At 42.6% G+C, this 57,671-nt stretch carries 47 protein-coding genes and 2 pseudogenes (1 of these 49 running past the window's edge); 20 read left to right on the forward strand and 29 right to left on the reverse strand.

The features are described 5' to 3' along the window. The 10 genes and pseudogenes from ACM0OZ_RS32370 to ACM0OZ_RS32415 all read right to left on the reverse strand — a co-directional run. Nucleotides 1-1,060, reverse strand: a pseudogene (locus ACM0OZ_RS32370) (hypothetical protein); the annotation flags it as partial. A gap of 59 nt (nucleotides 1,061-1,119) precedes the next feature. Then, nucleotides 1,120-3,444, reverse strand: coding sequence for an OmpA family protein (locus ACM0OZ_RS32375; RefSeq protein WP_414586936.1), 2,325 nt, complete (start codon nucleotides 3,442-3,444; stop codon nucleotides 1,120-1,122). A 3-nt stretch (nucleotides 3,445-3,447) separates the two neighbouring features. Continuing rightward, entirely contained in the window at nucleotides 3,448-7,377 is a 3,930-nt protein-coding gene (locus ACM0OZ_RS32380; RefSeq protein ID WP_414586937.1) for a hypothetical protein, read from the reverse strand. After that, the gene (locus ACM0OZ_RS32385; protein WP_414586938.1) at nucleotides 7,374-8,297 is read right to left on the reverse strand and encodes a hypothetical protein; all 924 of its coding nucleotides are present in this window, start codon (nucleotides 8,295-8,297) and stop codon (nucleotides 7,374-7,376) included. The genes ACM0OZ_RS32380 and ACM0OZ_RS32385 overlap by 4 nt, the downstream gene beginning before the upstream one ends. A gap of 59 nt (nucleotides 8,298-8,356) precedes the next feature. Beyond that, complete coding sequence (locus ACM0OZ_RS32390; protein WP_414586939.1) at nucleotides 8,357-8,530, reverse strand: hypothetical protein; 174 nt, start codon at nucleotides 8,528-8,530, stop codon at nucleotides 8,357-8,359. 1,693 nt (nucleotides 8,531-10,223) lie between these two features. Beyond that, nucleotides 10,224-10,868 carry a heterocyst differentiation related protein gene (locus ACM0OZ_RS32395; RefSeq protein ID WP_414586940.1) on the reverse strand — a complete coding sequence of 215 codons (645 nt, stop codon included), beginning with the start codon at nucleotides 10,866-10,868 and terminating at the stop codon, nucleotides 10,224-10,226. 365 nt (nucleotides 10,869-11,233) lie between these two features. Next, nucleotides 11,234-11,362, reverse strand: a pseudogene (locus tag ACM0OZ_RS32400) (tryptophan synthase subunit alpha); the annotation flags it as partial. Between the two features lie 358 nt (nucleotides 11,363-11,720). Beyond that, nucleotides 11,721-12,038 (reverse strand): DUF3007 family protein, encoded by a 318-nt coding sequence (locus ACM0OZ_RS32405; RefSeq protein ID WP_414586941.1) that lies wholly within the window; start codon nucleotides 12,036-12,038, stop codon nucleotides 11,721-11,723. A 24-nt stretch (nucleotides 12,039-12,062) separates the two neighbouring features. Next, the gene (gene ndhL, locus ACM0OZ_RS32410; protein WP_414586981.1) at nucleotides 12,063-12,275 is read right to left on the reverse strand and encodes an NAD(P)H-quinone oxidoreductase subunit L; all 213 of its coding nucleotides are present in this window, start codon (nucleotides 12,273-12,275) and stop codon (nucleotides 12,063-12,065) included. Nucleotides 12,276-13,194: 919 nt separating this feature from the next. Next, a complete protein-coding gene (locus ACM0OZ_RS32415) occupies nucleotides 13,195-14,112 on the reverse strand; it encodes a lysylphosphatidylglycerol synthase domain-containing protein (RefSeq protein ID WP_414586942.1) in 918 nt (305 codons plus the stop codon). Between the two features lie 676 nt (nucleotides 14,113-14,788). Between ACM0OZ_RS32415 and ACM0OZ_RS32420 the strand changes: the two genes are divergently transcribed. Together ACM0OZ_RS32420 and ACM0OZ_RS32425 are read left to right on the forward strand one after the other, a co-directional pair. Continuing rightward, nucleotides 14,789-15,331, forward strand: a complete 543-nt coding sequence (locus ACM0OZ_RS32420) for a DUF6658 family protein (RefSeq protein ID WP_414586943.1) — start codon at nucleotides 14,789-14,791, stop codon at nucleotides 15,329-15,331. Between the two features lie 105 nt (nucleotides 15,332-15,436). After that, nucleotides 15,437-16,174 carry a hypothetical protein gene (locus ACM0OZ_RS32425; protein WP_414586944.1) on the forward strand — a complete coding sequence of 246 codons (738 nt, stop codon included), beginning with the start codon at nucleotides 15,437-15,439 and terminating at the stop codon, nucleotides 16,172-16,174. A 260-nt stretch (nucleotides 16,175-16,434) separates the two neighbouring features. Here the strand turns inward: ACM0OZ_RS32425 and larC are convergent, their stop codons facing one another. After that, complete coding sequence (gene larC / locus ACM0OZ_RS32430) at nucleotides 16,435-17,757, reverse strand: nickel pincer cofactor biosynthesis protein LarC (protein WP_414586945.1); 1,323 nt, start codon at nucleotides 17,755-17,757, stop codon at nucleotides 16,435-16,437. Nucleotides 17,758-17,875: 118 nt separating this feature from the next. Between larC and ACM0OZ_RS32435 the strand changes: the two genes are divergently transcribed. After that, nucleotides 17,876-18,538 (forward strand): L-threonylcarbamoyladenylate synthase, encoded by a 663-nt coding sequence (locus ACM0OZ_RS32435; RefSeq protein WP_414586946.1) that lies wholly within the window; start codon nucleotides 17,876-17,878, stop codon nucleotides 18,536-18,538. Nucleotides 18,539-18,718: 180 nt separating this feature from the next. On the opposite strand, the gene ACM0OZ_RS32440 is transcribed toward ACM0OZ_RS32435, so the two are convergent. Further along, the gene (locus tag ACM0OZ_RS32440) at nucleotides 18,719-18,916 is read right to left on the reverse strand and encodes a hypothetical protein (RefSeq protein ID WP_414586947.1); all 198 of its coding nucleotides are present in this window, start codon (nucleotides 18,914-18,916) and stop codon (nucleotides 18,719-18,721) included. Between ACM0OZ_RS32440 and ACM0OZ_RS32445 the strand changes: the two genes are divergently transcribed. The 7 genes from ACM0OZ_RS32445 to ACM0OZ_RS32475 all read left to right on the forward strand — a co-directional run bounded on the left by ACM0OZ_RS32445 (nucleotide 18,915) and on the right by ACM0OZ_RS32475 (nucleotide 26,906). After that, complete coding sequence (locus ACM0OZ_RS32445; RefSeq protein ID WP_414586948.1) at nucleotides 18,915-20,135, forward strand: HetZ-related protein; 1,221 nt, start codon at nucleotides 18,915-18,917, stop codon at nucleotides 20,133-20,135. The genes ACM0OZ_RS32440 and ACM0OZ_RS32445 overlap by 2 nt on opposite strands. A 789-nt stretch (nucleotides 20,136-20,924) precedes the next feature. Next, a complete protein-coding gene (locus ACM0OZ_RS32450) occupies nucleotides 20,925-21,770 on the forward strand; it encodes a DNA adenine methylase (protein ID WP_414586949.1) in 846 nt (281 codons plus the stop codon). Continuing rightward, the gene (locus ACM0OZ_RS32455; protein ID WP_414586950.1) at nucleotides 21,763-22,890 is read left to right on the forward strand and encodes a type II restriction enzyme; all 1,128 of its coding nucleotides are present in this window, start codon (nucleotides 21,763-21,765) and stop codon (nucleotides 22,888-22,890) included. The genes ACM0OZ_RS32450 and ACM0OZ_RS32455 overlap by 8 nt, the downstream gene beginning before the upstream one ends. A 734-nt stretch (nucleotides 22,891-23,624) precedes the next feature. Then, nucleotides 23,625-23,831, forward strand: coding sequence for a DUF751 family protein (locus ACM0OZ_RS32460; protein WP_414586951.1), 207 nt, complete (start codon nucleotides 23,625-23,627; stop codon nucleotides 23,829-23,831). Between the two features lie 87 nt (nucleotides 23,832-23,918). After that, a complete protein-coding gene (gene rbfA, locus ACM0OZ_RS32465) occupies nucleotides 23,919-24,344 on the forward strand; it encodes a 30S ribosome-binding factor RbfA (RefSeq protein WP_414586952.1) in 426 nt (141 codons plus the stop codon). A 418-nt stretch (nucleotides 24,345-24,762) separates the two neighbouring features. Next, complete coding sequence (locus tag ACM0OZ_RS32470; RefSeq protein WP_414586953.1) at nucleotides 24,763-26,361, forward strand: glycoside hydrolase family 3 protein; 1,599 nt, start codon at nucleotides 24,763-24,765, stop codon at nucleotides 26,359-26,361. Nucleotides 26,362-26,669: 308 nt separating this feature from the next. Beyond that, the gene (locus tag ACM0OZ_RS32475) at nucleotides 26,670-26,906 is read left to right on the forward strand and encodes a DUF4327 family protein (protein ID WP_017319217.1); all 237 of its coding nucleotides are present in this window, start codon (nucleotides 26,670-26,672) and stop codon (nucleotides 26,904-26,906) included. 439 nt (nucleotides 26,907-27,345) lie between these two features. Here the strand turns inward: ACM0OZ_RS32475 and ACM0OZ_RS32480 are convergent, their stop codons facing one another. The 3 genes from ACM0OZ_RS32480 to ACM0OZ_RS32490 all read right to left on the reverse strand — a co-directional run bounded on the left by ACM0OZ_RS32480 (nucleotide 27,346) and on the right by ACM0OZ_RS32490 (nucleotide 29,064). Beyond that, a complete protein-coding gene (locus tag ACM0OZ_RS32480; protein WP_414586954.1) occupies nucleotides 27,346-27,693 on the reverse strand; it encodes a hypothetical protein in 348 nt (115 codons plus the stop codon). Between the two features lie 129 nt (nucleotides 27,694-27,822). Then, nucleotides 27,823-28,353: a sigma-70 family RNA polymerase sigma factor gene (locus ACM0OZ_RS32485; RefSeq protein WP_414586955.1), complete on the reverse strand. Its 531-nt coding sequence runs from the start codon at nucleotides 28,351-28,353 to the stop codon at nucleotides 27,823-27,825. A 102-nt stretch (nucleotides 28,354-28,455) separates the two neighbouring features. Beyond that, on the reverse strand, nucleotides 28,456-29,064 hold the full coding sequence (locus ACM0OZ_RS32490) for an RNA polymerase sigma factor (RefSeq protein WP_414586982.1): 609 nt from the start codon (nucleotides 29,062-29,064) through the stop codon (nucleotides 28,456-28,458). Nucleotides 29,065-29,346: 282 nt separating this feature from the next. Between ACM0OZ_RS32490 and ACM0OZ_RS32495 the strand changes: the two genes are divergently transcribed. Then, complete coding sequence (locus ACM0OZ_RS32495) at nucleotides 29,347-30,234, forward strand: cation diffusion facilitator family transporter (protein ID WP_414586956.1); 888 nt, start codon at nucleotides 29,347-29,349, stop codon at nucleotides 30,232-30,234. 237 nt (nucleotides 30,235-30,471) lie between these two features. Here ACM0OZ_RS32495 and guaA read toward each other — a convergent pair whose 3' ends face one another. From guaA to ACM0OZ_RS32515, 4 genes are all read right to left on the reverse strand, one after another. After that, nucleotides 30,472-32,094: a glutamine-hydrolyzing GMP synthase gene (guaA, locus tag ACM0OZ_RS32500; protein WP_414586957.1), complete on the reverse strand. Its 1,623-nt coding sequence runs from the start codon at nucleotides 32,092-32,094 to the stop codon at nucleotides 30,472-30,474. A 381-nt stretch (nucleotides 32,095-32,475) separates the two neighbouring features. Further along, nucleotides 32,476-32,775 carry a hypothetical protein gene (locus ACM0OZ_RS32505; protein ID WP_414586958.1) on the reverse strand — a complete coding sequence of 100 codons (300 nt, stop codon included), beginning with the start codon at nucleotides 32,773-32,775 and terminating at the stop codon, nucleotides 32,476-32,478. A 90-nt stretch (nucleotides 32,776-32,865) separates the two neighbouring features. Then, nucleotides 32,866-33,462, reverse strand: a complete 597-nt coding sequence (locus ACM0OZ_RS32510; RefSeq protein ID WP_414586959.1) for a DUF3177 family protein — start codon at nucleotides 33,460-33,462, stop codon at nucleotides 32,866-32,868. Between the two features lie 305 nt (nucleotides 33,463-33,767). Beyond that, on the reverse strand, nucleotides 33,768-33,989 hold the full coding sequence (locus ACM0OZ_RS32515) for a Calvin cycle protein CP12 (RefSeq protein WP_414586960.1): 222 nt from the start codon (nucleotides 33,987-33,989) through the stop codon (nucleotides 33,768-33,770). Nucleotides 33,990-34,383: 394 nt separating this feature from the next. Between ACM0OZ_RS32515 and ACM0OZ_RS32520 the strand changes: the two genes are divergently transcribed. Then, nucleotides 34,384-35,598, forward strand: a complete 1,215-nt coding sequence (locus ACM0OZ_RS32520) for an FIST N-terminal domain-containing protein (RefSeq protein WP_414586961.1) — start codon at nucleotides 34,384-34,386, stop codon at nucleotides 35,596-35,598. A gap of 222 nt (nucleotides 35,599-35,820) precedes the next feature. On the opposite strand, the gene ACM0OZ_RS32525 is transcribed toward ACM0OZ_RS32520, so the two are convergent. Together ACM0OZ_RS32525 and ACM0OZ_RS32530 are read right to left on the reverse strand one after the other, a co-directional pair. Further along, the gene (locus ACM0OZ_RS32525; protein ID WP_414586962.1) at nucleotides 35,821-36,921 is read right to left on the reverse strand and encodes a metallophosphoesterase family protein; all 1,101 of its coding nucleotides are present in this window, start codon (nucleotides 36,919-36,921) and stop codon (nucleotides 35,821-35,823) included. A 348-nt stretch (nucleotides 36,922-37,269) separates the two neighbouring features. Next, nucleotides 37,270-38,313, reverse strand: coding sequence for a hypothetical protein (locus ACM0OZ_RS32530; protein WP_414586963.1), 1,044 nt, complete (start codon nucleotides 38,311-38,313; stop codon nucleotides 37,270-37,272). Between the two features lie 135 nt (nucleotides 38,314-38,448). Between ACM0OZ_RS32530 and trmB the strand changes: the two genes are divergently transcribed. Then, complete coding sequence (trmB, locus tag ACM0OZ_RS32535; protein ID WP_414586965.1) at nucleotides 38,449-39,084, forward strand: tRNA (guanosine(46)-N7)-methyltransferase TrmB; 636 nt, start codon at nucleotides 38,449-38,451, stop codon at nucleotides 39,082-39,084. A gap of 19 nt (nucleotides 39,085-39,103) precedes the next feature. Here the strand turns inward: trmB and ACM0OZ_RS32540 are convergent, their stop codons facing one another. The 3 genes from ACM0OZ_RS32540 to ACM0OZ_RS32550 form a co-directional block, all read right to left on the reverse strand. Further along, nucleotides 39,104-40,273 (reverse strand): ATP-binding protein, encoded by a 1,170-nt coding sequence (locus ACM0OZ_RS32540; RefSeq protein WP_414586966.1) that lies wholly within the window; start codon nucleotides 40,271-40,273, stop codon nucleotides 39,104-39,106. A gap of 128 nt (nucleotides 40,274-40,401) precedes the next feature. Beyond that, complete coding sequence (locus ACM0OZ_RS32545; protein ID WP_041040765.1) at nucleotides 40,402-40,848, reverse strand: response regulator; 447 nt, start codon at nucleotides 40,846-40,848, stop codon at nucleotides 40,402-40,404. Then, complete coding sequence (locus ACM0OZ_RS32550; protein ID WP_414586967.1) at nucleotides 40,793-43,099, reverse strand: ATP-binding protein; 2,307 nt, start codon at nucleotides 43,097-43,099, stop codon at nucleotides 40,793-40,795. Before ACM0OZ_RS32550 ends, ACM0OZ_RS32545 begins: the two co-directional genes overlap by 56 nt. A 434-nt stretch (nucleotides 43,100-43,533) precedes the next feature. Here ACM0OZ_RS32550 and ACM0OZ_RS32555 point away from each other — a divergent pair, with 434 nt between their 5' ends. Further along, nucleotides 43,534-44,082 (forward strand): RidA family protein, encoded by a 549-nt coding sequence (locus ACM0OZ_RS32555; RefSeq protein ID WP_414586968.1) that lies wholly within the window; start codon nucleotides 43,534-43,536, stop codon nucleotides 44,080-44,082. Nucleotides 44,083-44,401: 319 nt separating this feature from the next. Here ACM0OZ_RS32555 and ACM0OZ_RS32560 read toward each other — a convergent pair whose 3' ends face one another. Further along, nucleotides 44,402-46,030 (reverse strand): dolichyl-phosphate-mannose--protein mannosyltransferase, encoded by a 1,629-nt coding sequence (locus tag ACM0OZ_RS32560; RefSeq protein WP_414586969.1) that lies wholly within the window; start codon nucleotides 46,028-46,030, stop codon nucleotides 44,402-44,404. A gap of 299 nt (nucleotides 46,031-46,329) precedes the next feature. Then, nucleotides 46,330-48,816, reverse strand: a complete 2,487-nt coding sequence (gene ppsA / locus ACM0OZ_RS32565; protein ID WP_414586971.1) for a phosphoenolpyruvate synthase — start codon at nucleotides 48,814-48,816, stop codon at nucleotides 46,330-46,332. A gap of 590 nt (nucleotides 48,817-49,406) precedes the next feature. Here ppsA and ACM0OZ_RS32570 point away from each other — a divergent pair. The 3 genes from ACM0OZ_RS32570 to ACM0OZ_RS32580 are packed head-to-tail and all read left to right on the forward strand — an operon-like array spanning nucleotide 49,407 to nucleotide 51,954. Further along, the gene (locus ACM0OZ_RS32570; protein ID WP_414586972.1) at nucleotides 49,407-50,693 is read left to right on the forward strand and encodes a hypothetical protein; all 1,287 of its coding nucleotides are present in this window, start codon (nucleotides 49,407-49,409) and stop codon (nucleotides 50,691-50,693) included. 49 nt (nucleotides 50,694-50,742) lie between these two features. Beyond that, nucleotides 50,743-50,892 (forward strand): hypothetical protein, encoded by a 150-nt coding sequence (locus tag ACM0OZ_RS32575; protein WP_414586973.1) that lies wholly within the window; start codon nucleotides 50,743-50,745, stop codon nucleotides 50,890-50,892. Between the two features lie 12 nt (nucleotides 50,893-50,904). Further along, entirely contained in the window at nucleotides 50,905-51,954 is a 1,050-nt protein-coding gene (locus tag ACM0OZ_RS32580; protein WP_414586974.1) for a hypothetical protein, read from the forward strand. A gap of 95 nt (nucleotides 51,955-52,049) precedes the next feature. On the opposite strand, the gene ACM0OZ_RS32585 is transcribed toward ACM0OZ_RS32580, so the two are convergent. Next, a complete protein-coding gene (locus tag ACM0OZ_RS32585) occupies nucleotides 52,050-52,211 on the reverse strand; it encodes a DUF4351 domain-containing protein (RefSeq protein WP_414586983.1) in 162 nt (53 codons plus the stop codon). Between the two features lie 84 nt (nucleotides 52,212-52,295). Between ACM0OZ_RS32585 and ACM0OZ_RS32590 the strand changes: the two genes are divergently transcribed. From ACM0OZ_RS32590 to ACM0OZ_RS32600, 3 genes are all read left to right on the forward strand, one after another. Beyond that, nucleotides 52,296-52,514 (forward strand): hypothetical protein, encoded by a 219-nt coding sequence (locus ACM0OZ_RS32590; RefSeq protein ID WP_414586975.1) that lies wholly within the window; start codon nucleotides 52,296-52,298, stop codon nucleotides 52,512-52,514. A 913-nt stretch (nucleotides 52,515-53,427) separates the two neighbouring features. Continuing rightward, nucleotides 53,428-53,826 (forward strand): hypothetical protein, encoded by a 399-nt coding sequence (locus ACM0OZ_RS32595; RefSeq protein ID WP_414586976.1) that lies wholly within the window; start codon nucleotides 53,428-53,430, stop codon nucleotides 53,824-53,826. A 64-nt stretch (nucleotides 53,827-53,890) separates the two neighbouring features. Beyond that, nucleotides 53,891-54,838 carry a tyrosinase family protein gene (locus ACM0OZ_RS32600; protein ID WP_414586977.1) on the forward strand — a complete coding sequence of 316 codons (948 nt, stop codon included), beginning with the start codon at nucleotides 53,891-53,893 and terminating at the stop codon, nucleotides 54,836-54,838. 25 nt (nucleotides 54,839-54,863) lie between these two features. Here ACM0OZ_RS32600 and recG read toward each other — a convergent pair whose 3' ends face one another. Continuing rightward, nucleotides 54,864-57,362 carry an ATP-dependent DNA helicase RecG gene (recG, locus tag ACM0OZ_RS32605; RefSeq protein WP_414586978.1) on the reverse strand — a complete coding sequence of 833 codons (2,499 nt, stop codon included), beginning with the start codon at nucleotides 57,360-57,362 and terminating at the stop codon, nucleotides 54,864-54,866. 235 nt (nucleotides 57,363-57,597) lie between these two features. Further along, on the reverse strand, nucleotides 57,598-57,671 hold part of the coding region annotated (locus ACM0OZ_RS32610; RefSeq protein WP_414586979.1) for a primosomal protein (this coding region is incomplete at its 5' end). Its footprint extends 705 nt past the window's final position; 74 of 779 annotated nt are visible.

Below are 57,671 nucleotides of genomic sequence, written 5' to 3' on the forward strand. Positions count from 1 at the left end.
CAGGTTCTCCTGCGTCTTGGACGCCGTTGCCGTTGGTGTCGGTGTAGACTGTATCGCCAATTGTACCTGTTCCCGTCGGCACACAAATTTGTATCTGAGCTAAACCAATGGTTTCATCCTGTAAAGGGTTACCGAATTCTGTTCCTGGCTGGTAGAGAATCTGAATTCGAGTCACTGCACCAGATGGCGTAGCTGTAACATTACCAAAGCTTTGGTTAGGGAAAGCATTTTCGTTGATGCCTTCTGCAACGTTGCCAGTCACTCTAACATACGTAGGTTGGCTAACAGGAGCCAGCGTCACGCCGACGGGTGTATTACCATTGGCAGCTGTCACTGTAACTCTATCTTGGTAAATATACGCAATATTATTTATAGTATCGCGTGCCCCAGCTCGGTCAACATCTAACAAAGTGAGGGGGGATGCCAAGGTGACTGGTTGTGAAAAGTTAATGGTGAGGGTCGCACTACTACCGACTGGCGCTGGTCTGTCAAAAGGCAAGTTTGGATCTTGACTATCAAGACCGATATTGAACCTTAGATTTGGTCCAGGAATGCCACCGTAAACATCTGAGGCTGAGGAAATGGATGTTTCACTTGGATCGATAACTTGACCAGAGGCGCTTTCAGTAAAGCTGAGGGTAGCGCTGATTCCGTTAATGCTCAGGTTCTGACTAACAATTCCTGCAAGGTTGTTGGTTGGAGTCCATTGTAGGGTTTGTGCCGTTGTACCAGCTGGACAACTAGTGCCTGGTGTTGTCTGCGCCAACGCCTTGCCACCTGAAAAGTTCCCTACTATTGGAACCTGCGGCAAGGCGAAAAGCAGAGTAGCAAGCGTACCCTTGAAAGTGAGAAGACGCACAACTTTTTTTTTAGTTTTATTTAATACATGAGCCACAGCAAATTCCCTATGCCCTGCCGACAGGCTATCTACTTCAAAGACTTGGCGCGAAAGCCAACGAGAAGATGGGGCGATTGCGCGTTCGCGGTAGCGTGTCCCTTCGGGACTCAGCGCACTGCCCTTAGGGGCGATCGCTTTTAGGTGCTGAAATAAAGCTTTCATGAGCTTCTAGACTTTGGACGTGTGGACTGTGAACTATGGAGTTTGGACTATAGATTGGACTATCTTCTGCCTCGTCGCCTCTCAATTTGTAAATCATCTTCTTGTTCTTCAATAATCAGCTCAATACCTCTGACATCTCTAAAGATGATTTCAACACGGCGATCGCGCGCATAATCAACAACATCCGTACCACCCGGAACCTTCCTCTGGCTTTCGCCAAACGAGCGGATGGTCATCCGTTCTGGTGCGATACCCTTACGCAATAGATAATTTCTCACAGACAATGACCGTCTTCTACCCAATGCTTGGTTGTATGCGTCGCTGGCGCGGGGGTCTGTATGACCTTGTAATTCGATAACGATGAATGGATATTGCTGCAAGACTTCTGCCACGCGATCGAGAACAGCCGCACTGTCCTGACTAATAAAAGATTTGTCTAGAGCAAAGTGAACGTTGCGCGGTACTCGTAGCCGGATAGGTTCGGGTGGTGCTGGCGGTTCAGGTGGTGCTGGTGGTTCAGGTGGTGCGGGGCGTGAAGTACACTGCGGAGGCAGAATCTGCTGTGGTTTGCCTGCTGGGGCGGAGTTGGGTGAAGTGCCTGTTGTGCCACCTGTTGTGCCAATAAAGGCGCCAACAGCGGGTTCAGATGTGCCGTATCTGGGGTCGGTGGCGATCGCACTCACGATATCCCCAACCTGTAGATTTTCTACCGCCACGCTAAAATTACCCTTTTCATCCACCTTTGTTGTTGTCAGTGGAGTCGTTAACGCTCCGTAACCTTGTTGATAAAGTGCCTGTCTTCCTGTTTGATAATCGCTGAGGCGATAAATCGTCACCTCAGAATTGGGGTCAGCTTTTCCTTGTAATGTCACACTGTTACCAGCAGGAACAAACGTTCTTGTGGTGAATTCCGGAGCGTTAATGGCAGCATTACCTGTATCCTGACGGCGGTTAGGGGAATTTCGCTTAGGATTGGGACCATCTCCCCGTTGAAAGTCGTATACGTCTTCCGGATCTCGTTCGGTGTTGAGGTCAATACTTAAGCCCTCGAGTGCAGCAAACCCGTTGTTTTGGATAATATTGCTCTTGGTATTGGGAAAAGCCGACACGACAACCCCAGGTCCAGTTTGATTGTCAATTTGGTTACCTATGACCTGATGGTTGCTACCCATCAGGTAAACTGCTGCTCGGCGCAGACGCCTGCCGTTGTAAGTGATACGGTTATTTTGGATTCGTACATCCCCTTCTGGTTTAAATAAATACACTCCAGCACCATCATTGGCACAAATTAAGTTGCCTGTAATTTGGGATTTGTTAACGACACCTTCTATCCGTAAGGCATCCGGCATTCCAGCAAGCCCATTTCCAACAATAATGTTTTCGCTAACTACCGTATTTTCCCCACGAACGGAAGTAATAATCGCGCTGCCTTCGTGGTAATAAATACGGTTGCGCCGAATTGTTGCCCCTTGGGAATTAAAAACGTAAATCCCGAAAGCCGATGTATTATCGGGCAATCTTTCATCAACCGTCAGCCCCAACCAATTGTTTTCAATAACAACGTTTTTCGGGGGAACATCCCTGTTATAAAAAGGAAAGTCATCGTTGGGGGGCTGCTGTCTCTTGGTGTTGGGAGGTGGCAAACGATGGGAAATCACAATATCCCCAGGCGGTGTCGTCAGCGTCACTGGCTTAGGAACGCCATCGTAAATCAGCAGGTTTCCGAGTTGCTGCTTGATGGGGCTAGCATTGAAGCCGTAAAGGTTCAAGCCGCGAATTGTTACGCCATCTGCGACAATAGTCAAACCGCGAAAGATTTCTGTGTTTGGTGCGGGAGCGATCGCCACCAGCGGAACGGGGATGGCAATTTCAGCAGTTGCTGAAGTTGAAGCATCGTATCCAGGCTGAGTCGAACCATCTATGACTAATCCTGGAGATGCCAAATCTGGCAGTTGTCTCTGTAACTGGATAGCCGTCGCACCCGCAGGGAGATTAAACTCGATGCGACTCCCCCCAGTCGTTGGTTGGATCTGCGCTTTTTCTCCACTGCTGAGTCGCTCAACTGGTAGCGTACCATTGACAACCTCAATTGCTTCCCGCAAAGTCAGTTGCTCATCCGGTTTGACATCACCATCTTGATTGCTGTTAACTACAACCCGGAAGGATGAGGGAGATGAGGGGGGTAGTTGTTGTGAAACATTCCCCATTCCCCGTTCCTCATTGCCCAATTTGGGTGTCTGACTGAATGCAACATCTGAAGGTAGAAGGTAAAAACTCACAGGAAGTAGATAAAAAATTTGCCTGGGAATTTTTCTTTTGTTCTTCCTGACTTTGGTAAAAGCACCCTTGAAATTTGGTAGCCACTGAACTTTCAAATTGGTCATCACTCACTCCTCTCCACCTCGGAAACCGCTTAAAGCCTGGTGTTTTCTGAGGCTGTCAATTAGCTGTAGGATTCTGGACTTTTGTGAATTGGTTTGGGGAACTGCTAGCGCTTGTATCTGTTTGAGACGCTCAATAAGTTTGTTTTGAGGTGTCTGAGATTCAGTTGCAGATGGCGCTTGTGTTTGTTTCAAACGTGAAATGAGTTTGCTTTGAGGTGTTTGTGATCTCGTGTCAGGTTGTAACTGAGATATTGGTGACACTTCAGACTCTTGTTGCTGCTTGGGTACAGGCTTTTGCAATCCAAAACCGCCCAAAAGCTCATTCAACTTCAAGCTGATATTTACGTAAAAACCACCCTCAGAACGGTAGCCAGTAAAGTCGCGGTCATCCACACTGCCAAAGCTGTAGCCCAAACCAATTCGTAAGTCTGGTGTCAAATAATACCCACCTTCTACAGCAACTCCGAATTCATCGTAGTCAGTACCGCTATTGGAGTTTTGACCAATCCAACGTCCTTCGACGGCTAAGTCGGTGCGATAACCCAGCCTGTAAGTTGTCCGCAGTTGCGCCAAGTTGACACTACCGTCGTATCTCTCGCCATCTAAGAAGGTGACACCATTGCGCAGAGCATATTTGCCGTAGAATTCCCATCGCCAGTTAGGAGCGTAAATGGCTTCTGCGGAAAAGACATGACCTGTTGCTGTAGAACCTGTGAGCTGAGTTTCCGGAATTGAGTCATAATTTTGACGCCATTCGTATTTCAGCAAACCATTGAACTTATCATTACTAGGGTCACGGTAAGCTAAACCAACTCTCAGGTTGGCTGTGTCTCCGAGTTCTTGGAATCTGACTCCTGAAACGTTAATACCGGCAGAAGTCGGCAGAAAGACATTTGCTTCACCCGCTTGTTGAAACCGGACTAACGCAGTTAAAGCGGGGGTGAGTTTACCCGCAGCCGCTGCTGAGATGACGAGGTTATTCCCTTCATCTCCGTCTCGATATTCAAATCGGGTGCTTGCTTGGAAATTAGGATTATCAGTATATTCCAACCCCAGGCTGTAAACAGAACCAGAAAACAGTCCTAGGGTAGATGCTGATTGACCAATCGCATAGTATTGCTCGTACTGAGGACCCGCAGCAGTGCCGTTGAAGATATTTTTGAAGATGTATTCGTAACCGACGTTGGCGCGTAAGCCAGGAGCGATCGCCCACCTGTGATTTAGTCCCACAGCGCCTTGACCTTGTAAGCCGTTGTATGCATTTAGCACAGAATAACGACCTGTCAGAGCGGTATCTTCAGAAAACTTATGGTCAACAATCGTATCCAGGGTGGTGATCGAGTTGCCTCGGAGTAAGCTGGTGTCATCGTAAAACTGATGAGCCAATCGTAATGTCACACCTGGAAAGGCTTTCCAGTCCAGCCCTAAAGTTGTGCGGTTGGGATACAGTGGGTCAGAGTCGCCCAAATTGAGTTCATTTAGAGCTTGGAAGGTCAAAGTTTGAGTTAATGGCAGCTTCAGACGGGATACCAGCTGATCGGCATCCGCATCAAAGCGATCGCTCACACGGTCTTCACGAGAACGGTTAACATAGCTCAAACTCAAATCAGCAGCACCCAGCTTTTGTAGAATTCCGGCGCTGAAGGTTCTGAGTTCGTTGTTGACGCTTTCACCAGGACGTGCTTGTGGCTGGGGATCGAATAAGTCAAAAAAGTCTACAATTCGACTCGGAGAGGTTCCATAGTTTTCTTCGTAGTCGTAAGCTGCTATCAAGCTTGTGGTGTCAGTTATCTTGGCAAGAGCCGACGCTCCGTAGCGGGTTTGTCCGGCGACAAAACTAAAGGTGGCATTGTTGGCGAAGCCTGGCTCAACTGCGCGGTAGTAGGCTGACGCTTGGAAACCACCAAAGTTACCAACAGCCTCTAGGCGGTAAGCATTACCATTGATTTCCCGACCAGTCACCAAGTCATTGTTAGAACGAGCAAACTCCCCGACAATCCTACCTGTATTGCCGAAAGATAGAAGGAAATCCGCTCCATACAGATGAAAATCTTGAGCGCCTTGGTCTTCGAGTAGGTAACTCGCGCCGAGGAACGATTTGGTTTCCAGTGCTTGCGAGAAGTTGTATTGTAATCTTCCAGCATAAAGGCTGGAGTCTTCACCGCCTTCGTTTTGGTAGGTGACAACAACTCGCCTCACCAAAGAGCGATTAAACGGGTCGAGTTCCGTTGCAAAAATAGAACGGCGAAACAGAAGTGTACCGCGATCGTAGTCAATTTCGTAATCTGGACCGCGAAACAGTTGTTTACGCTCAATCACCGTCCCAGGACGATTGATTTCTTCTGCTTCCAGATAAACGGTTTCACTCCCTGGAATCAGGAGACGTTTTGATAAGAAATAGTTACCACTGGTGCCATTAGGTACAAAAGTATCCCGTTGGAAGCCCTCAATATTGTTGGCATACATCCCAGTGATCTGGAAGTTGCCTAAGTTGTAGTTTGCTTTAAAGCCGTGTAACTGCCGAGAAGTGGCAGTATATAGCTGAGACCCTCTGGCAAATTCTGCTGTGTTATAGTCCCCCCACATGAAGTAGTCTGGTTCTGCCCCCACTATGGAGGGTGTGCGCTCAAAGCGAGCGTAAAAACTATCTATAGAGGGAGTGGTGGGAGTAGAAGTAGAACTATCGCCGTAGACGGGATAAGGTTGTTCGCAAAACTGAGTACCACCAAATAAGCGGTTTCTACCTTCGCAGTCTTCGTTAATCGGGCGATAGCTATTAAACGCTCCTGTAAATAACCACTCCCCTACTTGACCCGTGGCGAAGACAGAAGCCTTGAAATCAACCGTTGTGCCATCATTTATTTTTTCTGGGTCAAGAAAATCCCGAAAACTCCCCCAATAATCAGTGCCACCTGCACCAATTCGCAAATTCACGACTCCTGTTACCAGTGATGGACGGAGATAAGTCGTAAATTCTACTTGGGTGTAAGCCTCAATTGGGGTCTTTTTGAAGTTGTTGAATACAGAAGTCTCTGTTTGTTGCTCAAATGGTGCATCTCCCAGAATCTCCAGTTGTCTGGGCGCTGGGGATTGTTTTCTAATACTGTCTACCGCTGCCCGAATGCGGACTTGTTGAGGTTTGATGTCTGATTGCAGCGTGGCGGTGAACTCACCACCCCGTGCCATCACCTGAAAACCGCCTTGGTCTTTATCTTGGTCTGCTCCAACAAATTTCCCTGCACTCGTGGTCAAAGTCACCATCACATCTTCGCGGATGATTTGACCGTTTTCATCGGTTATTTGCCCAGAAAGCTGAATCGTAGAGCGCCCATCCGCTTGAACGCGCGGGTCGGCTACAGGTGCAATTTCAATTTTGACTTTGTTCTGGGTAATCGGCTGTGAAGGTACAGATGGCGCACTATTCCCCGTTGGAGGGGTTTGTGAAGTGGAGGGAGTCGGGGGAGTCGGGGAAGTAAGGGGAGATGAGGGAGATGAGGGAGATAAGGGAGATGAGGGAGATAAGGGAGATGGGGAAGCCGGGAAAGCTTCAATTGATTGGGACAAAAAGAATGATGAGTGAGATGAGGAATTGGGAAGTGCAGGAGACAACAAAGTAAATTCCTCCTTGTCCTCCTTGTCCTCCTTGTCCTCCTTGTCCTTCTTGTCCTCCTTGTCCTCCTTGTCCCCTTGTCCCTCTGCTTCCCCTAGTTGGAATGATGTCACTGTCTGCCATTGATCTTCCGTTGGCACACTGGCGAAAGCAGCGTTGGAGAACCTTGCCTCTGTACCAACAAAAGAGGGTAAAGTGACTGCTATCAATGCTGGTAAAATGCCTGCACTCCCCTTAGTGACTAGGGAAAGGTACAAAATTTGGCTGTTGTCGGTACTGCCAATTTTTTTGGTAAATGTTTTTCCTAGCTTTCTTGTTTTCATCGCTTACCCTCTGAAAACGCCGGCGTAACTCCAAAATTCACCCTAACCATACTGCTGGGTGCTAATTTCACCAGGCGTGACTGGCTATTCCTTTCTATGAAGTACAAGTTAGGTGCCAGTGCGTAACCTGGTAAGCTACTCAAGTCCAGCGTTGCTGACCGATAACCAGAGATGACGTTTGGCAAGGAGAACAGACCCTTTGCATCGGTAACGATGCGATTGCCATCATCCATGTAAATAACGGCATTTGGTATTCCAGGTTCGTTCGGTTGCTGTTCTCCGTCAAAGTTTTTATCAACAAACACCCGACCAATCAAGGTGCCACAATCAGACAAAATACCTGGTCGAATCCGCAACAGATAACTAGCTTGATTACTTGTTAAGTTCCCAGAACTGGCTTGTGCCAAGTTTCTTCCAGTTCCTCGAACCGCATCTGGTGTGACTTCGGCGGCGTAGACAACATTCAAAGTCTGGTTTGGTTGCAGTCCTTCTTGTGAGGTTATTGTCACCGTCCGATTTGAAGCAGTGTTCGCGCTCAAAGACACAGGTCTATCTCCTATAGAACCTTTAAGCGACTTGGAGACAAATCGTAAACCTAGAGGAAGCCTGTCTGTAATCGTCAAATTCGTTGTCGCCGAACGACCTGTATTTCTAATCGCTAGGCGATAAACGACTGTGTCGCCTGGTTCGGCTGCAGCTCTATCACCTGTTTTGATAATCTCCAACGCAGCTTGACCCGCTCTAAAAGTGACGGGATTAGAATTTACTCTTTGTGGGAGATTGTCTGCACCACCATTTGCAGTGTTCGGGATTATCCCTGTTTGAGCAACAGAAGGGATAATTTTATAAGTAAAAGCACCTAAAAAGGTAAAGGCTAAAAAGAGGCTCCTATGCCTCAGCCATGAGGATATAGATGTCATTGAAGGCATCAAGCAACAGCAGAGGTTTGTCTAACGTTTGGGTTTTCAACCAAACACGTTTAGGTTTTTAACCAAACAACATTAGAGTTGTCGCCAAATAAGAATTTGTATTCCAAAGCCCCTGATTTCTTAAGGTCTAAAGCCAAGAAAAGGTTTTTAAGCGACAAGTTTGTTGTTTTTCCTGTAACTTTTAAATTTCCTTGCTCCCAATGCATCGTATCAGTAAAAGCCACTAAGGTTATCCGTACTTCCGTATAATTGCTGTTTCTTCACGATTCTTTTCACAAAATCTTTAAATAGATTTTTTGTGGAGGGAGCATATTTCAAAAAAATGTCTGTCAATGATCAGCAAACCAACTTTTGCTATCACAGCAATTGCAGTTTTCGTTTTACAGCGTTTTTCGCTCTGATTAGACCACAAATCGTAGGGGAGCCAGTGCTCGACTAGGGTTTCCCGGCAGCCACGCATCTGGCGTTGGGCATTGCCCCCTAAAAACTTGCGTAATAACATTTGAGATATTGGTAAGCAATGCTCACCTTACAGGAAAGCGCTGTAAAAGATATACACATACCTCGAAATCAGAATTTCATTAGAGATATTAGGCTTGTTTAAAAACAACACCACAAATGATCCTATGAAATCTGGTTTATGCAGGTATTATAGTGTCATGCAACAAGTACATCAAAATGATTAAGCAAAGCGTAGGTAGATGACTATTTTCTTCCGTATTTGCTCACATTTTGCTGAAAGCAGCTTGTTAATCTCTTGAGAGATTTACGCCTTATCTTTTGCTTTTGTAAGACAAGAGGCTGGCTATTAACCTGCTGTTGATACCATTGCATTTTTTTCATTATTATGCTTTGCAAATTCTTTAATTTTTTTACTACCAGAGCATAATTATGCAACATTATTGTGCAACATTTCCCTGTGCAAACACACAAGTTTCTGGCTTTATGAGGTTTAGCAGATGAGCACCATTGATGATCTCAGTGAGATCTATTCACGCAGATATCATAGAACTAGCTGTGCAGGAATTGCGTGAAAAACACAAAAACAACCTGCACAAAGAGTGCTATTTTCTGCGGTGCTACCCAGATGTCAACAATCTGCCCAAATAATATCTTCAAAATACTAAATTCTAGAAGAATGGGCAACTCAAAGGAGCATGAATTAGGTAACTGGTAAAGCCCAGCATAAACCTAATTCATGCACAAGAGAATCATCAGATTTCTCAGTGAATAAATACGTTTTAGAAGAATAATACAGTAAACGGGAAACGATGCACCAGTTTCTTTAATCGAATCTTGATTTTTAAGCAACACATCAATAATATGATTTAGCGATTGGCTTTGCCACTGCACTTTGTGCAATCGCCTCGTCGAGGTGTACTCCGTGCCAATGCGGTGCATGGGCACGACGCACTCGCGTTTGCGCCCATGCGCGGCTTTCTGTAGAAGCATCGCCCGAAGCAATCAGGTATCTAAGAATTTATTTTCGGTCTTTTCCCTATCCGGGTCTTTACAGAAAAACATAAAAGTTATAAACAAATCACTTGTTAATCTTTGCTGTTTTCATAGAAAAATCTGATTTATATGTCTGTTATGCGGTTGCGATTTCAAGGAGAAACTGGTTAAACAGCAGTGCTAAAATTTGTCCAACTATATTGACCTTTTTATCTAAATATGATAATTAATAACGCTTGACACGCAAGAGAAGACATTTTACTTTTTCTGGAATCAAGAGCTACATTTGCTTTAAAAACACAAAATCTTATCGTGGCAGATATCACCTTGATAATTCCACAATAAGAGTGCTTCAATTCACATTGCGACCGTTGTAAATTCAGCACAATTTTATAGGCTTGTCAATAGCCTATAATCAATAGCTCTTTGTTCATCAGTGTTAGCTGTTAAGTGTTGAAACTTTTAATACGTATCGTCGTATTCTTGTGCTTCAACTCGTCTGACTTCGCTACGAGGAGGCAGAAACTCAGTGCGACGTACGGGAGCCAGCGGTGGAGTTGGACCGTTATAGGGATGAATAACTTGTACGGTACGAGTGGGACGGTCTTTTGGTGAAAACAAAGCCAAGACACCAGCGACCACAATGCCACCCCCTATCGTCAGAGTTATGCCTCCCACCGCCCAAACAACGGGAGAAGACCACCAGCGATTTTCAGACTGCTGCTGCAACTGGGCTACGTTTTGGTTCTGCTGCTGATTTAATTGAACTTGGTAGTTGTAAACTTGCTGAAGTTGGGACTGGAGTTGTTGGACTTGAGTTTTGAGATTATTATTTTCGTTTTTAAGTCCCTCATTTTCCAATCTGACGCGTTCCATTTGCACGCGCTCTTCAGTATTTGGGTTGACTGGGGCTGGATTAGGATATGGTTGCCCAGGATAAGTCGCAGTTGGCGGCATCACTGCTGGAGGCGCTACCACAGTCGTTGGTAATTGTGAGGTAACTGTATAGTTAGGTTGTAGGGAACTCCCTCCTGCCCCCTTAAGTAACACCAGAGCCGCCAGCCCAGCTACGGCAACTCCACCAATAAATGCCATACTCTCACTCATCGCCTTTTCCCCTAAAATGCGACGAAACTACAGCTATCGCTGCCTGACACTCTCTCACACTCATAAAAATCATAAAATTTATGACCTACTTGTTTTCACATAATACCTAAACCTTTAGTCGCGGTATAAGGCAGTTTTTTACCGCTAGATATCTGCTTTATATATTCAAGACGATATTGGTTAAATTGTCTACCAAGTAAGGTAAGAAAAGTTCGCTGTTACAGTTTCTTAATCTACTTTTTAATCTACCTCGCTTGATAGAGCAACCTAAGTAATTAAGCTTAGATTAAGTTGTAGTTATGGCTGCTTGAGACTTTGACAAAATTCAACAGATGGGATTTAGTCAGTGTTGCGGTGTGTATGATTGCTAAACGTTTCACAAAAGCGCTGCCTACTATAACTGCATCTGCTCTCCAATCTCGTACCTGACGACTTTGTTCTGGTTGGGAAATACCAAAGCCTACATGAATCGGCTTATCAGTAAGACCAGGAATCTGGCTTTTGAAAATCTGGTACTCGCGCTTCTTTGAAAGCGATCGCCCGTATGTGCCCAGCCAGTCTCCGACTGGCTCCCTGAACGGAGTTCAGGGGAGGCACGAAGTGCCTCGGGCACAGGGCGCGCTACGCGATGGCACGCAGTGCCCGCCAGAGGCGATCGCACTTACCTACTCGCGTTCGGGCGATGCTCCGGAGGAGCCGCCCTCGATACCGAGGGCGCACAGCGCACCTGGAGTAGGCGATTGCGCAAAGCGCAGTGGCAAAGCCAATCGCAAACTGGGAGTCGTCGCTTGCAGCATTTTCAGCACCTTCTCCAACGTTGTTAAGGGTTGGAGAAGGTGCTGCTGTGGACTCCTACTCCTTATTCCCTACCTGCTTTTCTTGTTCTATTTCGGCTTGAATTTTCGCGAGTTCTTCGGGACTGAGCTCTTCCAAGCGCTTCTGAAAGTAGGCTTGTTCATATTGTTCGCGTTGTTTGTGGTAGGTCATTTTTTTTCCCACAGCACGGAAACCATAGCTTAGCAACCAGCCAATCAACCCAACAAATAATAAAACTTGGCTCCAAGTACCAGCTTCCAAGTTATCTACGCCTACTAATCGCAGTAAGACATATGCCGAGCCGCCGGCAACAAAAATTCCCAAGCCAATTCCGATAGCGTCAATGCGTCGCATGAGAGTTATGACCTACCACTTTCGTTAGACTTCAATTTGTCGCCGTCTGGGCCGCAAGTTCACAAACGGCGATAAAAGCAACAAACCCGGAAAGAAGAAGAATACCAAAAAGTACATAAAGCCACGTTCTACAGAGCTAGCCACATACCAGCGTACGTTTAAGTAAAACAGGACGGCTGCTGGTACCACCACAAGATAAGCTCCAGCCAAAATCAGATACACTAGCGCTACAACCATAATTTCTTGGTTCTTAAGTAGAAAAGACCTGTTGGTGCTGTTTTCCATCATAGGCTGAATGCCTAGCCTCTTGAAAGCATTGTTGCCCCCAGGAAGATTAAATAATAAAGAGAAAAAAAATTGCTTGATCTGGCTTGTTTTTTTTGCTCTTTTTTCTAAATGTGATGCTATAATAAACAACCAGTGCTATGATGCACAATATATGAGTGCTTGAGTAAGCATCTGTAAAGGTGCGACAAAAAATGTAAGACGCAAGTCAGGCAGAACACTTGGCTAGGGGCGTTCCCCGAATTCAAGAAAGTGTCCGTGACACCTAAAAGCGCAGTTTCATCTCAAGAATCTCAAATTTTCCAGCAAAAAGTGCAAAATTGGACAAAAAACGCATTTAATGCTGGAATAGATGAGGAGGATATTTGCTACCTCCACAAAACAAGTGACTCCTAAATAAGTTAGGGGGTGTGGCGGAATGGTAGACGCTACGGACTTAGATAACTGAGCCTTGATGGAGAAATCCAGCAAGTGACTGCTCTCAAACTCAGGGAAACCTAAATCTGGTAACAGACATGGCAATCCTGAGCCAAGCCGAAAAAAGAAAGATAGAAGACAGAAGATAAAAGATAGAAAGTTTTATTCTTTCTTCACTCTTCATCACTCTTGACTCTTTTTAAGGAAGGTGCAGAGGCCCGACGGGAGCTACCCTAACGTAAAGTCGAGGGTAAAGGGAGGGTCCAATTCTCAAAGCCTGGTTAGGTGAATTAACCTGTAAGGCAGTAGTGAAAGCTGCGGGAGAATGAAAATCCGTTGACCGTAAAAGGTCGTGAGGGTTCAAGTCCCTCCACCCCCACTAAAAAAATTCAAAATTCAAAATTCAGAATTCAAAAAGGAATTCAGGAGAAAAATTGTGCTGAGTCGCCTGAACTCATGACTGAAGACGGTGTTCGTCGAGCCAAGCTAAGCCAGCACCAGCAGTTTCAGCGAGAATGCTCACCAGACGATACAGACCAGTTGCGCTGATCAGCACTGCAGTAGGAAAGTGTTGCTGTAAGAGTGCGATCGCAGTGGCTTCAAACACACCCAAGCCACCAGGTGCGCCTGGAACCACTAACCCCAGCAACCACGCGAAACTAAAAGCACCAAGCAATAAAGGAATTTGGCTCAAGTTCAAAGGACTCAACGCAAACAAAGTTAACATAAATCCTGTAGAGCGCAGTCCCAAAAAACCTAATTCTCCTAGTAAAGGGCGCAGAGGATATTGTTCAAGACTCAAGGGAACTGCTTGTGGGGTATCGTCCGTAGACTTTTTTGCCTTTATGCGCCCCAGTAGGCGAGTTGCTCTATTCAAAAACCTGGGATGGAGAACACATAGCACTGCCAGCAAACCCAGTAGTTGTACTATGAGCAGGATGATGGTGGTTTTCCCAGCCATAAATTGACTGCCGACTAGGACAATAATTAAAGCAGCAGCTGCCATCAGTAGAGGTTCTAGCAATACACTGAGAGTCGCTGCGCCAGTAGAAACATTTGCATTTTTTGCAGCCACAATTCTTCCGTAGTAATGCCAGATATTACCTGGTATATACTTAGCAATATTTGTTTTTAAGTAAACTTGAATAAACTCTAAAGAGTTAACAGGTTGATTTAATTCTTTGAGAACCCAGCTCCATACCCAACCTGCCCAAGTATGTGCCAGTAAAGTGATACCTGTGGCGATCAAAAGAATTGCCCATCCTACTGCATCAATATGGATGGTCATGACTTCTTGCCAGTTATCCTTAAGGGCTTTTGCCAAAAAAAACAATGTCCCACCTAAAATTACCCACCGTAAAATTTTCTTCATCTTTTTAGTGATTTCACTTATAAATTTGCTGAATAAGTAAATACATCAAATATAGAGGATATCAGCCGTATATCCCAATATATTCAGGAAAATTGCTCAGGCATGAGTTCAATATATGTAGCTATTTTGACTGAGCAGCATCACCAAGTATGATTTCAATTTTTACATAAATGAAAAAGTTATATTAATTGATAAGTTTTACTTTCAAAATGTTAAATTTTGTAAAGATACAAGGTAGTATAGGTGTATCATTTAGCATTGATTTTGTTTTCTAAAAATTAGCTTAAATAAATATAGTCAAAAGTATTAAAATGGTAAGATTATTATTCTTTAACAAGTAAATCTCGCTAGCATAAATTAATAACTAAATATTCATATACTATTTAAAGCAAGCAGAATCGACATAAGTAAATTAAAAGTTAATTATAGTAACTTATATCTCTCTAAAGTTAGATAGTAACAGTCAAAAATTGCTAAGAAAAATGTGACCTTTGCTAGAGGCATTGTTTGCTCTTGGCTTTGTAGTCTAAGAAATTGTTGGTCAAATATTAGAAAATTGAAGCAAGCAAAAGTATGATGGTGCCTTAACTGCTAAACAGAACCATACAAACCTGTTAAGCGAAAATTTTGCTTGTTGAAAATATTTTTCTTGTTTGTTGTTGATTAGGAGGAATCGGTGAAGAGTTTAACTTCTTTTATAAAAAAACTGCGTCTACGTCAATTTCTGACTGTATTTTTGGCTGGGCTATTGTTGATAGTAAGCACGGCTTGTGGTAACGCAGCTAATACTCAAGGTGCAAATCCAAATAATCCTGCTGTGCAAGCTGGCGGTGCAAATAATCCCTATAAAGGTGGTGGGGACAAGTATACAAACGAGAAAATGTCCAAGTCTGGACTCGACCAAACTAGCTTACAGCTAGACCCACAAAAACTTATTGCCACTGCTGTTAATAAAGAAGGGAAACTTTACCCTGGCGCTGAAACACCAGAAGGCAGAGCATACGTAGAATCAGAATTGCCTATCAAAACTGAGAAAAACATAGAGAAGCCTGAACCAGGTGGTTTGATTCAGCGTGAGGGAGATGTTGGCGAGCGAATTCAAGACAGACTTGATACTGTTGGGAAAGCATTTCAGGATGCTTCAGGGTTTTTGAAAGACAAGGCAGATGAAGCAGCTGCTAGACCGGAATTACAAAAGAATCCAGCAGTGGGTAAATAAAAACCATTTTTTGGATTCAGGTTTGAAGTAAATCCAAGGACAAAAATACCAAGTTAGTTCTTGGTTAACGTTTGACTTTGTCATACAAATAAAAGGAGTCGCACTGTGAAAAAAGCCATTGCTTTGTTAAAAAACATCCGCCCGCTCAAAGTTTTAACAGCTTTTATGGCAGGAATGATCCTGTTTTTTACACAAGCTTGCAATTCTGTAGCTGCAACAACGCCTAGCCAAACTGCACCTGGTCAAACTGTACCTCGTCAAACTATAGGAGAGGAGCAACATGCACGCCCTAATTCCGAAGTGTATGTTCCAAAAGGAACTAACATCCTTTCTCCTAACGAAGGTGGAATGAACAATTTCAGTGATGTAGACCCCAGAAGACAGGGAGGCGAGGTAAAAGCCAAAGCTGAGGCTCTTAAGCAAAATGCTGAACAAAACGTCATAGACGAAACAGCCAACATCGGAGAAACCACGCGCCGTATCCTGGATAAGAAAGGGGACAACGTTGAACAAATAGGCAAGAATCTGCAGCAAAATGCTCAAGAGACAGCAGATAAAGCTAAGAGCAGTGCTACTGATTTTGCACGTGGAACCAGCAAAGGCATTGAAAATATCAAAGACAACACCAGCGATGCTGCTAAGGGTGCGGCGAGAAATGCTCAGGGTGCAGCGGACGATGCAAAGTTCAATGCTCAGCGCACTGCTAGTAAAGCAGGCGAAGCAGCCAACACAACTTTGAGAGATGCCAATACCAATGTTGGGGAAAAAGGTAAACAGGCAGCTGAAAATTCTGGGAACTTTTTGGAAAAGGTTGGTAGTGCAATCAAAGATGCTGTGGATTAGTTCATAATCAATCCACCTTTATATGCTGCCAGACTTCGGAGTCTGGGGCGACACGAACTAAGCCCGTCTACGCGGGCTTTTTTGCTATTTTTAGCTATTAGTCTAGTAGTTGATTGCATTAATTATGATGGTTGTATAAGTTCGTAGTAAGGAATGCGCGTCCACGACTGTTTGAGCGAAGACAGCGCTCACTAGGAAGCCTTCAAAACTAATGCGATAGAGCATGAGTCCCCTTTTGGTTCTACACAAGCGGGGAGAGGTTAGGAGTGAGATTTTATTTTTTGCGTGTACCAATTCTGTAGTGCTAGCCGCTGAATTTCTCGCCAAGCAACATTCTGTTTTCGCGCCAGTTCTGCACAGTCTTCGTATTCTGGTTGCACGTTAGCTATTACTTTATCGTTTGCTTGTCCCGTCCAAGCAACCTTAAGGCGGACAACACCATATTCAGTTTCTACTTGTTGAATTTCCCGTTGGAGAATAGTGCGTTCCTGAGTTGAATGACGAATTCCCAAAGTGGTGGTTTCACGAAATAAAACCGCTTCACAGTTATATAGATTTTCTGGATAACAAATGACTGTCAACAAAATTCCCGTACGGGATTTTTTCATACCTACAGACTGGGTAAAAACATCCAAAGCACCAGCGGCAAATAATGCTTCAAACACATAACCTATTACCTGCGGACTGAGGTCATCAATTTGAGTCTCTAAAACTGAGATAGTTTCTAAAGTCGGGCTAGTATCCCTGGCAACAGATTTTGTTACGGATTTATTTGTGAAACCGACAGTTAATTTATCTGTTACATTTGTTGCTTCACCAAGCCACAAGCGCAGAATATTGGCAATGGGTAGATGAATTGAACCGGCTCCCAATCCTACTTGTTTAACGGTCATAGGGGGTGGAGAACTAAATTCTACGGCAAGGGTTGTGGCGATCGCCGCTCCGGTTGGTGTCACCATTTCGCGTTCAATGCCGTTACTATATACTGGACATCCGCGCATTTCCCATAACTTCAAGACTGCTGGTACTGGTACTGCCATCTGTCCGTGCGCCGCCCGCACTGTTCCGCCACCAGTAGGTAACGGTGAGCAGTACAGTAAAGGTAATCCTTTATCATTACTCTCGATACCCAACCAATCTAAACCCAAACAAGTGCCAACAATATCTACAATTGCATCAACAGCACCGACTTCATGAAAATGAACTTTTTCTGGTGCTACACCGTGTACTGCCCCTTCTGCGACTGCTAGTTGCCGAAATACTGCCAAACTCCAAGCTTCGGCTCGTGATGGTAACCCAGCTTTAAGAATCATCTGCTCGATTTCTGGCAAGTGGCGTCCGTGATGGTGACTGTGTTCGTGATCGTCGTGATGATGATCGTTTACTAAGTCCACATAAACTTTAGTAGCCTGTTGACCATTACGATGAACAAGTTCTGCTCTTAATTGATACTCATGCTCAATCCTTAAGGAGTTCAGTTTTTCTGTTAAATATTCTAAGGGAACACCCAGACTAACCACGGCTCCTAGACACATATCACCAGAAATACCTGTCGGACATTGAAGATAAGCAAATTTAGTCATAATTTAGTCAGTAGTTAGTTGTTAGTTGTTAATTGTAGAAACGTGCTGAATGAAAGCATCTGTACATTCGTTTGTTGTCAAAAAGTACCACTAACCACTAACCTCCTCTCCCACTTTTATGGCAAAAATTTTCCAAGTCCATCCTGATAATCCCCAAGTCCGGCGTATAGAGGAAATACAAGCAGCACTGCAACGTGGCGCAGTGATGCTTTACCCTACGGATACAGTTTATGCTATTGGTTGTGATTTAAATGCTAAATCAGCAGTAGAGCGAGTGCGGCAAATTAAACAGTTGGCAAATGATAAACCACTAACATTTTTATGTCCCTCGCTTTCTAATGTAACGACTTATGCTTATGTAAGCGATACAGCTTATCGGATGATGAAAAGCCTCATTCCAGGACCGTATACGTTTTTGCTACCTGCTACCAAGTTGGTGCCACGACTGGTGCAAAATCCCAAGCGGAAAACGACTGGAATTAGAGTACCAAATCATACCGTGTGTAAAGCTTTATTGTCAGCGCTGGCAAATCCGATTATTTCAACTTCGGCACGTTTACCACCGGATGATGAAATAGATAATGAATCCAATGGGATGCAACCACAACCTTACTTATCGCGAGTAGAGCTATTTGACCGTTTGGACAAATTGGTAGATGTGATTGTGGACACTGGTGAGGAACCAAAGTATGAAGTTTCTACCATTTTGGACTTAACAGGAGAAAGACCAATTATTGTGCGGCAGGGTTTAGGCTGGGAAAAAGCAGCGGCATGGGTATAAATATTAAACTACACACGCTCATCTGTCAATTTCGCAAAAAGAAAGCCACTGGCTCCAGTTTTCAGATTGTCATACCTACTACATTGGCAGGAGGTATGACTTAAATTGCGATAAACTTAGAACCAGTAAGCATTTGGAGTACTTTTGCGTCATGGCGGTTCTCCGTGTGCAAGTTACTTTTTAGTGGCTTGTGAAAAAACCGACACACTGCCAAGACTGTAACTTTTTCGGATCTTTTACAGTCATATGTGTGAGCAGTGCTGAGGGCGACTCTTGATGGATGAAAATCATGCAAGAGATTCGCCCACTGGCGTATGCCTTGGCAGTGCTGTCTTGTGCATTGTCGTTACGGTGCAATACCACTTGTAGAAAAGTCATGAAAGCAAACCTCGCCAATCTCGCCACGTCTACACCCTCTTTAAACCGCGACGTTTCGACTGAACAGCCAGTTCAGGTAGATGCTGATGCTCTAGTGCAACTGCTGTGTAAGGAAATGCAACTTCAGGTAAAAACAGCACCTAGGTGCGTGCAAGCTGTAGCAAAGCGCATAGCTAAAGAAGTGGAACGGATCTGCAACAAAAGCTCCCGTATCCAAACCTCAGGAGAAATCAAGTCTTGGCTGGTCACTTTGGCAAGGCATCGTTTACAAAAATGCCTGCGTTACTATCAATTGGGTTCAAAAAAAGGTCGCGTAGAATTACATAGTCAACTGGGCGCAATGGTTTACCGGCACATTACGACATCAAACTCCGAGTTAGGGTTTGAGGCTCGTTACAACCTGATTGAAGATTTTTTACAGGCATTTTATCTGGAAGCTATCAAGGCTTTCCGGCGGGAAAACGAACTACCTGAGGATTATACCCCGCGTACTCAATTGGAACTCGCAGAATACATGGGGTTTACAGAGCAGTATGCTAAGCGCCGCATCAATTTACCTGGCGGTAATAACCAGCAGTTAGTTATATTGCGTGCCCAAGGTTTTGCCCGTCGTTTGCCTCAGGAAACAACTGTAGATATCGAAAGCGCTGTTGAGTCCGCCAAGAGCGAAGAAGCAGAATCTTATCAGCGCAACTCAGCAGTTCAACAGGTTCGCTCTCAAATGATTGCACAACCTAACTTTGACCCTGCTGAACAGTCCGAGCGCGATCGCGTCATCTCAGAACTAGTAAAATATCTAGAAGCTCAAGGTCAATCTGACTGCGTAGACTATCTATCATTAAAACTCCAAGATTTCTCAGCACCAGAAATCGACCAAATTTTGGGTTTGACTAGCCGCCAGCGCGATTATCTGCAACAGCGTTTTAAATATCATGTAGAAAAGTTCGCCAAGCAACATCACTGGCAGTTAGTACATCAATGGTTGGGGGCAGGTTTAGAACATAAGTTGGGTTTATCCTCCCAACAGTGGGAAAGATTTTTGAGTCAACTTTCTGAACAGCAGCAGCAAATCTTGCAACTCAAAACTGCAAAATACAGTGACCAAGCAATAGCCAAAACAATCAAATGCACTCCTAAACAACTCCAAAAGCGCTGGACTCAAATGTTAGAAATGGCATGGGCAATCCGCAACGGTAACACTGAAATTCAGATAGGCTAAAGTCTTGGTAACTTGTATCAACAAATAAAGCAACGTTATCTAGTTTCCAGACTTTATCCTGTTTGTTTAAATGTTAAACATAAATTATTTCTTACTTCTTATACTAATTCTCCATGAAGATGCACTTGATATTTTTTAAACGTAGACGCGTAACAGTGTGCCTGAGGCTACGACCAAAACGCCTTAGACGCGCAGCGGCGTGCCATAGGCTAGCACGTTAAGAATAAAAGAGTAAGTATTAAGTGCTTTTTTTACAGAGAATTAGTATTATAACTAAGAAATCTACCTCTCTCCTTGCTAAAAAAATTTTCCTTTTCTTCCCTTTGCTTGGAGGATGATGGCAACAAATGGGCAGTAGCAGGGTTAAAGAGTTATCGAATGTTGCAGCAAAAAGTAAATGAATCTTAGGAGCCGCACAGAAATAACTTACCTGTTTTAAGAAATGTAAGCCTTGATTTACAAGACTTTCAGCCATTAAAAAAGGTAACTTATTCGTGCGGTGTTGCTTAAAGTTGATTTATAAAGTAAATCTTAAGTAGGATGGGTTATGGCGCTTTGCAACGGCGCACCGTTATATAAGATGGTGCATTAACAGAAAGCTTTATCAGTTCCAATTATCTTGATACGCCCAATATTTATGATAGTTAGATTCAGTGGCATGAAACTATTATTAAAGTACTATGGTCGAAGGATATATGGAATAGCTGTAATATTTATGAGTCAGGTTACTCTATTTATAGTACTATAGTACTATAAATAGAGTAATTTAATGATTTTTTAGGTCAAAAAATGGTCTCAGTAAATAAGCTAGTAAAACCGTTTCTGAAATGGGCAGGAGGGAAAAGACAGCTTGTTCCATTAATTTTAGAAAATTATCTTCCTAAAAATTATAATTACCAAACCTACTATGAACCTTTTCTTGGCGGAGGAGCGCTTTTATTTACTTTGCAACCTAAGAAGGCTGTAATTAATGATAGTAATGTTGAATTAATAAATTGTTATAAAGTTATTAAAAATTCAGTGGACGAACTAATTGATAATTTAAAACATCATAAAAATAATGAGGAGTACTATTATACTATTAGAGATTGGGATAGGGAAGAAAGTTTTCAATATAAAACACTAGTACAACGAGCATCAAGAATTATTTTTCTGAATAAGACTTGTTACAATGGCTTATTTAGAGTTAATTCTCAAGGACAGTTTAATGTGCCTTTTGGTAAATACAAAAATCCAAATATTTTAGATATAGCTGTTTTAAAAGCTGTAAATAAATATTTGAATGATAACCAAATTACAATATTAAATTTAGATTTTCAAGACGCTCTTAAAGATGCTCAAAGAGGGGACTTTGTATATCTTGATCCCCCTTATGATCCAGTTTCAGATACTGCTTCTTTTACTGGCTATGATGTAAATGGATTTAATAAAGATGAACAAATCAGGCTAAAAGAGACATTTGATAATTTAGACAGGAGAGGTTGTAAAGTTCTATTGAGCAATGCTTATACAGACTTCATTATCGACTTATATAAAGATTATAAACAGACAAAAATATCAGCAATTAGAGCTATCAATTCAAATGCTAATAAAAGAGGTAAAGTAGACGAAATTTTAGTAAAAAACTATGACTGACTTATCGAATAGAAGACAACGTTCTAAAAATGATATTGCCTGGGAAAAGTTATTTCAAAAATATCATATTATAGAAAATATATCTAAACAAGGTTTTTTTGAAATAGACTCTGCAAGTATTAATGAATTCAGAGAAAGTAGATTAATGGCAAAGTTTGACCATCATGCTAATTTACCTGATATTTTTAAAGACCATAAACTTTCTATATTATCTATATCTAGAAATAAATATATAATTGGCACGTTTGATTCTTATTTAAATGTTACATATGATGAAACTTTAGAAGTAATTCCTGTAGATTTTCCCAAAGGAATAGAAAGTATAGACTATACAAATTTATATTCAGAAAGTGCAGCGTTAAGTTGTGCTTTTAATATAGGTATCATAAATGATTTGATTAACGCTGAGGAGTTATATCATACAGTTTATGGACGAATGTCTACAGGTACATTTCAATTTTATATAAATAACATAGTAGATGATACCCAATATAATATTGAAGTTAATAATGCTCAATGTGAAATAGATGCAGGTTTTGAAAGCGAGCAGTACTTTCTATTATTAGAAGCTAAATTATACGATGTAGATGATTTTTTAGTTAGACAGCTATATTATCCATATAGGCTTTGGTCTAGTAAAATTCCAAACAAGAAAGTAATTCCAATTTTAATGACTTATTCTAACTCTAGCAATATATTTAGCTTTTTTATCTATAAAATAGATGATATTTTAAATTACAATTCAATAAGATTGGTAGAACAAAGAAACTATGTGATAGCTCCTGAAATAATAACACATGAAGATGTCTCTGAAATTTTTAAATCTATTACTATAGTTGCTGAGCCAAATACTCCATTTCCACAAGCAAATAAATTTGAAAGAATCATAGATTTACTTACACTTTTACTAGATAAAGAATTAACAAAGGAGGAAATTACAGCAAATTATCAATTCGATGAAAGACAAACTAGTTATTATACCGATGCAGCTAGATATCTTGGCTTAATGGATAAGTATGTAGACCGCAATACTAGAGAAACAACATTTCGTTTAAGCAATGAAGGAAGGCATTTACTAAAAAAAAGATACATACAAAATAAAAATCCTATCTTTAATTGAAAAAATTTTGCAACATCAGGTTTTTTATAAAACTTTTGAATTTACTCTTTTATATGGTTTCATTCCAGATATTAGTGTAATCCGTCAAATTATGCAGTCCTGTAGTTTAAATATAAATATTACAACTATTAAAAGGCGGTCAAGCACAGTCCGTGGATGGATAGGATGGATTGTAAATATGCTATCAGAGGAATAAAGGATGAAAATATATAATCAAACTTAATGCCAAAAAAGTTATTTATCAACGCTAACTTCAGAGTTAGCTCGTACATGGTAGTAATACACTTTTTTTTGATTGTGTTGGCGGTTGACGATCCTTAATATAAGAAAGCTAATTAATTCATTCGCTTTATTCCTAACACATAAATAAGTATTAATTAATTATGTATTAATATCACTCAAGATAGCTTGACTTGATGATTTTATAAATATAAAAAATAGCAATATTACGTACAAAATGTTCATGATCAAGTATTTTAGTACTTGAATCAATAGGGAACATACTGGTGAATTAATCTATTTTTACCTCCAGTCCATTTTAAAAAGGGACGTGGAATATTGTGTTTAGAAATTTTGCTTAAATTTAACTAAAACTTAATTAGTCATTCTTAGAATTGTGTTAGATATATTATATTTTAGATTAAGTTAGAAAATTTTCATGTATAGATTACAATTAAAATAAACAAAGCCATCATAATCAACGTATAATCTATAACAAGGTAGTCTAAATCTAGATGTTTGACGGATTTTGGGAGAACGTTCTTCGCTACTTCCGCTACTTCATTACAACCCTCTTAGGCGTGTTGTTAAATGCTTTTGCGCCTTTGGCACCGCTTTTCAAACGCCCAGTCACCTCAATCGCTGTCTTGGGCTTCTTTGCAGGTGCTCTGGTCTTCATAACTCTCACCCTGCGTGCAATGCTTGGCTTGAGTACAATTTAGACTATGACTGTAGTGGGAGGTAGACTCCTGTGACAAAGTCGTATTTATGTAGTGTGTAGTGAACCCTCTGTGAGGAGGCAAATTTTTATGGCTACAGATCGCCGCGTTTCCCGCGTTGCTGAATTAATTAAACGGGAAGTTAGCCAACTGTTACTTAATGGTATAAAGGATGACCGTGTAGGGACAGGAATGGTAAGTGTTACTGACGTTGATGTGTCTGGAGATTTGCAACATGCAAAAATCTACGTCAGCATCTATGGCACAGAGGAAGCCAAGGCAGAAACAATGGCAGGTTTAAAGTCGGCGACTCCTTACGTCCGCAGTGAACTCGGTGCGCGGGTGCGTTTGCGTCGTACGCCAGAGGTGGTATTTATTGAAGACCGTTCTATAGAACGCGGTAGCAAGGTGCTAACGCTGTTAAGTCAACTCGAGCAAAAACGTCAGCCAGAAAAGCCGGTACAAGAAACTGAGCATAGCTTCAATCAAGATGAAGAATTGTCTGCAAAAGATTAAGTAACGTAAACAACAATTAATTAACGTACGCCAGCCAAGCATTTTACAGACGCGACCATGTTGCGTCTGTTTAAATATGCCTAATACATGGCTTAGGGATAGGGCTGTTAAAATATACTCTTTATATTTACTCGTCCTTTGGTGTCTACTCCAAAATGCTAAGTAGTGTATCCATTGATTTTGATGATTTCGTAGTGAGCGCTTGAGCGCTCTCAAAATTCAGGACTAAAGTCCTCACGATAACCTACGCGTACCCATAACATTTAATGAAATGAAACACGCTTATGCTGCCCTTGAGCGCTCTCAAACTTGAGGACTAAACTCACTACAGAATTCATGACATGAAACACGCTTATGCTGTACGTAATGCTTGTTGTGCGGGGTTTTCCTTTTTTAAACTTGGAATTTTGAATTGCTTATGCTGCCCGATATAGATAAACTCTCCCTAGCCGAACAAGTAGCCCAAATGGTGGTTGTTCGTGCCTCTGGTTTTTTATTTGACCACCAAATTCAATATCCTGTTTGGGAACCACCAGCAGCAACACTCCAGCATTGGGTGCAAGATTTGGGTGTTGGTGGAGTGATTTTACTGGGGGCTAGTGCTGGGGAATTAGCTATCAGAACACAACAATTGCAAAATTGGGCAAAGATTCCTTTACTGATTGCCGCTGATATCGAAGAAGGCGTCGGACAGCGTTTTGCAGGGGCAACTTGGTTTCCGCCACCAATGGCATTGAGTGCTATTTTCCGCAAAGACCAAAAGTTGGCTTTGGATTATGCCGAAAAAATGGGAGCGATTACTGCACAAGAAGCCTTAGCCATTGGAATTAACTGGGTACTAGCTCCCGTGGTGGATGTGAACAATAATCCTGATAACCCTGTTATTAATGTTCGCGCTTTTGGCGAAACGCCTGATGAGGTGAGTCATTTGGCTTGTGCCTTTATTCGTGGTGCAAAAACTCATCCTGTGCTAACAACGGCAAAGCATTTTCCTGGACACGGGGACACAGCTGTTGATTCTCATTTGGATTTGCCGCTCATCCCACACTCTACAGACAGACTGACAGAAGTGGAATTGCCACCTTTTGCTGCTGCACTTGCCTCGGGTGTGGATACAGTCATGACTGCTCATCTGCTGATCCCTTGTTGGGATGCAGAACTACCAGCAACCTTGTCACATAAGCTCTTAACAGAGCAGTTGCGCCAAAAACTAGGATTTTCAGGCTTGATCACTACAGATGCCTTGGTGATGGGTGCTATTGCCAACCGCTATGGGGCTTCGGTTGCTCCTGTAATGGCAGTGGAAGCGGGTGCGGATATTTTGCTGATGCCTGTTGATCCCCAAGAGGCGATTAACGCTGTATGTACGGCTGTTGAAAGTGGTCGGATTTCGCGATCGCGTATTCGAGAGTCTGTTGAGCGTATTTGGCAAGCAAAAACCAAATTCCATCAGCCAGTGGGTCTCACAGCCTTTATCGAGTCCACAGCACAAAATGACGCTCTCAACACCACTGTTGAGATTTTGCAACATAGTCAAATCATTCATGGCTCTGCGTTATCATTAGATAATCTTATAAACACAATCAAACTTAATAATAAGTCTGCACAAACTCTACGTAACCTGATTGTCGTTGATGACTTATTTCTCTGTGATTTTTTGAACAAATTGGCACCAGCAATGGCACTACCCGCCGAAATGGGATATGAAACTCAAATCATTGATTGCCATACTCAAGCGATTCGCAACTTAGAGGAAAGCCATCCTACTTTGCTACAAGTGTTTATCCGAGGGAATCCTTTTCGCTCAAGTGCAGAAGTGACCAAGGCAGCAGAAGATTTATTTAAGAAATTATTAACGACGGATGACTTACAAGCGTTTGTATTGTACGGTAGCCCTTATGTTTGGCAGCAGTTTATACCCTTGCTTAAGGCGGATATTCCCGGCATATTTTCCTATGGACAAATGCCAGCGGCACAAGACTGCGCTTTACGTACCTTGTTTGGTAAAAACTCCTGACTTATGCAAAACAGTGCCTAAAATGGCGAGTGCTTATCAGAGACTAGTAGCAAATAAGTCTCTCAACCATATAAGCAAAAATAATCAACTACCACTATTTGTTTGTATGCAATACAATATAAGCAAATGTCAGGATTTGTTGATTTTCTTCATATTTCTTCACATAATTTGAGGATATGTAGCGTCAAAATGAAAATAGTTCCGTATATAAAACTACAAAACATCAACGACTGTTTGTATTTCTAGCAATGTTCGTTCCTGCTAAATTTTGGGAACACTACTTACGTGTTAAATTGTGAGCAAAAACCATGAGTGTGAATACGGTGCCTTCTATCAGTTACTACTCTCTAGACGTGATACAAGATGAAGCACGGCGACTGGTGCAAAAAGGCTTGGTGAGCAGACAGCAGCCAATCTATACCTTGTGCCAATATATCCCGGCTAGAGAGTGGGTATGTATTGAATGCGAACTGGAAAAGTGTGATTTCTTGCTGCGCGATCGCATTGCCGATCTGATTGGTCGCGAAGAGTGGGAAAACGACTAATTATTTCATCTGTTGCGTGGTTTTCGATTTTGGAGTGGGAATCTATGTTGGATGAATGGATTAGACAAAAAGAGATTTAACGCTCAAAGTGCGATCGCTTTCTCAAGGATAATCTCTGCTTTTTAAGAGCCTTTCCCAGCCCGGAATCTCAAATATCCCATTTCTAAATCGATCCAAAAGTGTTTTGTGGAAATTTTCGTTTGTTTGTTACATCCGCTTTCCAGCCATTTATGCGGTTAATGTTAGAAGTAGGGAATAAGGGGGGCTGGTTTCTCCCTGAACCTGGGAAGCCACGTTTGAAGGATATTTCTAGGTTTCTCTAGATTTTATTAAGCGGTGTGAATACCATACTTAGGCGTATCGATTCCGGAGCAGTTCAATTTTAGAAACTGCTCCGGTAATTTTTATGTTTTACAATGTTTTACTGTCTACCGGTAAATTACCCTACTTGCTCCAGATACTGGTTAATATCTTCAATAACGCGGGTCAGTTCAGCTTCTGTCGTCAAACGAATAGTAGCATCGCGGACGGTTAGCAGCACTTTAGCAGCAAAGGGAGTGGGCCAAATATTGGGATTACAAAAAATTTCTAAAAACACCTCTCCCGTGTAACGATATTCCATTGGACGCTGGGGACTCGGTTTACCGCCACCAGAGGTTTTAGCGGCGACAGCTTTGAGGCTTTGCATCAATTCATCGAGTGCTGCTTTGAATTCCCGTGCTGCTTCGGGTGAAAAACTAAAAGAGACAGAACCTTCAACCAGGTTCAATGTCAAATGATTGGACATGAGCTATTTATCAAAACATCTTGCTACATATACCATTCTCCTTGGAATGCGCCACCTCCGTGCTACGGAGGTGGAAACGGTCTGTAGCATCATTTCTTCACGGACAGCATGGCAATGGAGCCAAAAATTCTATTCGCCTGGATGCATCAATGACTCAACTTCTTCGTGTGTCAACGGAGGAATTTCTCTGCTAATAATTTGATTACATATATCGACACACTGATTGCAAATGTAAATACGGTTATCTCCCAATAGTGGACCTGCAATCAGAAGATTAACCTGTTCACTGCTTTTGCGACAAAATGAACAGCAAAGTTCCGGCTTGGTTTGGGCAGAAGTGTTAGTGGTCATTGTCTTAGACTCCTGAAATGAAATAGATTGAATTTGAGCTTGAAGAGGTAGCAATCGTTCTCTGAGTTGATGGCGAGCTTTGTGCAAACGCCCCTTGACTGCACTGACTGAAATATTTAAGCGAACTGCTACTTCTTGTAGACTGAGTTGTTCGTGATAGAACAGCAAAGTTGCTTGACGATTCCTGTGAGACAGAGTATCGACTGCTTCTAGTAATGCAGTGTGGAGTTCTTTTTGTTCCGCCACTTGCTGAGGATCGGGTGAGCTCTTATCAATCGGTAACGGCTCAGCAGCCAAATCTCCCACCATTGTTTCAAGGGTTAGAAACTGTAACTAAATTGTTGGACAAAGTTAGACACTGATAGACATTTTTGTCTCACAAAGTTTGCTAAAATTATAACAACGCGAAAATCAAGCGAAAAACCTAAGGCTTGAGACCCTGTACAAAACTTTTAAGAGTAGTCCTACCTGTAGCAAGGCGGTTGAAAAACCCAGATACCTTAATAGGACTGAAAATAACGGAGTAAAGTAGCGAAGTTTCTCATGTTTCAATGTCAAAAATAATTTACAGATAGGATAAGTTCTATCCGAATTTAAGCCTGTGGACTGGTGAGTCCAGTCCTGAAGGCGGGTTTCCCGCCGTAGGGAACTGGCGAACCCGTAAGGGTGTCGTCCGAACGTACCAGGATGAAGCAGGAAGCAATCCGGGCAGTGTCTAACAAAGTTTAACTTTGTAAGCGCGTTGTCCAAGTGTTGTGGAACGGAAAACAGGATCACCTTACGACGACGCAAATTGTTGCGGCAAATATTGAGCACAATGGCATATAGCCAACTCTTAAAGCGCTTTGGATCATGAAGTTTCTCCAATGAAAGATAAGCTTGCAGCATGGCATCTTGCACAAGCTCTTGAGCCAAATCCTCATTGCCGATCATTCGCTTAGCAATGCGTTGCGCCATTGGCTGATAACGCAACACAAGCCGACCAAATGCAGCTTTATTTCCCTGTCGTGCTAAAAAAATTAATTCCGGTCACTTTGCTCTGACACACCTTCCTCGCTGAACGACTCTACTTAATAGTGGCAAAGTCAAGAGAAAAGGTTACTTGTAGCAACAAGCGGGGGCTAAATGGTGAAAAGTTAGATGCACGGAGTTGTCAAATGATATGACAAAGACTTTGCGCTTTCAGGGGCTAGAAACTGTCAATTCAGAATCCATAACCTAATTTGGATAAGGATTTGAAATATTTTTTTGATGTTTAAAGTTTTACATTAGAAGTCATAGAACTGAATAAAAAAATACTTTATGACTTCAGATAACCGCGCCGCAGTGCGAAAGGTTTTAATTATTACCCTACTACTTAACATCTTTGTCATGGTATTAAAAGCTGTAGTAGGCAATTTAACAGGTTCTCTCAGCTTGCTAGCTGATGCTTTGCACAGTGTGACAGATAGCGCCAATAATATTCTAGGATTGATTGCTAGTCGCTTTTCTTCCCCAAAACCAGATCGTGACCATCCCTACGGACACCTCAAATTTGAAGCGGTGGGTGCGTTGGGAATTTCTGCTTTTTTAGGTATAGCTTGCTTTGAAATTCTTCAAGGAGCCGTTGAACGAATTATTAATGGCGGTAAAGAAGTCAAAATATCACCACCACAAGTGTGGATATTACTGATTGTCTTAGGCGTGAATATTTTCGTGGCGTTTTATGAACGTGCGGTAGGACAGCGAGTCAAAAGCCCAATTTTGATTGCTGACGCCAAGCACACGATGAGTGATATCTGGGTGACAATTTCTGTAATTGGTGGTTTGATTGGCGTGTGGCTGGGGGTTCAGTGGCTGGATTTGGTTTTGGCTTTTCCAGTGGCTTTGTTGGTATTTTGGAGTGGCTGGACAGTTTTAAAAGAAAATTTACCTTGGCTGGTTGACGAGATGGCGATCGCCCCAGAAGTCATTCATGATATAGCCCTTTCTGTTCCTGGTGTCGTTAACTGCCATGATATTGCCTCTCGCGGTGTTCTTGGTCGCCAAGTCTTCATCGAAATGCATTTAATAGTGGATGCACCTGACGTAGAAAGAGCACACCGCATCACTGAGGAAGTCGAAAGGCGATTAGAAGAACGCTTCAACCCAGTCAGGATTTTGATTCATGTCGAACCACCGACATACCAATCCAACCAAATTACCTTTTAGCCGTGATTAACGTGAGTTCGATGTATCCTGATTTGACCTCTCTCCAAACCTCTCCCCTTGTAGGGGAGAGGCTTAAAACTCTGATTTTTAGGTTACTCCTCCCTCTCCTTGTAGGAGAGGGAGGCGCTTGTGGGAGAGGTCCTGAGAACTCACGTGTGATTAGAATGATTTTCTAATCTGTAGAGACGCGTTATTTGACGCGTCTCTACAAAGGTTATGAAACTTAAAATGCTATCATCACTCCCATTCAATGGTTCCAGGCGGCTTAGAGGTGATATCAAATACCACTCGGTTAACGCCTTTCACCTCATTCACAATCCGATTGGAAATAGCTTCCAGCACATCGTAAGGCACACGCGCCCAATCAGCAGTCATACCATCTTCACTGGTCACAATTCGTAAAACGATGGGGTAAGCATAAGTACGTTTGTCGCCCATAACACCAACACTACGTATTGGTAGTAACACGGCAAATGCTTGCCAGTATTCATGGTACAAACCGCGTTGGTTAATTTCTTGACGCACGATCAAATCAGCGTCGCGTAAAACTTCTAACCGTTCCGCAGTAATTTCACCGATAATGCGAATCGCTAAACCTGGTCCAGGGAAAGGATGGCGTTGGACAATTTCTTCTGGTAAGCCAATGGAACGCCCTACTTTACGGACTTCATCCTTAAACAGTTTCCGCAACGGTTCCACCAGTTTGAATCGCAGGTCTTTTGGCAATCCACCAACGTTGTGATGGCTTTTGATTTTCACTGCGACCCGTTCCCCAGTCTGCGGGTCAACATTGGTATCAGCGGATTCAATAACGTCTGGATAAAGTGTACCTTGAGCTAGATAATCAAACGGTCCAAGGCGTTTAGAAGTTTCCTCAAAACTACTGATGAACTCGTGTCCAATGATACGACGCTTTTCTTCTGGATCAGTGATGCCAGAGAGTGCAGAAATGAACCGTTCCCTAGCGTTGACATACTCTACCGGGATGTGAAACTGTTCTTGGAACAGTTTGAGCAATCGCTCTGGCTCATACTTTCGCATAAAGCCTTGGTCGATAAATACACAAGTCAACTGATCACCAATTGCTTTATGCAGCAAGAATGCCAAGGTTGAAGAATCCACTCCTCCAGAAAGCGCCAACAGCACCCGTTTATCGCCGACTCTCGCGCGAATTTCTCGAATGGCTTGTTCAACAAAAGCAGCAGTCGTCCAGGTCGGTTCACAGTCGCAGATATGGTATACAAAATTACGGATTAAAGCCAGACCACCAATAGAATGCACGACTTCTGGATGGAACTGGACACCGTAGAGTTTTTTGTTGTGATCAGCAATAGCTGCACAGGGAGTATTTTCTGTATGTGCGAGCAATTCAAACCCTTCTGGCATTTGAGTGACTGAGTCTCCATGACTCATCCACATCGTCGTGCCATCTTCAACGTTGGTGAGCAAGTCTGTGGGATCATCTATATATAGTGACGCTTTGCCATACTCACCTCTGTCAGCCTTTGCAACTTCCCCGCCCAGGTGTTGCACCATCAGCTGCATACCGTAACATACGCCTAGAATCGGAATTCCCAAATTCCAGATTTCTGGATCACAGTGGGGAGCGCCACTGTCATAAACTGAATTGGGACCTCCAGAAAAGATAATCCCCTTGGGATTGAGTTGACGTAATTGTTCAGCTGTGGTGCGATAGGAAAGGACTTCAGAATATACCTGAGTTTCACGAATTCGGCGGGCAATCAGTTCTGAATATTGAGAACCGAAATCGAGAATTACAATCATTTGACGATTGAGCTGCCCCAAATATTCCTCTTTTTGAGGCGCTTGTTCTGTTGGTAGAGTCACCGCAGTATTCATGACAGGGAAGGTGTGAGTGTAATGAAAAATCGTCGCTTATCAGGTTCGTAACAATACCATTGCTATGCGCCTTTAGCTGTGATGGTAATATAAACCGTCACTAAACGCGACCTTAAACGCGTCTGCCTAGCTGATCGTATGTGTAAATGGTATTAAGAAGAAAAACTTACCTTATATTGGTAACAAATTATAGCTTGATTCTCAGTTTTTAAGATTATTCATATTAAATTAACATAATTTTGCCATTAACATACAAAGCGGTCTTGCTTTTTACAATCATTTGGCAGTGGCGAGTAAATAGGACACAGCCAATGGCAAGTATGCTTTGTTGCTCTACTCATATGATTTTTTATAGGTTCACATAAGCAAGAATGATCTTTTTCACACTCCTAGTTCTGCCAATAAGACTTGCATATCGTCCCAAGAAAGTCCTTGTTGGATATAACGGGGTGTTTCAGGATTGTAAGGACTTGCTACGCGGTCAATTTTGATAATTTTTGCCTGAGGGGGCAACACAGGCACATCGGGATCAAATGCGGTTGGGCGCGTTAAAGAACTGGAAAAGCCTTTAAAGATGGCAATTTCGTCTTGCTCATCTGCAATTTCCACACTTACAATCAAAACTTCTTGGGGGCATTTGGCGGTATATTGTTCCAAGCGCTTGCTAATAGAACTGTTCATTTGAAAACTGCTGAGTACTGAATGCCTAGGAGCCAAGGCTGGCTCCTGATTGCTCGTTGTTTTGAACTGTTGTTGCTAATGGCTTTTTGGCTAGTGCGGTGTCGCTGAACGTCCTTGCTTACCTAGTTTAACGAGGACGAAGTAAGTTAAGTAAAGTACATAAATGATTAAACCAACGATACCCAGAAAGCCGAGAAATGCGGGTTTGCTGTTGGCATGGAAATAATCTTTAAAAAGTAACGGTGCTTCCGACCAAACGGCACAATAGGGAGTGGCGATCGCACTTCCGGAAAAAGCACAAACCAAAAAAGGTATAAAGGCAAGCGCGCCCAAAATACAATACACGCTTGTCGCCCAACGCCACGAGGTGAAAAGCAACTTTAGAGGACTATTTGGCTGATAATCAATTTCATCGTTCAAATCTACCCAGAACCATAGCGAAATGGGTATCAGGATACGAGCCATCAGTCCAGAGATAAAACTAACTCCAAAGCCTCCTATCGTCAAATAAAGGGTGATTGCCAGCAAACTCGATACTCGCCAGTAAATCATCAGCAACCGTTGTATCGTTTCGGCTTTTTGTACAAATGCCCAAACTACGAGAATTATGGGAATAATCACCGTAAATAATATTGCTAATCGATAGTCCATCCAAACAAGGGGACGAAACCAGACTTCATTATTCATATTTTTTTTTGATGATAAATTAAAAACTTTAGTGAATCGTCAATACGTATATGACTATTGCATTGATTTTAAGACTATCTTCTCATCTCCCTATTTCATATAATTCTGGAGAAAGAAACAGTTCTTGATATGGACGCAGGTTCACAAGAAAATCTCACTCGCTACCTGGATTCCTGTCTTTCAGACAAGATGGAAAAGGTTGGAGTGAGATTTTAGACAAAAACGTCGGCAAAGCGCAAGCTACTCAGTCAATAGATTCTGGTTGCTTGCAAAAGGGCGAGCAATAAAATTGGTCGAGCCAATTTCTAGTCTTCGTAAACCCTGCACTCATCTGCTTCTGGGTTGGCATCACAATACTGCTCAAGAGAGTTCTTCTTCTTAGATTGGTTTCGGTGGGAGGCTTCGGCTTGCAGTTCTTCTACTGCATCCCAAGCCGCCGCACATTCAGCGGAGTTGCTACCTGAGGTATCACACGTAGCACGAGCTTGTTCTCTTTCTTCTTCGATTTTGTCTTGAATGTTGCTCATTTCGCTAGTCTTGTTGTGTTTTCAATACAAGTATAGAAAAAATTCCAAAATGATAGTTTTTTGCACCATCATTCCCCATTTTACTGTTGTTTCCTTAAAATCAGTCTCTCCAGTAGGTAAGAATACTCTTTATAACTAATACAGTAAATCGTACTAAGAGTACTCTATTTATCTTTATCTTTTAAGATTTTAGAGAATCTAGCGTGAAAGATAAATTATACAATATTTGTAAATGCAAGTAGCAGGAGATGAAACGCGTATTTTCCTCACATGGACAGTTGACGAAAGTGGAGATACAAAGGGATTGCATCAATTAGTGTAGGATGCAAATAGTATTCCACAGGATAAAAATTAGAAAACGATAAGCGTAATATTGAGAAAGAGTGTAAAACTCATGGCAGACCAAATGCAGTGGGCAAACGCCTTGTCAACCCGTCCTTCTTTAGAAGCGGCTGTTGCAGATGTAGTACAACAGGCTGTCTCGTCGTTAACAGCACCTGCTGATTTAGGGCTGGTATTCATTTCGTCTGCGTTTACAAGTGAGTATTCCCGGCTATTGCCGCTGCTTGCTGAACGACTTTCAGTACCTGTGCTGATTGGCTGTAGTGGTGGCGGTGTCATTGGTACAACTGGATGGGGACAAACCCAAGAGTTGGAAGCAGAACCTGCCCTGAGTTTGACTTTGGCGCATCTGCCACAAGTAAATATTAAAGCCTTTCATGTTACCCCTGAAGAAATACCCGACTTGGACAGTGCGCCGGATCATTGGATTGATTTGATAGGTGTGCCACCATCGCCGACACCTCAGTTCATTTTACTGTCCGGGGCATTCTCCTCTGGAATTAACGATTTATTACAAGGAATAGATTTTGCTTATCCCGGTTCGGTCACAATCGGAGGACAGGCAAGCGGCGGCGGGATGGGAGGTCGTATCGCTCTATTTCACAATGACCAAGTGTATAGAGAGGGAACGCTTGGCATAGCATTGAGTGGCAATATTGTCTTAGAAACCATTGTGGCACAAGGATGCCGACCGATTGGGAAGCCATGCCAAGTCACAAAAGGCGATCGCAACATCATTCTGGAGTTGGATGAACAAGTACCGCTGATTGTCTTGCGAGATTTGATTTCGCATCTGGGCGAAGAAGACAGGATATTGGCACAACACTCTTTATTTGTCGGGTTGGCAATGGATGAATTCAAGCAAGATTTGCTCCAGGGAGACTTTTTAATTCGTAGCATCCTTGGGGTAGATCCTTCAGCTGGCGCAATTGCCATTGCAGATTACGTTCGACCAGGACAGCGTTTGCAATTCCACTTGCGCGATGCTCAAGCTTCTGCTGAAGACTTGGAATTCCTTCTGGAGAGTTATCAAAAACAACAAGCCCCAAAACCGTCTGCTGTTGGTGCGCTCATGTTTTCTTGTGTCGGGCGCGGTGAAGGACTCTACGGAAAACCCAATTTTGATTCTCAGCTCTTTAGGCGCTACCTCAAAGATATCCCCTTAGCAGGTTTCTTCTGTGGCGGTGAAATCGGTCCTGTGGGTGGGAGTACTTTGCTACACAATTACACTTCCGTATTTGGAATTTGCCGTGCGGTAGGGAAGTGAGGGAGATGAGGGGGATGAGGGAGATGAGGGGGATGAGGGAGAAAATTTTCCCGTGTGTATATATCAGCAAATTTTGTGCTGGTTTTATTTTAGGGTAGTCCAAAAAATAATTTGTTCAACTCGTCTATTCAAGACGACTTCTCCTAAGTCTACCTTGTCCTCGTTGTCTAAGAGCTATTGAATGTTTTTTTATTTGGAAGTTCGTTATCTCCGTTATCTTTTCTAAAGCAACAACGTAGTATTGTTGTCAATCAGGGATGGAGTTCCGCTAGGAGCGATCGCGCCATACTTCTCAAAGTAGCGACGCACTTCTGGTGGAAAGTGAGGATAATCAAACACAGCATCTCCATCAGCCATATTTGCCCAAAACTCGCGTAGACTCGGAGCCAGTTCATTTGCTTGCGACATTGGCAGGTTTAACGGAGGTAGAGTGAGCAACTTGACTAAGAAGGAAAAACTGCGATCGCCCATCCACTTTCTTGATGTATGTTGCAAGTTGGGAAAGTCAGGTACTGATTTGACGCGATAAGATAAAATTTGCAACCATTGCCTTGCGTGATTATCCTCATGAAACTCCAAAATTCGGTAAGGATGAGGATAACTTACCAAAGAACCTGTCGTGATATCGTATACGCCCTCACAATACGCAACATCTTGAATATGCAAGTGTCCCGTGAACACCAACCTAACGCCGTAGCGCTGTAGCACCTGCAACAGTTCTGATGCATTTTGTAACATATAACGATTTGCTATTGGGTGGCGTGACTGATTTGGGAGGTGTTCCACAACATTGTGATGCACCATAACTAACACCAATTCATCACCAGCTGCTGCTAAGACCTCTTCTAACCACCGTAGTTGTTGGGTATCTAAACGTCCTATCTGCTGTCCTTGGTCATTAAAAGAGTTAGAATTCAGACCGATGAGCCTAACACCCGGCAGTAACTGACAAGTGTAGTAAAGTTGGTCGGTATTGCTGTAGCCGAACTTACGGTAGTAATGGGGAAAATCGCAGACAGCAATTGATTGCTCATTTGCCATCACAACAGGAACATCATGATTACCAGGAACAACATAGGCAGGAAAAGGAAGCTGTGCTAAACGTTCTTGCAACCAAGTATGGTTATCTGGTTCGCCGTGCTGAGTTAAGTCTCCTGGTAGCAAAAGAAAATCTATATTAAGTTGTGTTAAATGTTTTAGTACACTTTCAAATGCAGGAATACTGACTTCCACCAAATGAAAACGGCTGGGATGATCCCAGATTGTATGGGGAAGCGCAAGATGCAAGTCGCTGACTACAGCAAAGCGAAAATTTGAAGTCATTGAGGTAATAACAATTTTAAAAAGCAGGGTGTAAAAAAACTCTTTTTATAAAGAGTATAACCCTGAGCCATCACACTACGTACCAGCGAACCCGCTTAACATTTATACACAAAATTGGTGAGTGGGTAGTGGGTTAATACTTCTCGGATAAAACAGACCTAACCCCCTAGCCCCCTTCCCTACAAGGGAAAGGGGGAAACTACCGCCCCTCCCCGCAGGCGGGGAGGGGTTGGGGGTGGGGTGAAATCAACATGGAATAAAGGTTTCAACGTGATTGTTGACACGTATGAGGATTGCCGTGCCCCTACAAACGCCTGTACTGCACTCAATTGAAAACTGCTATAACTGCTAATCTGAAACCTGATGAAATTTGAAGCGTGATAATAGCTGACGCCAGCGATTTTTCACATTTTTCAGTTTCAATATTAAGTAGCGGGACATCAAAAAGACTTTTTGGTGCAAACTAGATGCCTGACACCAGTGATAGTATGCAGGAGTCGCTACATCTGTTAAGAAGTGACACCACCGCGTCGTCAAGCTGGCAGTATCTGTTTCTTTGGCGCGGATTCTGCCATTTTCAATCATCGCCTGACGCATTTGAGGATCGTCACGCAAGCGTTTAAGTGCGGCGATCGCCTCATCCATCGATCTGACTTCTATGTAGTCTAGTTCGCTTTTACGCTCATGTTGATAAGCAGATTCACAGCCAAGAATAGCAGGAACACCTGTATACCAAGCATTATACAACTTGGATGCAGGTTTATTAGTATATTTATTATTGTCAAAACTACGTACAGCGACAACCACATCAACATCACTGTAGTCGTCCCAGCGTTGAAATTCCACCACCTTCCAAATTAAACCCAAGGCATTAAGCTGCTCTATCCAAGCATCTGTTTGCAGTTCAGGTGCCAAAGTTCCGATCACACCAAAAAACCCAACGTTCTCAAATTTATCACCACGCATAGAATCGCGAGGAATGAGCATAGCTTGACGCCAATGGGGCATATAGTAGCTTTGCCAAACAGTTCCCCACTGGCTTGTCATTTCATCTTGAGTATTTTGTATAACATGAAGCTGTGCGTAAGGATGCGAATCTCTATCTGCTTGCAAACAAATAATCAGTAATTTTGGTGTGGGTTGTAAATTGTCTGGGAGAAAGTCTCGATGCGCCAAGACAATGCCCTCTGTAGGCATTGTTCCTACCAGTTGACATGGAAATTCTTGATGTTTGAGGTGAAGATAGGTTTGCAGAGTCCAATTATACCGCCCTTGACCGTAACGAAGAGACTGTTGCCACTTCCAGTAAGCATCAGGGCTTTCTAGTATATGCTCAGGAGGCCATTGTTTTTGTGGAATGTAAAAATAAATAGGTGGTAATTTGTCTGTCATCGTAGCTGAGAAACTATTCCCCTAGAGAGTATAGCCTTTACTTTATGACTCTATCTAATTGGCTACTCAGTAGGCATATATTTTCTCTGAATGATTTTTGACAAAATTTTTAATTTATGATAAGGAGATTTGATTTTGGCAGTTGTCCGAGTCCGTCAGCACGTTAATCCACTTTCGCAAAAGTATCAAACACCCCTCAGTCCGATTGAATGGGAAAAAATCTACGCCAAGCCAAACCAGCCGCTACACCTAGATATTGGCTGCGCTAGGGGAAGGTTTTTGTTGAGTATGGCAAAAATAGAACCGAACTGGAATTTTCTAGGTTTGGAAATTCGCGAACCGTTAGTGATAGAAGCGAACAAGTGGCGCGATGAGTTAGGACTGACAAATCTCCATTATTTGTTTTGCAATGTAAATAACTCGTTGCGATCGCTTTTATCTTCTCTACCCAAAGGTAGTTTACAACGCGTCACAATTCAATTTCCCGACCCCTGGTTTAAAAACCGTCACGCGAAACGGCGAATTGTCCAACCAGAATTAGTTGTAGAACTGGCAGAATTTCTCATACCTGGGGGTATTGTATTTTTGCAATCGGATATTGAGTTTGTGGCGGTGGAAATGCGCGATCGCTTTGCTCTTCATCCTGCTTTCCAAAGACGTGGTGCAGGAGAATGGTTAGCAGAAAACCCGTTACCAGTCCCTACAGAACGGGAGATAGGGACAATGAACAAAGGTGAACCTGTTTATCGTGCGGTGTTTGAGAAATTATAAATTCTGAAAATTTTATCATTCATAATTCATAATTTTTCTTAGGAAGCGTAACAGCAAATGTCGTACCCACTCCCACTTCACTATGAACTGAAATCTCACCGTTCAGTGTCTCTACACACTTTTTAACAATTGCCAGCCCTAAGCCAGTACCAGGAATTTTGCCCACATTTGAAGCACGATGGAAAGGCTGAAACAGTCGCTGTTGGTCTTCTTTAGGAATACCAATTCCCTCGTCTTGTATCTGGAAAACGACTGTTTTTTGCTGCTCAATGAGTTGAAACCGCACTGTACCACCTAATGGTGAGTATTTAATTGCATTGCTGAGCAAATTGTTCAAAATATGACGTAACAAGCTTTCATCCCACAACGTCTCACCCAATTCGCCAACACTAGTAAAAATCAGAGTTAAGCACTTTGACTGCGTACTTAGTTGAGCTTCTTCAACAAGTTGGCGACAAAAATTTTCTAAATCCAGCGGATGAAATTCACAATAAAGTTTACCGGAATCGGCTCTACCTATAAATGAAACTTCATCTAATAGCTGAGCCATATTTTTAATTGCTGAACGAATAAGCTGGAAATGTGAAACTTTTTTTTCTTTAGGCAATTTGTCGCCACTGTTTTGTAGCAATCCAGCAATGAGTTGGATTGTATTTAGAGGACTGCGAATGTCGTGAGAGATCATTGAGACAAATTCCGATTTAAACTGGCTGATTTCTTGGACTTTGACCAGTTCAGCTGTTCGTTCTTGAACCCGAATTTCTAACTTTTCATTGACTGCGCGTAATGTTTCTAAAACTTGTTTGCGCTCAATTGCATACCTTAAGGAGCGAATGAGTAAATCTGAATTGACCTGTCGCTTAACAAGATAATCTTGCGCTCCCCGCCGCACTGCTTCTAAGGCAAGTGCATCATCATTAGTATTAGTAAGTACGACAATTGGCAAGCTCGGCGCTTGAGTTATCAAAGGCGCGAGGGATGCTAATCCTTGGCTATCTGGTAGCGTGAGATCAAGCAAGATAACATCATAAGTTCCCTTACATAGTTCTTGGAGGGCTTCCCTCAATCGCTTCACATGAACCAAACTAAATTCATGGGACTTGGCTTGCTTCAGAAACTCTTGTAACAATCTAGCTTCTGCCAGATTGTCCTCAATTAACAGGATTTTTACTGAGTCGCTTGCAGCCATAGTCTTGTGTTTTCACCCCCCATTCCTCTATGCATGAAAGTGCTGAGCCTTGAGAGAGGAGATGAGGAAGATGAGCCGATGATTTCTCTTCTCCCTCTAGTCTCTTACTTCCCCTACTTCCCCTGCTATTATTCCGATGGCAAAGTGGCAGTTTCCAGCCAAAACTCTTCAATCCCTTTGACTATTTTGAATAGCTGGCTAAGGTTACGAGATTTGGTAATGTAGCAATTCACATGCAAGTCGTAGCTGTGGAAAATGTCATCCTCGTTATGTGATGTTGTCAGCACGACTACGGGAATGCGTTTGAGATTGGGATCAGCTTTTATTTCCGCCAGGACTTCTCTACCATCCTTCTTGGGTAAGTTTAAATCCAGCAGGATGAGGTCGGGGCGCGGTGCTTCAGCATACTCCCCTTCCTGGCGCAAATAAGCCATAGCATCCATGCCATCTCTAACCGTAACGACTTGATGTGGCACCGAGCTATTTTTCAATGCTTCTTGGATGAGACGAATATCGGCTTTATTGTCTTCTACCAAAAAGATTGTTTTGTACTTTTCGTCCGTTTCTGCGCTCACGATCGCGTCCTCCAACTGGAAACGTAAAGTAGAAAGTTGCGCCCTCACCTACTTGTGACTCTACCCAAATCCGCCCCCGGTGGCACTCCACAATTTTCTTGCAGATTGCCAAACCCATACCTGTACCCGCGTACTCATCCCGCGTGTGCAGGCGCTGAAAGATCACGAAAATGCGATCGCTAAACTGCGGATCAAAGCCAATACCGTTGTCTTTTACTGAAAATAGCCACTCATCTTCAGTCCGAATCGCTCCCACATGAATTTCTGGTGCTTTGTCACTGCGGAACTTGATGGCGTTACCAATCAGGTTTTGGAACAACTGCATCAGCTGAGTGCTATCAGCCATTACAGTTGGTAACTCATCATAAGTAATCACAGCCCCAGTTTCAGAAATGCGTTTGCGTAAATTAGTTAGCGCGCGTTCTAAAGCTGTTTCTACCTCAGTCAGTTGAAACTCAATTGCCTGCATATCCACTTTAGAGTACGCCAGCACGTCGTCAATCAGCGTCTGCATCAAACTGACTCCCTCGACGGCGTAGGTAATAAACTCATTCGCATCTTCGTCAAGTTGATTTTGATAGCGCATCTCCAACAACTGCACGTAGTTAGCCACTTGATTAAGTGGTTCTTGCAAGTCGTGTGAAGCTACATAAGCAAACTTTTTCAGTTCCGCGTTGGAACGTTCCAAGTCGTGTGCAAGCTGTGCTAATTCATCTGCCTGACGCAGCACAATATTAACAATTGCTTTGCGCAGTTCCAGTGCTGCTTTTACTTCCACTGGTTTCCACGGTAAAGAGGTGAGACGAACTGTTTCTTTCCACAGTTCAAATGATTTACGAGGACGCAAGCGTAAATTCCCCTCTGACTGACTTAACTCAAACGCCTTGTTGGGATCACCTCCCCAATTAACAGTTTGAATCACCTCTGGGCGAAACCACAAAACATAATTTCGCTTGGAAATGGGAATAGCGAGCATTCCACTGGCAACATTTTTGAACCTTTCAGCATCTGGATATACGCGCGGCAGAGAATCTGTATAGAAGATTTCATCCTTGACGTTATTCTTTAGCCATTGAACTAAAAAAATTAAGTCTTCTTCTTTAGGAGTCTCGCCAATCAAGGTGTAGTTACCACCAAAACATACAGCTGCACCTTGAGCGCCAGTTAAATCGAGGAGATTTGGTTGATGTTTAACTAACCCATCAATAAAGTTTTCTTCTTGAGACATATATTCAACCAATGCTGATTGGATATATGTCAATTGCATACGATAGTCGTAATCTTCAGTTTCCTCTCTCGCAGAGATTTCTGAAAATATCACTCGACCCAAAAATTCGCAGGCTTTTCGTAATTCGTAGGAAACATACTTTGGTGTCTGATGGTGACAAGCAATGAGTCCCCAAAGTTTTCCTTCTTTAATCAAAGAAATAGTCAAAGAAGCACCCACACCCATATTGTGCAAGTACTCTATATGACAAGGAAACACACTTCTAAGAATGGAGTTGGTCAAATCAACCGGACGTTGAGTTTCCGGATGATTATTTGGAACAATCTCCACAGGACTGGAATGAGTATCCGGTATTAATCTAATCCAATTGGAAATAAATAATTTTCTTGCTGGTTTGGGTATATCCGACTCTGGGTAGTGCAGACCCAAGTAAGGTTCTTGACTTTCTAGTTTTTCTTCAGCAATCACTGAGCCATGCCCATCATCATCAAACTTATAGAGCATCACCCTGTCAAATCCTGTGACTTTCCTCACTTCTTGAACAATGATTTGACAATAATCCCGGAGATTTGCGGTTGCTTCTACTTGGTTGATAGAGGCTCGAGCGAGATGATAAAAGCTTAAAAATGGAATATTTTCCTGAGAAATTGCAGGTTCTAATTCCAGAATCAAAAATCCTTCTGGATTGCGGTGGAAAACTCCATCAAAAACTACGTAATCATCACCCTTTTTTCTCACCCAAAGTTTCGTTGGATTGATAAAATCGAGATTTTCCTCTAATAGTCCTGCTTTGATTCTCTCTATTTGAAAAGAGTCCAGTAAATCTTCTAGTTTTTTTTCCAACAGATTTTGGGGAGATATGCCGAAAACAGAAGATACATTGCTGGTAACTTGTAATATCGTTAATTCAGGTTCTTTCAGGATTAAAAGTACCCCATGAGGCTGAATTTGACTATGAATATGAATTTGTGGTTCTTTCAAGTTAGTCAAATTTATGCCTTGCAATTGTAATTCGCTCACCATTACAGTTCTCCTGCTTTTCCAGGATGATTCAAAATTAAGTATTAATATGGTGTAACACCTTATCTAGGTTTACACACTAGCTTTATGTCGTTTCTTAACACTTTAGAAATTTACTTCATAGATAATCGTCAGAATAACGCTAAAGCGTTGATTTTATGCCTGAATTTACAAACTTCAAAACTTTTTAGACGTTTCCGATAATTTGCTTGCATTCTACAGTAGTGTAACAGCCAAAAAACTGGAGTTTACGATAATAAATGTTAAAACTATGTGATTATCTACATTGTATATGTGTAGCTCTGTTAAGTGGGAGATAAGTTAACAATACCTTCGCTAAAAATGAACAGGGCTTTTGTAGTAGAGTTGTTGCTACCACAACGACAAGGGCATCAGAGCCTTGCATCTCAACATTGTGCATCAAGCGAGAGAATTTTATGAATCGACATATTACCAAAGCCATACAGCCACTGGTGAATAAACTATCGCGACGTCACGCACTCTTTTGGCTTGGAGGTAGCGGGATGACCACTGCTTTTGTGGTTGGCTCAGAGAATGAGGTTATTGCAAAACAAAACAAAGGGCTGGAATATGTTAATCCACCAGGGTTATATAACGCAGCTCCACTTGGCTTCAGCCAAATAGTGGTAGCACCACCAAGGTCAAGAACAGTTTATATTTCCGGTCAAAATGGTGTCGATGAGAACAGCAATCTTGTCTCCGATGACTTTGCTGGTCAGTTGAAGCAGTCTTTTGTAAATCTCCGCATTGCCTTAGATTCAGTCGGCGCACGTCCAGAGCATGTGGCAAAGGTTACCGAACTTATAGTCAATCAAACTGAAGAACAAATACCGCTGTTGATATCTGAGCTCAAGGCGCTGTTCGGGGAGAAACTGCCAGCAAATACGCTCATTCCCGTGCCCAGACTTGCATTAAACGGTTTTTTGTTTGAAATTGATGCATTTGTTGAGATTCCACTGAGTTAACTTTTCCGCCTTGACGCTCCAATACGGTTCTGTTAAGGATTTTTGGTGGGATTCGCGTTCTTTGTAGAGACGCTTCAAACAGCGCGTCTCTACATTGTGGTTCTGATAAAAGTTCTGGTCTTATCACCAAGCGTATTGCTTGACTTTTGACTTTTGACTTTTGACTTTTGACTTCCCCGAAGGGGCTGACGTTCCCACGCCCTGAAAGATACTGCTGGTCATTCAGCGGTGTGTCACCAAAATTTAAGGGTGAAAGCCCTTGCCTTTGAAGCATCGGCTTTGCACTCAACCAGAGAACCCTGACTTTAGAGTCAAAATTCTAAATCCAAGAATTGAACCACATCCGCATCGGTCTATATTCAAAAGGTGAAAGGGGTAAACCTAAATAAATAGGCATCCAAAAAACAAAAGCTATCACAATCATAAAGGTAATGGTCACACCAAGGGCGCGGAGTTCAATGCGATAACTGCGTAAACACTGATCCACAAGCCAAGCAATTGCTAAAAAGGCAAACACCACAGCCGTCATGTAGTGGTAGATAAAAACGCAACGGTTGACTTTCACCCAAGGTAGTAAATTAGCTGCATAGTTTATCACCAAATACAAGGCAATCCAAGTATCAACACAAAGCATCGTAGGAAGAAAAAAGCGCCTTTGCCTCACCCAAGGAATGACGAATTGCCATACCAGCATTCCTAGTAAAAATAAAAGCGCTGCAAGGCCAAACCACCACAAAAAGGGATTGCCCATTGCATGGACATCATAAATGATTTTGCCGGTACCGGAAGGCAAAGGAGGTCCCATCACAGGTAGCGCTTCATGAGTACTTTGCGCTGTTTGATAAAAATACGCCATTGGTCGAGTCATCAAGGGCCATTTATACCAAGCAGCACAGTAAGGATGCACTTTGGGACTATTGCCACCAAGACGTTCATGAAATAGCAAAATTTCCCTGTGTACTTCTATAAATCCATACCTTGTATCTAATAGTAGGTGTGGAATCCAAATCAAACTGTAAGCGATGAAAGGGATAATACTTAAATAAATAATAATATGAAGAATATTAAGTTGAGTTAACTTTTGCAATGGCGTTAGATTGACTTGCCCGCTCTTACTCGTAGTACTGAAGCCTACCTTATAAGGAAAAATTTTATATGTTCTCTTTCCAGACAATCCAGAGGTAAACAGAGTTAAGGAAGATAAGGAAAAACTTTTTTTACTGCCTTTTTTTCCATCCTTATTAAGGGAAAGATGAGAAAGAAATTTCTGTTGAAGTTGAGGCTGATTTTCTTGACCAATCAAGCTAAAAGACTGCAACCAACGAATTCCCCAAGCTAATATCCAGATGAGATAAACACCTAACAGAAAGCATAAACCATTCCACTTAGTAGCGGCTGAGGCACCAAAAGCTATGCCAGAAAGTATTAACCAGAAGTTGCGTTGTTGTCTTTGTTTTGCTAATGCTAATAATAAAAACCACTGTCCTAGTAGCCCAAAAATGATAATATATTGGTTGATCAGGGCATAGCGAGATTCTACGAGAAATATGCCGTCACAAGCTGTGAACAAACCAGTAAGCAAAGCAAAACTGCGACGGTAACTTATTTGATAGGCAATAGCGGCGACGATTATAGGGATAAATGAACCAGAAAAGGCATTCATCCAACGGTAACTGATGGGTGACATGACTGAACCTGTAAACCCATTCACCTCATCTTGCCAAAAGGGAATGTGGCTACTTATCCAAATCCCCAGCCCAATCATGTATTTACCTAGTGGTGGATGACCATCAAAAAATGGTGTATGGGTGAGATAGTTATTACCAAATTTAGCGTAGTAAACTTCATCAAAGACAAAGGTATTAAATCGCCCTAGTCCCCAAAATCGCAAGGCGAGTGATAGTAACAACACACCCGCCATGCCAATCCGAAACCATTTTTTATTCATTGGTCGCTAGTCGCTAGTCAATAGTCAATAGTCCTCTTACAAACGTGTTCCAATATTTGGAACCACAGATGCACACAGATTAACACAGATAAATCATCTGTGTGCATCTGGAGGACACTGCTGTGGGGGGGTTCCCCCCGTTGAGGAGCCAGCGCTGCAGGAGGGTCTCCCTCCGCAGGCGACTGGCGTGCAAGTGTCCGTTGTCCATCTGTGGTTTTATCTTGATCACATTGACTTTTCAAAGAGATACCATGCACTAGGTAAACACAAAGCCTTTAGGCAGGGGTGTTGACCTGTAATTAACTTAAGATGTGCTGTTCGACTTTTGCCACTTCCAGCATAGTCTTTAAAACAGAATCCGGATTCAAACTGATAGAATCAATTCCCTGTTCAACTAAGAACTGGGCAAATTCTGGGTAATCGCTGGGTGCTTGCCCACAAATACCGATTTTACGATTGTACTTTTTCGCGGCATCTATTGCTAACTTCACCATCCGCTTGACACCTTCACTGCGTTCATCAAACAACCGCGCTACCAAAGCCGAATCTCTATCTATACCAAGTGTCAGCTGAGTCAGGTCATTGGAACCAATCGAGAACCCATCAAAAACTTGGGCAAACTCCTCAGCCATGATGACATTGTTGGGCAATTCGCACATTACATAAACCTGGAAGTCATTCACACCCTGCTTTAAGCCATTTTTTGCCATTTCTGCCAACACCAGACGCCCCTCATCAGGAGTGCGACAGAAGGGAATCATGGCGATGACATTTGTCAATCCCATTTCGTCTCTGACTCTCTTAAGGGCTTTGCACTCTAAAGCAAAAGCTGCTTTGTAACCTTCATCGTAGTAACGCGCCGCCCCTCGCCAGCCTAGCATTGGATTTTCTTCTTCGGGTTCAAACTGTCTGCCACCCAACAAGTTAGCGTACTCATTACTCTTGAAATCGGACATCCGCACAATAACTGGTTTGGGATAAAACGCAGCAGCAATCCTACCAATGCCTTGAGCTAATTTATCAACAAAATACTGGGGTTTGTCGTCGTAAAGTGCGGTAATTTGATCAATCTTAGCTTTAACGAATTCATTATCTAGTTGGTCATAGTGAATCAACGCCATTGGATGGACTTGGATGTGGTTGGCGATGATAAATTCAGTTCGTGCTAAACCTACCCCATCATTGGGAATAGCAGACAAACTCAGTGCTTCTTGGGGATTGCCCACATTCATTAAGATTTGCGTACGAGTGCGGGGTAAGTTTTCTAGCGGAACTTCTTTAACTTCAAAAGGCAGTAACCCGGCGTAAACCCGTCCTTCTTCACCTTCAGCGCAAGAGATTGTTATTTCTTGACCATTTTTCAAAACTTCTGTGGCATTTCCGCATCCAACAATTGCAGGTACACCTAATTCTCGTGCAATAATTGCCGCATGACAGGTGCGTCCACCTTGGTTGGTGATCACCGCGCTTGCTCTTTTCATGATCGGTTCCCAGTCGGGGTCGGTTCTATCCGTGACCAAGATTTCCCCTGCTTGGAACTGATCAATTTTATGGACATCTGTAATCAGGTGCGCCTTACCTTGGCTAATGGCTTCCCCAATAGCACGTCCCGTAAGTAGAGGTTGGGGGGATGAGGAGGATGAGGGGGATGAGGGGGATTTTGCTCCTTCATCTCTCTTGAGGAGGCGGTAAGTCCGCAATACATTCTCGGTCTTTTGAGACTGCACTGTTTCCGGACGCGCTTGCACGACAAACAATTCATTTGTAATGCCGTCTTTTGCCCATTCGATGTCCATTGGGGTATAGGTTCCGTGGACTTGGGAATAATGCTCTTCAATCAAACACGCCCAACGCGCTAGTTGCAAAATCTCGTCATCGCTTAGGGCGAATTTGCCTCTTTCACTCTCAGGAACTATTACGTTTTTCGTGAATTTGGAGCCGTCGTCATAGACCATTTTCAATTCTTTGCTACCCAATCTTTTATCAATGATTGGGCGGAAACCTTCTTTAAGAGTTGGTTTAAAAACGTAGTATTCGTCTGGGTTGACGGAACCCTGGACAACGTTTTCTCCTAAACCGTATGCTGCACTAATCAGTGCAGCATCCTTAAAGCCTGTTTCTGTTTCAATGGAGAACATGACTCCAGAGGTTGCTAAGTCGGAGCGCACCATTTTTTGCACGCCAACAGCGAGGGCAATGCTAAAGTGGTCAAATCCCTTAGTGTGGCGGTAGGAAATAGCACGGTCTGTAAATAGGGAAGCAAAGCATTTATGACAGGCGGCTAAAACACTTTCTATACCAGTAACGTTGAGGTAAGTTTCTTGCTGTCCGGCAAAGCTGGCATCAGGGAGGTCTTCAGCGGTAGCACTGGAGCGCACTGCTACGTCTGTATCTGAATTGTATCGCTCACATAAAGTTTGGTATGCTTGAACAATTGCCTCTCTTAATTCTTTGGGAAATGGTGTGTGCATCAGGAGCGATCGCGCCTTTTTCCCTCGTTCTCGTAAATTTTTGACATCTTCTACATCTAAGTCAGAAAAGAGATCGCGCAGCTTTTGTTCTAATCCAGCAGATTGAATGAAATAACGATAAGCATAAGCCGTGGTAGCAAATCCAATCGGAACATTAATCCCTTTGGGCACGAGTTGTTGAATCATCTCGCCTAAAGATGCATTTTTGCCACCAACTAAGGGTATGTCGGTAATGCCAACCTCATTAAACCAAAGGATAAGCGATCGCTCTTTGGAGGATGATTCTGATAAAGTATTTGTTGCTACCGTAACCATCTGTATTTGCCTCCCTATTTGATGCCCTGGTTGTGTAAATATTGCTTGCCCTATGTAAGGTATATCACATCCAATCGAAAACGTTTTTATAGTATCTTTAGATTTTGGATAATAAATTTTAGGTTTTGGGCTGACAAATCATCCAAAATTTGGATTGGCTAGTTGTCATAGTCTGTTTCCCACTCCAAAATAGCGAAAACATAGACTTGGCTTGGTCAAATCCACGCTTGCAATTGGTATACACCTACTTGTTTTCATTCACCAGCATCATAGAGATGACACTGTGAATGACTACAACAGGATAATGCATCTATAACTACTCTTTGGGATTCAACTATTCCGGAATTTTGTGTGTTATTGCTGGAGCAATATCTATATCGCTTTAGCCTTTACAACACGGTGCCTGTTATGTTTAAACGGGTTATGGAAAAAGCTATTTAGGTGCTTGTTGCTTTTTAAGGAAAAGCAACAAGTCCCTTATTTGATAACTTCCACAAGACTATCTGCTCAATTTCTCTAAAATAATGGCGGGTAGGTCGTCAGGATCTGTTATGGAAAGCAAAGCCATGTCCAAAAAAGTGGTAACTACAATGACTCAGGAACATATCGATCTTAGATGTCTCAAAGGTCGCACTGCATTTTTGATCATCCACGGGATCGGCGAACAAAACCCTTTTGAAACTGTGGATTATTCTGTCCAAAATTTTATTAAATATTTTGAAGAGCAGAATTTACCAGTGCTAGCAGAACACTTAGTTGCTAAGCGAAGACGAGCAAATGGCTATATTTGGACAGAAAGTTTTGTTCGCTTCACCTCAAAAGACCCTGAACAAGACTGGTTAATTGATATTCATGAATATTACTGGGCAAATCAGACATCAGACCAAATCGGTATGTCGGAGGTTTTGCAGTGGACAGAGCAGACACTCACTGGCACAATTAATTTTTATAACACGGAGGAAAATAAACCTCTATTAAATGACATTTTGGAAAATCAGGATGCTAACAAGGTTTTTAAATTTCGCCTACGTTGGCTGACAATATTCCTGCGTCTGTTCCATATTATCTACCCAGTTTTGCGGCTCTTACTTTGGCTCATTCTATTTTTATTACATCCATTTCTCAGTGGTCGTTTTCTGCAATCAGCTTGGACACTCAGCAAAACACTAGTGACTCCGCCATTGGTTAATTTAGTTGGTGATGTGGCTGTATACACCACAACCGATGTAAAATCTCCTTACGAAAGGATTAGAGAGCAGATACTCACAGAATCATTAACATTATTGAAAGCACTTTTGAGGGATCAACAAGGTAATTACGACCAAGTCATTATGGCTGGACATTCTCTCGGTAGTTGTATTGCTTATGACACCTTAAATCTTCTCTGTATTGAGGCTAGTCTCTCTAAAAACAAGGGTCAAAATTTGTTCTTAGATAAGATTAAGGGGCTAATTACCTTTGGTTCACCATTAGATAAAATTGCCTTTTTCTGTAAAGAGAAAGCACAGAAGCAACAGTACATTCGAGCCTCAATTTTAGAACACCTGAATTCCTTCCGTGTCAAACCGCAAGTTGCTCGCCAAAATCTATACTTCACTAAAAGTCCAGTGCATTGCCAACTCGATCATGTTCAGTGGGTCAATTACTATCATTTGCAAGACCCGATTAGCGGTCACTTAGATTACTACGAAAACGTAGATAATGTTCTTATGAAATACGATACGCGTTGGGGAATTGAAGGGCATATGGGATACTGGACAGATCCAAATTTTTATGAAGACATTGCCAAGCGGTTCCTGTATGCTGCAAGTAAGCATGGTGTCAATCAGGAGTTGGGGCAACATATTGAATTGCAGCAAGGGTTAATTGACGCTTGATATGCACTTTCTCTATGAGTTTTCCAACCTCAAATACTCAATGTAAGCCATGTTTCAGCGTTGCTCTCCTCGGTTCGCGATCGCCTGTCAGTATACATCTGAAGACAGGGTTTGTGTGAAGATAGAACAGAGGAGACTCGCTCGATTGGTAAACTACCCATTGGCACTAGACTTGTGTTATTACCAGCAAGCCATTTAGGAGGGAGCAGTCATGGGCAAGTACGACAAGATTTTTAGCTCAGGTAAGACATCAAAAGAATCACTGAGTCCAGAAGAAGCAGTAGCGGCGATCGCAGTTGTCACTGCTGCTGCTGATTCTTCATTAGAAGAAGTCGATGCAGAATTTTTAGCCGATACCCTCTGGGGACTCGAGGTTTTTGAAGAATACTCAGATGACGAGTTGTTAGAAATAGTTGATAAAGTTATAGCCATTGCAGAGGAAGATGGAATTGGAGCGCTATATAACACTGCAAACAATGTCCTGACAGAAGACTTACTGCTTGATGCTTATGCTGCGGGGGTAAGTGTACTTGTAGACGAAGATGAAGTGCGTATACCCAAAGACAAAACGACTTTGCTTAAAAAGCTCCAAGAAGCTTTGGGAATTGATGATGAAGAAGCTAAAGAAATTGTAGACGAGGTGATCGCCGCCTTTGAAGAGGTAGAAGATGAATTCGCCTTAGACGAGGATGATACAGTACTTCAGGAAGGCTCAAGCCCAAATGTATATGAGTCACCCTCCGGTAATTTTACAGTTCTCATTCCTGTGGACGTTCAGCAAGGTGGTAGGGTTCAAACTCAAGAAGGGTTAGTTAACTTTTCTGATGACTATGGCACTTTGTTGAGAATCGATTATTCCCCTATCTCCTCTAAACAGGTAGAGGAAATAGATTCTGTGGGACAGCAAGAATATCTGCGTTCACTTCTCCTTAACAAGTATGTGCCTCAAACAATTGTTGCTAATTTGCCAGATGCTCAGATAAAACATACCGAATATCTGGAAGACGCATTGGAGGGGGCTTACTTTGTGTTAGTTGATATGCCCGAAGGTTCCAAAATTTCCAAAACAGGAAATAACGGTACTGCTACTAAATTGAATGCGTATCGAGGGCTTCTGTCATTTATCTATGGCGACTTTTTGTATGTCGTCAGCCACCAGCGCAGCTTTTTTGATGGAGAAACACCAGGTTCTATTGAAGAAGAAGCGGAGGGAATCAAGGATAATTTGCTAAATTTCGTTGATACCATTGACTTTACTTAGGGTTACCGAACTTTTCTCAGTTTTTACTACAGGGGTAGATGCATGGTGGTTTGTAATCAGACACAGTGCCTATTCTACCCCTGTTATTTATTCAGCTAAGCAATTAAATCTTGTACATTAGAAAAATCCAACAACGCTTCAGCTAAATCTTCTAATTGAGCAAGCGATAGTTGGCGAATGCGTTCTTGTAACTCAGGTTCAACTGTACCAATTCGTCGATTGAATTGGCGCATAATGACTGCCAATTCTCCTTCCAGTCTTCCTTGTAACTGCCAACTAGTTCTGCCTCAACGCCTACTAGTACAGCGAAGCTGAACTAGTTTCAGTAGACCGAAAAATGAATGCGATTCGATGATTGTGCTGCGCTCCCCGCGATCGCGCAAAAGAAGAAAGTAAAAATCAGACTTTTGTTGGATTATATGTGCCAGTCGCCCCCAACGGTCGCCAAGCGCTTTCTGCACGCTCTGTACTTCTACTCTACCCACAGAAGCAATGCTTTTAAGGGTAAGTATTTAGGTTTCCGAGAAACAATTGAGAACCAACTGTCGAACGTATTTTAGGCATGAGCGCACTGGCAACAATATTTTTATGATAAAAAATTCACCAAGTCAATAGAACTAGAGTGTGATATTTGAAAATTTGATAAAGTTTAATTGAAACCGCTACATACGTAGTGAATCATGTTATCTTTTTTATGGTTCTGATGTTACAGGGTGTTAAAAACTATTAAGAAGGCAGAAGTACGAAGGCAGAAGGCAGAAGGCGTCCCCACGAATGAATTCGGGGGATTTAATAAAGTTGCTACGCGTTTATTTTTCTCCATAAATAAATTCAGGGGCTTTAAACCTTATGGCAGAGAACAGAGGACTTATTTTTGTATCAAAGCTTACCTTCTTTCCTTCTGCCCTCTGCCCTCTGCCCTCTGCCTTTCTTCGGTAAAAAACAATACAAAGCCGAGAACTCTTTTCTTTGAACAAAAAGGACTTTTAGGAATACTTAAAAGTTTTTACAACAATACAAACAAGTTTCATACGACTGAGTACTAGTATATTTAAGTACCACACAAATTTTTGACCAGAAAAAATAAACACCTTAAGATTCTCACGGGAGACTCACAACCTCCCCGCCCTTAGCCACCTAAAGCTGGTGGGCGTAATTGGTATCGAGTCGCTCATGCTCGTTTCGTAAAAATGCCTTTGGTAATCCTATAACCAATAAGGGGCAAAAGGCTCCTTAACAGAGATATTTCAACACAGAAATTAAGGTCAAGCTTTTAGTCTTTTGACCATAGGTAAGTGCTGAAAAGCAGTTTGGATTGATTTTAAACAATCCACTGTGAAAGTGCTGTGTCTAAAGGAATTTGACTAGACTCCGCTTAAGTACTTGCAGTTGAGAATTTTGTTTGCCTTGAAACAATGAAATTTTCAAGGAGTTGAATAACAAATTAGTGAGTTGTATTCAAGAGGAGAATTTATGTTTTCTGGTTTGTCTCGCCGTCAACTTTTAAAGCTAATCAGCCTTATGCTTGGTGGAACTGCAGTTGTAGGAAGTGCTCCATTTGTTGGCAATTTCTTTGCTACTAAAGCCCAAGCTCAAGAGACACCTGAGCAAGTATATAAAGGTAGGAAATATAGGATAGTGACCCTTCCAATACCTCGGACGGCTACAACTGATTCTACATTTGATACGTCTGAGCAGCTATTTCTTGATGAGCACAAAATTAATATTGTCCGAAATAAGGAAACACAGAAATATCTGACACCTCTTTTATTTGGTCAGTTTAACTCGCCCCATGAAATAGCGAGAAGGTTAATAGACCAGGGAATAAAGTTTCCTATTGGTGAGGTAAAGCTAGATCCTAATGTTGATTGAAAATTCTTGGCGTAAGCATTTAAGGAATTGAAGAAACTCGTAGCCCAAAAAATTGAGGTGGAAGATGAAGAATATTAGAAAAAATTTCAGGTATCTGAGTAGCACTGAAAAACAAAACTACATTTCGGCAGTCAAAGCAGTCAAAGCTAGTATTAGTCGTACTACTAATCGTAGTATCTACGATGAGTATGTGCTTTGGCATAGTTTAGCAACTGCACACGAAGACCCAAGCGATCCCAGGCATTTTCGTAATGCTGCTCACGTGGGTCCGGCGTTTCTTCCTTGGCATCGCTATTATCTTTACAGATTTGAACGGCAATTACAAAAAAGGGTGCCAGGTGTCACAATTCCTTACTGGGACTGGACGCAAGATTCTGACGATCCTTTCAATTCACCACTTTGGGATGATGACTTTATGGGAGGTAATGGTGACCCTCAAGATAATAACTTAGTTAAGACTGGTCCATTTGCAACCGATCAATGGATAACCGTTAATATCGATGGCAATCCTAAGGGAGGCTTACAACGCGAGTTTGGTAAATTCAGTAAAGGACTACCAACTCGAACAAATGTGCAGACTGCGATTGAGGAAACTCCTTACGATCAAGAACCATGGAACATAGATAGCAGTCCCAGCCATCGCAATCGGCTTGAAGGCTTCCTCCCTCCGGGCGGATCAATTAATCCAGACGGATCGCTTATTATTAATCCAGACGGAACATTCGCTGTTGAATTACACAACCAACCTCACACATGGATCGGGGGCGATATGTCAAATGTGAATGTTTCACCAAACGATCCCGTTTTTTGGCTCCATCATTGCAACGTAGATCGGCTCTGGGCAATATGGCAAGAAAAGAACCCAAGCCAAGGATATCTACCCACTGGCTCAGGACCAGAGGGGCACAATCTCTACGACCTAATGTACCCCTGGGATGGGAAAACTACCAAGCTAAAGGCTAGACCAGCAGATGTTCTAGATTGTAGAAACCTCGGCTATACCTATGCTTAGCTAAATATAAAGCGGTCATGGTCAATCATGTCAAAATCGCTCCACCCATCAACCGCTCATACCGATACTTCAACTCTTCTTTCATCAAATACCAACGCTCTATAGTTGGATCTATCTCTATCACTTTCTCAGCTGCCTGCCGTGCCAAAATTAACACTTCCTCATCTTCCACTAAACTCGCCAATGTAAAATCCGGCACACCTGATTGACGAGTCCCCAAGACTTGCCCAGGACCGCGAAAACGCATATCCATTTCCGAGATGAAAAAGCCATCCTGAGACTGTTCCAAAACCTTGAGCCTTTGCTGAGCATCGGGGCTTTTGGAACTACTCATCAACAAACAGTAGGACTTAGCGGCACCTCGACCAACACGCCCCCGCAGCTGATGCAATTGAGATAAGCCAAACCGCTCTGCATTTTCAATGAGCATTACTGTTGCATTCGGAACATCTACACCAACCTCCACAACAGTGGTAGAAACCAAAATTTGAGTTTTGTTATCCCGGAAATTGCTAATTGCTTCGTCCTTTTCGGCTGAACTCATGCGACCGTGAAGTAGTCCCACTTGAAACTCTGGAAAGATACTTTCTTGTAACTTTTTATGCTCTTCTACTGCCGATCGCACATCCAGTTTTTCTGATTCTTCTATCAACGGCAAAACGACATAAGCTTGCCGTCCTTGGGCAATTTCCCGGCGGATCAAGTCGTACGCATGAGTGCGTTGCTGACTGATAAGCGCGTTTGTCTGAATCTTTTGCCGTCCTGGTGGTAACTCATCTATTTGACTGACATCCAAATCCCCGTGTATTGTCAGCGCTAAAGTTCGGGGAATGGGAGTCGCTGTCATAGTTAATACATGGGGTTGCTCGCCTTTTTGCTGCAAACGCGCCCGTTGTTCTACCCCAAAGCGGTGCTGCTCATCAATAACGACTAAACCCAATCGCTGAAAGTTTACGGGGTCTTGAATTAAGGCATGAGTTCCCACCAAAAGCGGCAATTCACCCGTTTCTAACTGAGCATGAATTTGTCGCCTTTTTGCAATTTTTGTGGAACCCGTCAGTAATTCCACGGGTAAATGCAGCAGGTTAAACCAGCCAACTAACTTGCGATAATGCTGTTCTGCCAAAACTTCTGTGGGAGCCATCAGTGCTGCTTGATACCCACACTGAATTGCAGCAAGAATAGCAATCACGGCAACAACAGTTTTACCAGAACCGACATCACCTTGCACAAGACGGTTCATCGGTACAGGTTTTTGCAAGTCGTCGAGGATTTCGTTAAGGACTCTCGCTTGAGCATTTGTGAGTTGAAACGGCAGTATCTCGTAGAATTTTTTTACCAGTTCACCTTTTGGGACAAGAATGGCACTGGTTTGATTTTGCCGCGCATGATGCTGACGTTGGAGTAACCCAAGTTGCAGGTAGAAAAATTCATCGAAGACAAGGCGGCGACGGGCAGCTTGCAGGCGATCGCTGTCTGGGGGAAAATGGATACTATTAATTGCTTCCTTCAACTCCATCAAATTATACTTATCCCGCAAACCACTGGGTAATGGGTCTTTGAGATGCACAGTAGAAGGCAAAGCAGCAATGACTGCCTGTCGCACCAGATCCGCCCCAACTCCCTCTGTCAGGGCGTAAATCGGCACCACTCTACCGATAGTCAACGATTCAAGTGTATCTCCTGGATGTGCCAAAACTTCCAGTTCTGGATCTTCCAACGTCAAGCCGTATTTACTTTCTTTCACCAATCCGCACGCCGCCACAATACTACCTTCTGGATAGCGACGCTTTAAACTTTCCTGCCAACCACGACTGCTAAAGCGCGTACCAGCAAAAAAACGGCTGATTTTGAGCTGACCCGTTTTATCACGTAGCAGCACTTCTAAAATCGTTAATTTCTTGTTTTTGGGACTAGTAAAGCAGTTACAGCGCTTCACTGTTGCCACTATCGTCACCGTCTCCCCTGCCATCAACTCCTGAATACTTACCTGACGAGCATAGTCAATATGGTCACGGGGATAGTAGAAAAGTAAGTCACGTACGGTGTATAAACCAAGACGTGCTAAATTTGCAGCTTTTCTAACGCCTATTTCTGGCAAATCACTCAGCTTTTGGTCTAGGTTAGGCGCAAGTCTGCGACTCACCTCAGCGACAATTGGAGATTTTGGCAGTGAGAATGAGTAGGAAGATTTTGCTCCCTTATCTCCCTTATCTCCCTCATCTCCCTCTGCTTCCCCTCCCCCTTCAATCGCTTGCTGTAGTTGGTACAGATACCTACGACTCTCTGCTACCAAGTGTTGTCTGTCTTCCACTTCCAGATTTGGATAATTCGCAAATTCAGCCGCTAGTTCTTGCCATCGGCGACGTTCAATGGTGGGCAACCCTGTGGGGAATTTGCCAAAAGTCAGGGTAAGAAACTCACTGAAGCGGTATTGTTTACCCAGCAAGTCAGTAAAGCCTTGTTCTGCTTCTATTGCCAAGGCTTTCTGCAATCGTATCCAATCTGGTGTGTCAGTAGTCATTAGTCAGTAGTCATTAGTCATTAGTCATTAGTCATTAGTCATTCTTGAGAAGAACACAGAACGCAGAACACAGAACTCAGAATCACTTCACAAATCAATTCAGCCTGATTCCAAGAAGAATAAGTTTTGTTTTCTCCCACAGGTGTTACCCAATGGCATAAAACTCATACTGACTTCTGACTCCTGAATTCTGAGTTCTTTCTTAGTCATTTGACTTTGGACAAAGAACAAATGACTAATCATCAGACCAAATAGCACGCCATGCTGCTTCTGCTTGGGCAACTGAAAGTTCCCGCTGTTTTTTTTGAT

Origin of the sequence: Scytonema sp. PCC 10023 (assembly GCF_963920835.1) — a bacterium.
Classification (GTDB): Bacteria; Cyanobacteriota; Cyanobacteriia; order Cyanobacteriales; family Nostocaceae; genus Kalymmatonema.

Excerpts from the sequence above, each read along its gene's own strand:
- ACM0OZ_RS32455 (WP_414586950.1), top strand. The coding sequence starts at position 21,763 with ATGACTGACTTATCGAATAGAAGACAACGTTCTAAAAATGATATTGCC.
- ACM0OZ_RS32450 (WP_414586949.1), top strand. The coding sequence starts at position 20,925 with ATGGTCTCAGTAAATAAGCTAGTAAAACCGTTTCTGAAATGGGCAGGA.
- ACM0OZ_RS32375 (WP_414586936.1), bottom strand. The coding sequence starts at position 3,444 with ATGACCAATTTGAAAGTTCAGTGGCTACCAAATTTCAAGGGTGCTTTT.
- ACM0OZ_RS32590 (WP_414586975.1), top strand. The coding sequence starts at position 52,296 with ATGCGATTCGATGATTGTGCTGCGCTCCCCGCGATCGCGCAAAAGAAG.
- recG (WP_414586978.1), bottom strand. The coding sequence starts at position 57,362 with ATGACTACTGACACACCAGATTGGATACGATTGCAGAAAGCCTTGGCA.
- ACM0OZ_RS32580 (WP_414586974.1), top strand. The coding sequence starts at position 50,905 with ATGGGCAAGTACGACAAGATTTTTAGCTCAGGTAAGACATCAAAAGAA.
- ACM0OZ_RS32600 (WP_414586977.1), top strand. The coding sequence starts at position 53,891 with ATGAAGAATATTAGAAAAAATTTCAGGTATCTGAGTAGCACTGAAAAA.
- ACM0OZ_RS32460 (WP_414586951.1), top strand. The coding sequence starts at position 23,625 with ATGTTTGACGGATTTTGGGAGAACGTTCTTCGCTACTTCCGCTACTTC.
- ACM0OZ_RS32575 (WP_414586973.1), top strand. The coding sequence starts at position 50,743 with ATGTTTCAGCGTTGCTCTCCTCGGTTCGCGATCGCCTGTCAGTATACA.
- ACM0OZ_RS32515 (WP_414586960.1), bottom strand. The coding sequence starts at position 33,989 with ATGAGCAACATTCAAGACAAAATCGAAGAAGAAAGAGAACAAGCTCGT.
- ACM0OZ_RS32405 (WP_414586941.1), bottom strand. The coding sequence starts at position 12,038 with ATGCGACGCATTGACGCTATCGGAATTGGCTTGGGAATTTTTGTTGCC.
- ACM0OZ_RS32470 (WP_414586953.1), top strand. The coding sequence starts at position 24,763 with ATGCTGCCCGATATAGATAAACTCTCCCTAGCCGAACAAGTAGCCCAA.
- ACM0OZ_RS32385 (WP_414586938.1), bottom strand. The coding sequence starts at position 8,297 with ATGACATCTATATCCTCATGGCTGAGGCATAGGAGCCTCTTTTTAGCC.
- larC (WP_414586945.1), bottom strand. The coding sequence starts at position 17,757 with ATGACTAAATTTGCTTATCTTCAATGTCCGACAGGTATTTCTGGTGAT.
- ACM0OZ_RS32530 (WP_414586963.1), bottom strand. The coding sequence starts at position 38,313 with ATGACAGACAAATTACCACCTATTTATTTTTACATTCCACAAAAACAA.
- ACM0OZ_RS32525 (WP_414586962.1), bottom strand. The coding sequence starts at position 36,921 with ATGACTTCAAATTTTCGCTTTGCTGTAGTCAGCGACTTGCATCTTGCG.
- ACM0OZ_RS32415 (WP_414586942.1), bottom strand. The coding sequence starts at position 14,112 with ATGAAGAAAATTTTACGGTGGGTAATTTTAGGTGGGACATTGTTTTTT.
- ACM0OZ_RS32520 (WP_414586961.1), top strand. The coding sequence starts at position 34,384 with ATGGCAGACCAAATGCAGTGGGCAAACGCCTTGTCAACCCGTCCTTCT.
- ACM0OZ_RS32555 (WP_414586968.1), top strand. The coding sequence starts at position 43,534 with ATGAATCGACATATTACCAAAGCCATACAGCCACTGGTGAATAAACTA.
- rbfA (WP_414586952.1), top strand. The coding sequence starts at position 23,919 with ATGGCTACAGATCGCCGCGTTTCCCGCGTTGCTGAATTAATTAAACGG.
- ACM0OZ_RS32550 (WP_414586967.1), bottom strand. The coding sequence starts at position 43,099 with ATGGTGAGCGAATTACAATTGCAAGGCATAAATTTGACTAACTTGAAA.
- ACM0OZ_RS32560 (WP_414586969.1), bottom strand. The coding sequence starts at position 46,030 with ATGAATAAAAAATGGTTTCGGATTGGCATGGCGGGTGTGTTGTTACTA.
- ACM0OZ_RS32540 (WP_414586966.1), bottom strand. The coding sequence starts at position 40,273 with ATGGCTGCAAGCGACTCAGTAAAAATCCTGTTAATTGAGGACAATCTG.
- ACM0OZ_RS32505 (WP_414586958.1), bottom strand. The coding sequence starts at position 32,775 with ATGAACAGTTCTATTAGCAAGCGCTTGGAACAATATACCGCCAAATGC.
- ndhL (WP_414586981.1), bottom strand. The coding sequence starts at position 12,275 with ATGGTTGTAGCGCTAGTGTATCTGATTTTGGCTGGAGCTTATCTTGTG.
- ACM0OZ_RS32440 (WP_414586947.1), bottom strand. The coding sequence starts at position 18,916 with ATGACTTTTCTACAAGTGGTATTGCACCGTAACGACAATGCACAAGAC.
- ACM0OZ_RS32380 (WP_414586937.1), bottom strand. The coding sequence starts at position 7,377 with ATGAAAACAAGAAAGCTAGGAAAAACATTTACCAAAAAAATTGGCAGT.
- ACM0OZ_RS32480 (WP_414586954.1), bottom strand. The coding sequence starts at position 27,693 with ATGTCCAATCATTTGACATTGAACCTGGTTGAAGGTTCTGTCTCTTTT.
- ACM0OZ_RS32495 (WP_414586956.1), top strand. The coding sequence starts at position 29,347 with ATGACTTCAGATAACCGCGCCGCAGTGCGAAAGGTTTTAATTATTACC.
- ACM0OZ_RS32395 (WP_414586940.1), bottom strand. The coding sequence starts at position 10,868 with ATGAGTGAGAGTATGGCATTTATTGGTGGAGTTGCCGTAGCTGGGCTG.
- ppsA (WP_414586971.1), bottom strand. The coding sequence starts at position 48,816 with ATGGTTACGGTAGCAACAAATACTTTATCAGAATCATCCTCCAAAGAG.
- guaA (WP_414586957.1), bottom strand. The coding sequence starts at position 32,094 with ATGAATACTGCGGTGACTCTACCAACAGAACAAGCGCCTCAAAAAGAG.
- ACM0OZ_RS32510 (WP_414586959.1), bottom strand. The coding sequence starts at position 33,462 with ATGAATAATGAAGTCTGGTTTCGTCCCCTTGTTTGGATGGACTATCGA.
- ACM0OZ_RS32595 (WP_414586976.1), top strand. The coding sequence starts at position 53,428 with ATGTTTTCTGGTTTGTCTCGCCGTCAACTTTTAAAGCTAATCAGCCTT.
- ACM0OZ_RS32475 (WP_017319217.1), top strand. The coding sequence starts at position 26,670 with ATGAGTGTGAATACGGTGCCTTCTATCAGTTACTACTCTCTAGACGTG.
- ACM0OZ_RS32435 (WP_414586946.1), top strand. The coding sequence starts at position 17,876 with ATGGCAAAAATTTTCCAAGTCCATCCTGATAATCCCCAAGTCCGGCGT.
- ACM0OZ_RS32485 (WP_414586955.1), bottom strand. The coding sequence starts at position 28,353 with ATGGTGGGAGATTTGGCTGCTGAGCCGTTACCGATTGATAAGAGCTCA.
- ACM0OZ_RS32445 (WP_414586948.1), top strand. The coding sequence starts at position 18,915 with ATGAAAGCAAACCTCGCCAATCTCGCCACGTCTACACCCTCTTTAAAC.
- ACM0OZ_RS32570 (WP_414586972.1), top strand. The coding sequence starts at position 49,407 with ATGACTCAGGAACATATCGATCTTAGATGTCTCAAAGGTCGCACTGCA.